The sequence below is a fragment of the Porticoccus sp. GXU_MW_L64 genome (assembly GCF_052983295.1).
In genome coordinates, this window is sequence record NZ_JBRKJK010000009.1 from 57,672 (window position 1) to 115,342 (window position 57,671).

Genomic DNA, 57,671 nt, shown 5'->3' on the forward strand with positions numbered 1-57,671 from the left:
GAAAATACTCTCCAGCGCATGGATTTTGGCTTTTAGCCTGTTGCTTTCCCCTGCTTTGCAGGCGAAAGAGGTCATTTACAAGTGGACCGACACTAATGGCGTGGTGCACTACTCGTCGCACCCTCCGGCGGGGCAAAAGGCGGAAAAGGTCAAAGTGGTTGGCCGCAAGGGAACCTCTGTGGATATATCCAAAAAGGCCGTCAATCAACCAGAGCCACAGCCAGAATCACAACAACAAGCCGTCGCACCCCCGGCAACGGTAGAAACACCCCCAAGCCGTAAAAACCCGGAACACTGCGAGCAGGCGAAAAAGAACCTGTGGAATCTGGAAAATTACCCGCGCCTGAGAATTGAAGACCCGGAAACCGGCGAGCGCCGCATGATGTCCGACGATGAACGCCAGCAGTATCTGGACGAAGCGAAGAAGCAAATTAGCGACTTCTGTGACGAATAAATGTATTACTGTCATCCTGAGCGCAGCGAAGGATCTCAATATTGCTGCTAGCACGAGGTCCTTCGCTGCGCTCAGGATGACTAAGTTCAGTTAATTTCTTTACAGCTGACTTTCCAGCTCCGGCAGGGCGGTAAACAAATCCGCCACCAGGCCGTAATCCGCCACCTGAAAGATCGGTGCTTCTTCGTCCTTGTTGATGGCGACAATCACTTTGCTGTCTTTCATCCCCGCCAGGTGCTGAATGGCACCGGAAATACCCACGGCGATATACAGCTCCGGTGCGACAATTTTGCCAGTCTGCCCCACCTGCATATCGTTGGGTACAAAGCCCGCATCCACAGCAGCGCGGGATGCACCTACCGCAGCGCCCAATTTGTCGGCAATGCGGTACAGCATGTCGAAGTTGTCGCCATTCTGCATGCCGCGACCACCGGAAACCACCACCTTGGCGGCGGTCAATTCCGGGCGGTCACTCTCCGCCACATCTTCGCGCACAAAGCTGGACAGACCGCTGTCGTGGCTGGCATCAACCGCTTCCACCGCTGCGCTGCCGCCGCTGGCATCCGCCGGGTCAAAAGCGGTGCCGCGTACCGTCAGCAGTTTTACCGCATCGCTGCTCTGCACCGTGGCGATAATATTGCCCGCGTAAATGGGGCGCTGGAAGGTATCCGCACTGTCTACGGCGCTGATGTCGGAAATGGCCTGCATATCCAACAGCGCGGCAGCGCGGGGCACCAGATTTTTACCGGTGGTGGTGGCCGCAGCCAACACATGACTGTAATCAGAGCCCTCCACCAGTTGCGCCACCAGTGGGGCTACATTTTCCGCCAGCTGGTGCTCGTAGGCGCTATTGTCTGCAACCCGCACCTTGGCCACAGAAGCCACCTGAGCGGCCTGCTGAGCCACAGCATCACAACTGCTGCCAGCCACCAGAATTTCAATATCACCACCAATGGCCTGAGCCGCTGCCACTGCATTCAGAGTGGCGGGGTTCAGTGTGTTGTTATCGTGCTCGGCAATTACAAGTATGCTCATGTTCAGATCACCTTCGCCTCGTTTTTCAGTTTATCCAACAGCTCTGCCACATCTGCCACCTTCACACCGGCCTCTCGCTGGGCGGGGGGCGCCACTTTCAGCAGCTTGGTGCGAGGCGTAACATCCACCCCCAGATCGTCCGGGCTGGTGGTATCCATGGGCTTGCTCTTGGCTTTCATAATATTGGGCAACGACGCATAACGGGGCTCGTTAAGGCGCAAATCGGTGGTCACAATGGCGGGCAGATCGAGCTTCAGGGTTTGCAAACCGCCGTCTACTTCCCGGGTCACCTCCACAGCGCCATCAGCTACCACCACTTCACTGGCAAAGGTGCCTTGCGGATAACCGCTGAGGGCCGCCAGCATCTGGCCGGTCTGGTTGTTGTCGCCGTCGATGGCCTGCTTGCCCATCAACACCATATCCGGCTGTTCTTTGTCGACAACCGCTTTCAGGCACTTGGCTACCGCCAGGGGCTCCAGTTCGGCGTCTGTTTGAATCAGAATACCGCGATCAGCTCCCAGAGCCAGAGAGGTGCGAATCTGCTCCTGAGATTGTTGCGGGCCAATGGAAACAGCAATAACTTCCGTGGCAATGCCCTTCTCTTTCAGGCGCACCGCTTCTTCCACCGCAATTTCACAAAATGGGTTAATGGCCATTTTTACATTGGCCAGATCCACCGCCGAACCATCAGGTTTGGCACGGGCCTTGACGTTGTAGTCAATCACGCGCTTTACCGCTACCAGAATTTTCATCGTTTTTCCTTACAAACAGAGGACATAAAACAGCGCAGAGACTATCACGGAGTTTTTCTCATCTCTACGCTGCTGGCTACTTTTTGCACAACATATTATGACTGCACGGCCACTAAAGTTATCCCTCGGTGAGACGATAAACAGTACATAAATCGTGTTTCGTTGACTGTTGCTCAAATTGCAGCCGTGACTGTGGTGGCTGTCAAACCGGTTTTGTTACCATCGCTCAACCGCTATACATCGGCTCTAACGAAGACCCTTGGGTTTCAGGGTTTTACTAAAAATAAGGAGAATTCTGTGGATCTGGCAACCCTGCTCGGACTTTTGGGCGCCACAGCAACCATTATCGCGGCAATGCTGGCCGGTGAAGACGCCGACATCATGGCCTTTGTGGATACCGCATCCATTCTGATTGTGGCGGTGGGCACCACCCTTGTGGTGCTGATGAAGTTCAATCTCAAGGAATACCTGATGGCCTTCAAAGTGGCCATGCGCGCCTTTATCTTCAAGCTGGAAAAACCGGAAGAACTGATCCCGCAAATTGTTGAGCTGGCAAAAATTGCCCGCAAAGAAGGCCTCATTGCCCTGGATGGCCAGGAGATCAGCAACAAGTTTCTCGACGACGGCATCAAAATGCTGGTGGATGGCCACGATGCCAACCTGGTAAGAACCGTGATGCTGAAAGAAATGCAGCAAACCATCGACCGTCACACCTGGGGCGCCAAAGTTTTTGTAGCCACCGCTGATGTGGCCCCGGCCATGGGCATGATCGGCACCCTGATCGGCCTGGTAAAAATGCTCGGCAACATGGACGACCCCAAAGCCATCGGCCCCGCCATGGCGGTGGCGCTGCTCACCACCCTCTACGGCGCCATGATCGCCAACATGTTTGCCAGCCCCATCGCCGACAAACTCACCCTGCGCAAAACCGAAGAAGGCCGGGTGATGGCCATGTGCATCGACGGAGTGATGGGCATTCAGGAAGGGCAGAATCCACGGGTGATTGAATCCACCCTGAAAGCCTACCTCGATCCCTCCAAGCGGGAAATCGAAGCCGAAGAAAGTGCGGCTTAGAGGCAGGCTCGCATGATCGAATTCGAACAGCAGGAAGAAGAAGCCCCCGCAGGCCTACCCGCCTGGCTAGCCACCTTTGCCGACTTGATGTCGCTGCTGATGTGCTTCTTTGTACTGCTGCTGTCCTTTTCTGAGCTGGACGTACAAAAGTACAAACAGGTGGCCGGCTCCATGAAAGACGCCTTTGGCGTACAGAACGAAGTCAACGTCAAAGACATCCCCAAAGGCACCAGCATTATCGCCCGTGAATTCAGCCCCGCCCGCCCGGACGACCCCACCGTGGAAAACGTGGTGCGACAAAAAACCGTGGATTCCAACCGCAACACCCTGGACACCCGCACCAAAGAACAGGGCGAAGCAGAAAAAGGCAAAGGCGAGGGTGAAATAGACAAAGGCGACAAAGGGGAAGGCCAGGGCGAAGGAGAAGGCGGCGACCAGCAGGCTCCAAAAGAAGAACTCAGCGAAGAAGAAAAGAAAATCGAAGACGCCCGCAAAGCCCTGATCGAACAACTGAAAAAATTGATTCAACAAACCGAAAACGATGCCAAACGCATTGCCAAAGCCCTGGATGAAGAAATCAAGGCGGGCAAAGTGGAAGTCAACAACGCCGGGCGCAACATCACCATTCGCATTTTGGAGCAGGGCTCCTTCCCCTCCGGTTCCGCCACCATCAACCCCGCCTTTGTGCCGGTACTGGACAAAATACGCTTCCTGCTGAAAGACGTGGGGGGCAAGATTGCCGTAGAGGGCCACACCGACAACATACCCATCGCCACCCGCCAGTTCCGCTCCAACTGGGATTTATCCACCGCGCGAGCACTGTCTGTGAATCACGAACTGCAGAAAAACCGCGTGGTGGACCACAAGCGCTTCCGGGTAACCGGCTACGGCGACACCAAACCCGTTGCCAAAAACGACAGTTCGAGCAATCGCGCCCAAAACCGCCGGGTGGAACTGATTATTCGTCAGGGGCTGGACAGCAATGTCAGCAAAGACCTGAAAACCCTGCAACAAGGCGCCAACAGCTTTATACAGAGCCTGCAGATAGACGACGGTATCAGCCAGGAAGACATTACTGCCCTGGAAGACCTGCTGTAAATCCACCCTACGGAAAAAATATACGAGATCACCGTGAGTAAAACCGAACGCCGCCGCTACTTTCGCATCAACGACACCATTGGCCTGAGCTACAGCCTGCTGGACGATGCCGCCAACAACACCGCCAGCGAAGCTCAGGACGTAGGCATTACCGCCGCTCATGTGCTGGCCAAGATAGATCGAGAGCTGAACGGCTTGATCAATGTGCTGTGGCGGGAAGACCCCACCACCGCCAAAGTGCTGGGGCTGCTCAACCAGAAAGTCGAAGTGCTTAGCGACGAAATCATTGACGACGAGCGGGAAGTGATCGAAACCCGGCAACGGGAAACCCAAGTCAACATCAGCGGCTGCGGCATCGCCTTCAATGGCGACGAACGCCTGTCGATGGGCCAGAAACTGCGACTCAATATCACCCTCAAACCCGCCAACACCCACCTGGTGATCAACGGCGAAGTGGTTGCCTGCGAAATCAACGCCGACAACCCGGAACACGCCTTCCACCTGCGCATCAACTTCACCGAAGAAGAAACCGCCGCCCAGGAAGCGCTGATTCAGCATATTGTGCAACGGCAGTTTGCCACCGCCGGGAAATAATAGCGTCATTGCGCTGCTCCCCGTCATTGCGAGCGGAGCGAAGCAATCTCCATCCAGCTACCATCACATTCACAAAGCCCTCTGCCACACCGGTCAAGATTGCCGCGGCCTTCGGCCTCGCAATGACCGAGATACCCCCGTCATTGCGAGGGAGCGCAGCGACCGCGGCAACCTCCATCCAGTTACCACCACATTCGCAGAACCAGAATGCAAAAACTCACAAATAACCATTCCAGTGTTCCAAAAACTACATAATCCCTTGCCTATTTGTTCCAAAACCAATAGTGTCAGCCCGTCCTATTACTGAACGACTCAAAACACAGAGAGGAAAAGGTATGTCTCGCAACCTGCTGACACTACTGGCCGGCCTGACCCTGGCCGTCACACTCACCGCCTGCTCCGGCGGTGACCAACAAACCGCCACCAAAGCGGCCTTCACCTACCCGGACAGCAAGCGGGACGAAACCGTTGTCGATGACTACCACGGCACCAAGGTAGCCGACCCCTACCGCTGGCTGGAAGACGACGTGCGCGACAACCCGCAAGTGGCCCAGTGGGTGAAAGAGCAGAATGCGGTTACCAACGACTACCTGCAATCCATGCCCGAGCGCAAACAGATTGAAAAGCGCATGACCCAACTGTGGGACTACGCCAAAGTGGGCATGCCCAGCAAAAAAGGCGAGCGCTACTTCCTGCGCATGAACTCCGGCCTGCAAAACCAGAGTCCGGTGTTTATGACCAAATCCCTGGACGCCGAGCCAACCATGGTCATGGACCCCAACACCTGGTCTGAAGACGGCACCGTGGCACTGGCAGAAGTTAACTACAGTCCCAGCGGCAAGTACATCGCCTACGGCATTCAAGAATCCGGCTCCGACTGGCGCACCGGCAAAATCCTTAACGTAGACAGCGGCGAAATTCTGGACGACGAAATTCTGGGCACCAAATACGGCTTTGGTGTTGACTGGCTGGAAGACGAATCCGGTTTCTACTACAGCCGCTTCCCCATCCCCGAAAGTGGAGCGGATTTCCAGAGCCTCAACCACTATCAGAAAGTCTACTTTCACAAACTGGGCACCCCGCAAAGCGAAGACAGCCTGATTCTTGAAAACAAAAATGAACCGGAATGGGGCTTCCGCACAACCCTTACCGACGACAACCGCTACCTGCTGATTTACACCCAGGTCGGTACCGACAGCCGCTTCCGCGTGCAGTACATCGACCGCTCACAGCCCGATGCCGAGCCGGTTACGCTGATTGATAATTTTGACAACTACTGGGGGCTGGTGCACTCGGCAGGCAGCAAACTGTACTTTGCCACCACCCACAACGCGCCCCTGCGCCGCGTGGTTGCCATCGACCTGCAAAATCCCGCCGAGAAAAACTGGGCGGAAGTGATTCCCGAGCAAAACCTGAACCTGAACGGCGTCAGTCTGGTGGGTGGCCAGTTTATCGCCCAATACCTGAAAGACGCCCTCACCGAAGTTCGCCTGTACGCCTTCGACGGCACCCCCAAAGGCAACATCGACATGCCCGGCGTTGGCTCCGCCAGCGGCTTTGGCGGCAAAGCCGACGACACCGAAACCTTCTACAGCTTCGCCAGCTACACCCGCCCGGGCACCATCTACCGCTACAACATAAAAACCGGCGAAAGCACCCTGTGGAAGCAACCCAAGCTGGCCTTCAACCCGGAAGACTTCGAATCCAAACAGGTGTTCTACCCCTCCAAAGACGGCACCCTGATCCCCATGATCATCAGCTACAAAAAAGGCGTGGAACTGGATGGCAGCAACCCGACACTGATCTACGGCTACGGCGGCTTTAACATCTCCCTGCGGCCGCGATTCAGCATCGCCAACCTCACCTGGATGGAAATGGGTGGCATCTACGCCGTGTGCAACCTGCGCGGCGGTGGCGAATACGGCAAAAAGTGGCACAAGGCCGGTATCAAAACCCACAAACAAAACGTATTTGACGACTTTCACGCCGGTGCCGAATACCTCATTGAGCAGGGCTACACCAAGCCGCAACACCTGGCCAGCTATGGCCGTTCCAACGGCGGCCTGCTGATTGGCGCCACCATCAACCAGCGCCCGGAGCTGTACGCCGCCGCCCTGCCCACCGTGGGCGTAATGGACATGCTGCGTTTTACCCAGTTCACCGCCGGTCGCTACTGGGTGGACGACTACGGCAATCCCGACAACCCGGAAGAATTCAAGGCACTGCACGCCTACTCCCCCTACCACAACACCGCCGACGTGAACTACCCGGCAGTGATGGTAAACACCGCCGACACCGACGACCGTGTAGTACCCGGCCACAGCTTCAAATACATCGCCGCCATGCAACACGCCTACAGTGGCGACAAGCCCATGCTGATTCGTATCGAAAGCAAAGCCGGTCACGGCTCCGGCAAACCCACCCACAAAATCATCGAAGAATACTCCGATATGTGGGCCTTTATCGCCCGGCACACCGGGCTGACACTGCCGGACAATTACGGGGAGTAAACTCCGTTACAATCCAGTCATTGCGAGACAAATCGGCAGGAAAGCCACTGGATTGCCGCGGCCTGCGACCTCGCAATGACACACACCGTCATTGCGAGGAGCGTAGCGACGCGGCAATCTCCACCCAGTTACCACCGTACTCACCAGCTCCTCTGCCACACTGGTCGAGATTGCCTCGGGCCTGCGGCCCTCGCAATGACATACTCCGCCCAAACACGCGCTACCCAAACCTTGAGATTTACCGACTTTCCACGCAAAATTGATTTTTTACACACCACGCCCAACGGACAACCCCATGGGAAATAACCCAAAATTCCGCACAAAAGCTCCGGCCAGCGCCATCGACGAAGACCTTTTGGCGTCTTATGCCAAAGAGTTTGGCCCGGTGCTGCTGCGCAACTTTATGCGCCGTGGGGCACAGCGCTCCACCGCAGAGGATCTATCCCAAAGCGTATTCGTGCGCCTTGCCCAAAGAGAGTCCGGAAACAGTATCGACAACCCCCGTGCCTACCTGATGCAAACCGCATCCAGCGTGTGGAACGACCACCTGGCCATGCGCTACCGCCGCAGCCACCAGGATCACGTTGAATACGAAGAAATCGCACATTCTCCTGAAACAGTTTCCTCCGAACGCGTCTTAGAAGGTAGGGAACTGCTCGAACGCATCATCGAGGTACTCAACGAGCTGCCGGAAAAAACACGGCAAATCTACGCACTGTGCCGGATTGAAGGGCTCAAACGGCGCGAAGTGGCAGAGCGGTTCAACATGAGCGCCAGCGGCGTAGACAAACATTTAATAATAGCGACGGCCCACATAGGTGCCGCACTTGGAAAACTGACATGAAAACGGAATTTGACAACAACGCTCTCCTCTCCCTGGACGAGCACGCCGCATACTGGCTGGTGAGGCTCAGCGCCTCCGACTGCAGCCCGGAAGATCGCTATGCCTTCGAAACCTGGAAGCGGGAAGACCCGGCCCACGAAGCGGCCTACCTGAAAATACAGCGGGGCAATGCCCTGGTGGACCACCACATCGCCCACCCCGCCCTGCGCAATATCGGCAAGCAGGCGCTGGAACAAACCAGGCCGTCATCAAAACGGCGCCAGTGGCTAATATCCTCCGCCATCGCCGCTACCGTGCTGCTTGCAGTCAGCGCCCTGCTGGTGATCAATCCGGCCAGCAACACAACCAATGAAGCGCCCACAGCCCGTGTCGCTGTTTACGAGACGGCCATCGGTGAACGCTCCACCATGACCCTCGCCGATGGCAGCGTCATTACCCTTAACACCAACACCCGCATTGAAGTGGATTACAGCGCCACCCAGCGCAACCTGACATTGCTGCGCGGCCAGGGCTACTTCGACGTCGCCAAAGACCCAACACGCCCCTTCGCAATACAGGCCGGCAACAAACGGGTAGTGGCCATTGGCACCGAGTTTGAAGTACACCTGGACCCCCACAACAACGTGGAAGTGACCCTGGTGGAAGGTGTGGTATCCGTGGACCAGATAGCGCCAGCGGAGTCACACAGCCAGAACCCACCGGCAGCCCCCTTCAGCCCTATAAAACTGGCCCCGGGGGAACGACTGATTGCCGCTGTGGATACCCCTATGCAAGTGGTACAAACAAACACCGCCGAAGCCACCAGCTGGCGCAGCGGGCGCTTGATTTTTCGCGGCGAGCCCATCGCCAACGCCATTGCCGAAATCAACCGCTACAGCACCCAACAGCTGAAACTCGCCGACGACAATCGCGTTCAGGCCATGACCGTCAGCGGCGTCTTCAACACCGGCCGGGCGTCATCCTTCGTCGACGCCCTTGAGCGCATGCACCCCCTGCAAGCCGTAGCAACCGGCGACAACGAACTGACGTTGGAGTGGGAATAACCCACGCCTTCGTCATTGTGCCCTCTCGTCATCGCGAGCGCAGCGCGGCGATCTCCTCCCGACAACCACCACACTCACCCTCCCTGCCACACCAACAAGATTGCCGCGGCCTGCGGCCTCGCAATGACAGGGGCATTTCCCGTCATCGCGAGCGCAGCGCGACGATCTCCTCCCGACAACCACCACACTCACCCACCCCTGCCACACCAACCAGATTGCCACGACCTGCGGCCTCGCAATGACAGGGGCATTTCCCGTCATCGCGAGCGAAGCGCGGCGATCTCCATCCGATAACCACCACACTCACCCCCTCCGCCACACCAACCAGATTGCCACGGCCTGTGGCCTCGCAATGACGGGCAAATGGCAAAAAGTAACCATCTCACCTATTTTTTTGACTTTTTACTGAAACATTTCCAACCAGTGCCGTCTTCAATGAGGCATACGTCAAAAACTGACGCAGTAAACCAGAACAAATACACTTAAGGCGGGAAGACATGACCAATCGTTCAAGAGGTTCATTCACATTCAAGCACCTGGCTCTGCCAGGCGCCATTGCAATTGCATTGGCAGCAACCAGTGGCTCGGCACTGGCGGAACACCACCAGCCCATCAACTTTGATATTGCCCCACAATCCCTGGGCAGCGCCCTGACGGAATTTGGCATTCAAAGCGGCAAAGAGGTGTACTTCGTAGAGGCAGACATCGCCAACAAAAGCACCAAAGGGCTCACCGGTTCCTACAAGCCCGAAGACGCCATCAAAATGATTCTGGAACAATCCGGCATCCGTTTTACCACCGACAGCAACGGCACCATTCTGGTGGGCAGCGAATACGCCCAACAGAGCGATGAATCCAATTCGGGAAGCGCCGCTCAACCCACTACCGAGGAAGCGGGCGACGACACCAATCTGGACGTGGACGAAGAAGTGGTTATCACCGGTTCCCGCATTGCCAAGTCCCCCAGCCAGGTAGCGGCCAATGTAGAAATTTTCTCCCAGGAAGACCTGCGCGCCACCGGCGCCACCACCCTGGAGCGGGCCCTGGCCCGGTTGCCGCAAAATATCGGCGGCGTTAACAACGAACTGGCGGCACTGGGCGGCTTTAACAGCGGCCTCAACATCTCCGGTGCCTCCAGCGTTAACCTGCGGGGCCTGGGTGACGATGCCACCCTGATTCTGGTAGACGGCCGTCGCATCGGTAACGCCGGTGTGTTTGGCGGCGTCAGCGATATTTCCACCATTCCTCTGGCCTCCATTGAGCGCATTGAGGTGCTGCTGGACGGCGCCTCCGCCATTTACGGCTCTGACGCGGTGGGTGGGGTGATTAATGTCATCACCAAAAAAGACTACCAGGGCATCGAAACCCATTACAGTTACGGCACCCCTGAAACCGGTGGCTATGAAGAGCATATCCTCAGCCTGAACGGGGGCTTTTCCTGGGAAACCGGTCGTTTACTGGCCAGCTTTGAACAGAGAAGCACCTCCAATCTGGATGCGGCGGAACGGGCCGGTTCCTTTCAATTTATTCTCCCCAGCAACCCCAGCCCCCTCCCCCAAATTACCTCTCCATCGTCCATCAATAATGGAGTTCTGTTTTTCCGCGTTGGAGACACCAACTTTGACTCCGTTGCAGATCTGGAAGCCGCCGGGTTTTCACTAGACACGCCGGGGCTTATCGCAGCTCAAACCCGCGGCTCCCTGGGTGGCAATGCCGTTGGCCTTCCGGCGGATTCCGATGGCTCCGGTGACCTGAGTCTCGCTGACTTTACCACTGCCGATCCAACTTTGGTGCCCACGTCTTTTGAAGGAACCAGCCTGGTTTCTGCGGAAAATCGCAGCACCATCGACCTGCGTTTGACCCAGGAATTGTCTTTCCTGGGGGACGATACCCAGTTCAGTGCCGATCTGTATTATTCCAACCGGGAGATCACCCCAGGGGCTGAAACCCAGGTTTTTAATATTGATGTTCCGGCAGATGCACCAGGAAACGGACTGGGGCGGCGGATTGGAGTATTTTTCACCTCACCCTTTTTGCCCCCCGAGCAATTTGAAAGCGACGAAGACACTTTTCGCGCCAATTTTGGTTTGAATGGTACTTTTGCCAACAACTGGCGCTGGAATATTGGAGCTGGCCGTAATAAGACAGACCTGAGATCGATATTCACCAACCAACCCTTGCCCCAATTTGCGAGAGATGAAGACTTCAATTTCATAAACCCGTTTCTGCCTCTATTTGAAGATGGTCTGAACCTTCTGACCGGTGATATAGCGGCCGCAAACCCCCAAGATCTGCTTTTGCGAACGCTACTGGGGCCTGAGTTTGTCACCTCCATCAACACCGAAGACAGGTTTGATATCAATGCCAGTGGCAGCCTGTTTAGCCTGCCCGGGGGTGATGTTCAGGTATCTGTTGGTGCCGACTGGCAAAAAACCAAGCTGTTTATTAATAGCGAACGGAACATTTCCGATAGGGGTGATAGCGGCTTCGAGGTAGGGGCATTCGCTCCCTTGGGAGCCTTGGATAATGTTGACCAGACAGAAATAAGCTCCGGGGTCTTTCTGGAACTGCTGGTACCGATTGTGGGTGCCGACAACAGCCTGCCCGGTATTGAGCAACTGGATATAACTGGCGCCGTACGGCACGACAACTACAATGGCACGCCTTTTTCCGCCACCACCGAATCCTTTGGGCTGATATGGAGCCCGGAATCCCAGTTCCGGGTACGGGCCAACTATTCCACCTCGTTTAAAGCCCCATTACTGCGGGACAGTATCCAGGCCCCTAATGTGCAATTTGATCTCTCCTTCTTCCCAGGCGGCGGTTTCTCGATACCGATAGTTGACGAGAATGGTCTGCGAACCGGCGATCAGACAGAAGCGCCTAATCTGCTTCTTGGAGTTATTAACGGTGGCAACCCCGATTTGCAGCCGGAAACCGCCGAGTCGTTTTCCGTTACTCTGGAATACAGCCCGGACTTTATTCCCGGCCTGACCCTGAGTGTTACCGAGCGCAAAACCGACAACGACAACCGCATTGATGCCACCGCACTATCAATATTTGGCCTGGAGTTTGAGCCAAGTTTTAACACCATACTCCCCCGCGAGCTTAGGCGCGACAGCATTCCCGCCATTCCCGGTACTGATTTTGACGGTTTAGACAATCCAGATGGCAACCTGATCCTTGATCGGCGCGCCATCAACCTTTCAGCCATCAACACCGCAGGTAGGGACTACAGCCTGGTTTACAATACGGACACCGATGTTGGTCAGTTTATTATCCGGGCCAATGTCTCCTATACCGGCAAACAAGAGGTGATAGTAACGGACGGATTCGCCCCGATCAATCTGGTGGGCACGGCTATTGATACTAACCGATCGTCCATACCCAGGTACGGTTATCGGGCCAATCTGGGGTGGTACAACAGGGGAGTTTCCATCAATCTGGATGCCGCTTCCTCCAGCACCACCCGGGAAGTAACCAACAATATTACTGGCTCCGGGTTAACCCAAACTCAGATTTTCGAACCCTCAACGGACATCAATCTGGTGCTTGGGTATAACACCGCCAATGGCGACCTATTTTCCGTACCCCAGTGGCTGGAAAACACCAGTATCACCCTGACTGTGGATAACCTGTTGGACGATTCATCGGAAAGAACGGTGCTTGTGGATGGCGAGCCGACAGGCGATGAACTGAACCAGCTGCAACCCGGCTTTACCACCGTCCGTGGCCGTATGTTCTTTGTGAATATTTCCAAGAGCTTTTAAACGGACTGACGGTTTTTTTAAGACCGTTAAACAATGGGGAACGCTCTATCAACCTGTGGTTGGTAGAGCGTTTTTTTTCCACGGCTGTTTGGGGGTAAACCACCCAGTCCGTCATTGTGCGAAGCGCGGCAATCTCCTGCAGTACGCAGCGCACTTCACGAGATTGCCGCGTCGCTGCGCTCCTCGCAATGACGGACTGGGCGTTTGCTCAAGCAACTGTTATTTATTCACTACTTCCCGATGGAGTCATCGTTATGTACAGATATATCAGGGCAGTTAAATTCCAGGCCATTCTTGCCCTGGCCGTTACTCTCGCCGCCTGCACAGCGGAGCAGCCGGACAATCGATTTACCATTACAGGCAGCGCAGAGGGCGTACCGAATCAGACGATTTTTTTGAAAACTCCCGCTGCCGATGGCGAGGAATCCAAAGTGGCCTATTCCGCGCAGATCGTCGATGGCCAGTTTGCATTCAGCGGCGAGCTGCTGCACCCGCCCGCCACCATGCTGCTGGATTTTGAAAACCCCTCTTACAGCTCTGGCACCGCGCTGATCGTCCACCACGGCGACTACGCCATCAGCCTGTCTGTGAGCGAACAACAGGTGGATGGCGCCGGCCTGCAGCTGGTGAACACCAGCAGCATCACCGGTTCTGCCATTTACGACCAATACGCCCAGTTGAGCGCCGATGTCCGCAAAAACGCCGGCCGGGATGTGAACAAACGCATCGCCTACCTGACAACCCTGGCCCGCGAAAACCCCAACGACACCCTGGCATTGCTGGCGGTGACCGAGTTGAGCTACATCCGGGACTATATGTCCGACAACACCCGGGAGTGGTACGGTTTATTCGACGGCATGAACGAGGGCCTGAAAGCCTCCCATATGGCCAGAACCCTGCGCGCCGGTGTTACCCGCCGCGCCGGGGCAATGGCCCGCAATGCCTCTGCACAACAAGCCGCCACCATGCCGGTTGCCGGTGAGCCTTTCAAAGACTTCACCCACAACGATGAAAACGGCAACCCGGTTACCGCCAGCGATTTATTGCAACCACAGCGCTATCTGTTGCTGGATTTTTGGGCCTCCTGGTGCCTGCCCTGCCGGGTGGACAACAACCCCAAACTGAAAATTCTGTACAACAAATACCACGATAAAGGGCTGGATGTGCTGGCGGTTTCTCTGGACGAAGACATGGAAGACTGGCTGGAAGCAGTAGAAGTGGATGGCATGCCGTGGATTAACGTCTCTGAAATCACCGACGCCGCAGGCGTGCCCAAGGCGTCCAAACTGTACGCGGTAACCAGTGTGCCCAGCAGTTTTCTGCTGGACGCAGAAGGCACTATTCTGGCGGTGAATCTGGAAGGGGATGATCTGGCGGAAAAAATCGCAGAATTGTTGGGTGACAGCGGTCATTGACCCTCTCGAACCACCCGACATCCATCGTCATTGCCCTCCCCCTCGTCATTGCGAGCGCAGCGAAGCAATCTCCTCCAGTATGGCAATCTCCTGGCCCTCTGCCACACTGACGAGATTGCCGCAGTCGCTTCGCTCCTTCGCAATGACGGACTATGCCACTGCAACAAATATCCATTATTTCTACACTCTGATGGATTATGATTGTCCCAGCCCCAACTGGAGACTTTGCAATGAACCTGCCGCCGGACGAACGCAACGACCAGTCCTATTACTACCCTTCTGAGCAACGCCGCAATCGCGGCACCCAGGCCATTATTCTGATCATCGCTATTGGCGTACTGGCGCTGGGCGGCTGGTGGGCAACCCGTACCCCGGAACAAACACCGCAACCGCTTGCCGAAGCCCCCGAGCCCGCTGCCGAAGCAGCAACGGAGATTGTTCCGCAACCCGTACCAAGCCCCGAACCAGAGCCAGAACCCGCGCCACAGCCGGTACCGGAAATCCCGGTCGCAGCAGAGCCAGAGCCGGTAAAATTGCCCAGCCTGGACAGCAGCGACAATTTCGTGCGCGAAGCACTGGCCCAGCTGGGCGATGGCGCCATCAACAATCAATGGCTGCAAACAGACAACCTGGTGCGCCGCGCCACCGCCATTACCGATGGCATCAGCCGTGGCCAGCTGTTGCAAAAGTTTCTCCCGGTCAGCGCCCCCGGCGGCAAATTTATCGCTGACAAACAGGGTCAGACCCTCACCCTTTCGCCACAGAACTACCGCCGTTACGACAGCCTGGTGAACCAACTGGTGGCGGTGGAACCGGAGCAAATGGCGCAAACCCTGACCCAATTACAACCATTGATGGAGCAGGCATTTGGTGAGCAGGGCTACCCGGACAGAACCTATAACGGCGCCCTGCTGGAAGCCATCGAACAACTGCTGGCCACGCCCTCTTTTGAACAGCCACCGGAACTGGTGCTGGAATCGGTGCATTACAGTTTTAAAGACAAAAACCTGGAAGCCCTGTCGCCGGTGCAAAAACAATTGATTCGCAGCGGCCCGGAAAATACCCGTAAATTGCAGGCGTATTTACAGCAGTTGAAGGATGAACTTCAAAAAAATTAGTGTCATTGCGAGGAGCCGCAGGCGACGCGGCAATCTCGAATGGCTTGGCAGTGACTTGATGGAGATTGCCACGGCCTTCGGCCTCGCAATGACGGTAGTGAGGGCGAGCTTCTCGCGATGAAGGAAATTTTATGCATTACCTCGCCATCAAACACGCCCACATCAGCTTCGCGATTATCAGCATTGTTTTTTTTCTGATGCGCGCTTTCTGGGCCTGGAAAAAACCGCTGTTACTGCAACAGCGCTGGGTAAAAATCACTCCCCATGTCAACGACACCCTGCTGCTGGCCTGCGCCATTTACCTGGCGGCTACCATTCAGCAATACCCCTTTGTGCACCACTGGCTAACCGCCAAGGTACTGGGTCTGCTGGCCTATATCGGCTTTGGTACCCTGGCCATCAAGCGCGGCAAGCCCTGGGCAGCCATCGCAGCGGCATTGTGTTTTACCTATATCTTTACGGTGGCCCGCAGCCACAACCCCTGGCCGTTTTAAGCCCGCTTAGTACCCCGCCGCCTGGCCATCTTTGCGGGATTCCGAAGCACCGAAATAAACGCCCTTCTCCCGGTCGTAACGAATCGCCTGGTAACCGCCGTAGCCACCGCGGTCGTATTTCACCTTGTGGCCTTTTTCCATCAGCTCGCGCACGGCCTGGTATGGCACCCCGGATTCCACCGCCAGTTCGCCGCCATCGGTCAGGTAAGCCCGTTTGCTGTCTGTGGGCCCGGTGGAGCCAAAGTGCTGCCAGCGCGCGGCATCGCCAGCTTCCTGCAGGTTCATGCCGAAGTCGATCATGTTCACCAACACCTGCACATGTCCCTGGGGTTGCATGCCGCCACCCATCAAGCCAAAGCTGATCAGCGGTTTTCCCGCTTTAGTGACAAACGCGGGAATAATGGTGTGAAACGGGCGCTTGCCCGGCTCATAGGCATTGGCGTGTTGTGGGTCCATGGAAAACAGCTGGCCGCGATCCTGAAAGCCAAACCCCAGGCCGGGCACCACCACACCGGAGCCCATACCCCGGTAATTGCTCTGAATCAGCGACACCATATTGCCCTCTGAGTCGGCGGTGGTGAGATAAATGGTATCCCCCTGGTGCAAAGCGGGATTGCCCGCATCCACCCGCTGAGCCGCCCGTTCGCCAATCAGTTGACGGCGCTCGGCAGCGTATTCTTTGGAGAGCAACCCCGCCAGTGGCAACTGATTAAACCCGCTGTCTGCGTAGAATTTGGCGCGGTCTTCAAACACCAGCTTTTTCGCTTCCACCATCAGGTGCAACAATTCCGGGCTGTTGTGGCCAAGGCTTTTGACATCGTAGCCTTCAAGAATATTGAGCATCTGCAACACCGCGATACCCTGGCCATTGGGGGGCAGCTCCCACACATCGTAGCCCCGATAATTCACGGAAACCGGCTCCACCCAATCGGAGCGATGCTGCTGCATATCCACCTTGCGCAGATAGCCGCCATTGTCGGCCATAAACTGGTGGATGCGGTCGGCGATCGCTCCCTGGTAAAACACATCCCGCCCCTGCTCTGCCAGCAGGCGGTAGGTATTGGCCAGATCCGGGTTTCGAAACAGCTCACCGGTTTCCGGTGCGCGACCATCAAGGGTAAACGTGCTCTGGAAAGCGCCCGGTTGATCCTTCAAACGCGGCACACTGAGTTGCCAGTAATGGGCGATTAATTCACTGACCGGGAAGCCCTGTTCCGCGTATTCAATGGCTGGCGACAAGATACTGGCCATGGGCAACTGGCCAAATTTGCCGTGCAGCTGAAACCAGCCATCCACGGCACCGGGAACCGAGATGGGCAACATGCCATAAGGGGGCAAGCTGTCGCGGCCCAGTTTGTTCAGTTCGGTTTTTAATTGCTGGTAACTCAAGCCCTGGGGAGAGCGACCACTGGCATTAAGGCCATAGAGCTTTTTGTCTTTGGCGGACCAGACAATGGCGTACAGGTCGCCGCCAATGCCGCAGCCGGTGGGCTCCATCAACCCCAGGGCTGCATTGGCAGCGATGGCGGCATCGATGGCGTTGCCACCCTGTTTGAGAATATCCAACCCCACCTGGGTCGCCAACGGCTGACTGGTGGCCACCATACCCTGACGGGCAATCACTTCAGAACGGGTGGTACCCGCCACCCCGGTTACTCTATCCGGCCCCGCCATCACAACACCTCCACAGATTGCCAGCCCACAGATTATTGCCAATCGTTTTCCCGATGCCAATGTCATAATCCACCCCTGTCTGTTTACCAGAAAGTACGATCAGCCCTTCGATTTTATTTTATCGACTCCATTGACGCAGGACTGAATACACTCCCGTCATTGCGAGGAGCGGAGCGACGCGGCAATCTCCTCACTCCTCTGCCACACCGGTCAAGATTGCCGCGGCCTGCGGCCTCGCAATGACGAATAAGGCAAAGGCTTCAAAATTTCCCGGACAGCTCAGCTTTAAAAAAGCGGCGGCAACGGCTGGCCATTGAGCGTGGCGGCGCCGTCTTTCATATCGAATTTTATCTGATAGCCAGTTTCGGTTTTTTGCATCATGGCCACCTGGGGGCCAAGCATGGCACCAAATTGCTGCATCAGGGCATCGCTGATTTCCAGATTCAGGTTGGCGGCCAGTTTTTGCAGCAGGGGTTGGGGGTTGAGCATAACGGTGGTAGTGTCCAGCCCTTCGGCATCCACAGCGATGCGCGCGTTGGCCGTCAGTGGCTCGCCGTTGAGTTTGAAGCTCAAATCCGGGATGGCAAACACCGGGGAATTTTCCAAAAACACGGGCATAACAGCGGTGCTGCCGCTTGCCAGTTGCAGTTGCATCAATTGCGGGTCGGCGGCATTGGCCATGGCATCTTTGTACAGCTGGCCGAATTGCTCGATGGCTTTCAGGCTGATTTTTTCAAAGGCCATATCCAGGTTGAAATCCTGCAATTGCACACCCTGTGCATTCAGGGTTTCCATGGCTACCGTCATGGTCATGCCCATGGAACCTTCCCCATCACTGTCCGCATTGGATACCAGCCTGGCGTTGCTGAACGATGCCATCGGTTCTCCATCGTCGCTGCTGCCCTGGTAAACTTTCATACCCGGTATCACAAATTCCTGGCTGCCCAGCTGCACCATCCAGTTGAGAATTTCCATATCGAAATTCATATGCATGGGTTCCAATACCACGGTAGAACCCTGGCCAGATATTTCCAGCTGGCCGATGGTGCCATTGCCGGTCATGGTATTGGCTTTCAAATCGAAGTCGCCGGTTATATTCATACCACCAAAAGCAATGCGTCCGTTGGCGTCACTGGCTTCAAAAGCCGGCACTTCTGATGTGTAGTGGCTGACACCCAGCAAATCGGTCACTTGATGGTAAGTCACCAGGGTATCCAGGCCGGCTTTTTCTCGAAACTCGCTGACGGCGGGCATATTGTCTTCGTTCAAAGTGCCTGTGGAAGACACCAGGCCAACACCTGTTTCGTCGCCCAGCAACAGCGGACCGTGGACGATGTTCATATCGAACAATAATGACAGGTCGCCGATACCACTGGTGCCGGGGGTACCCGCATACATCGTCTCGTCAATGCCAATGCGCAGCTGGGTAGTGGCGCTGAACCAGCCTTTGTCGTAATTCACCAACTCGGCGCTGTAGCCCGGTATGTCGTTGAGCTGCGCCACCTGTTGCTGCAAACCGTCTTTGGCGATGTTTGCGGTCAGTATGGGGCCGCCCAATACGGCAACCACAACCAGCAGCAAGACAATAACAAGCAGTTTTTTCATAATCCCTATTCCTTGATTAAAACGTTATTTTCCAGACAGCAATTCGATTTGATAACCATCCGGGTCTTCCACAAACGCCAGCACCGTAGTGCCGTGTTTCATCGGCCCCGCTTCCCGTACCACACGGCCACCCACGGCACGGATTTGTTCGCAGGCGGCGTACACATCGGGTACCGCAATGGCCAGGTGGCCGAAGCCGTTGCCCAGGTCGTAGCTGTCGGTATCCCAATTATGGGTCAGCTCCAGGGCGGTATTTTCCGACTCCGGGCCGTAGCCCAGAAACGCCAGGGTAAAACGACCCTCCGGGTAGTCTTTGCGGCGCAGCAAGGTCATGCCCAATACATCGGTGTAAAAGGCGATGGACTTTTCCAGGTCGCCAACCCGTAGCATGGTGTGAAGTAAACGCATGTTCCCCATAACCTATAAAAACGCGAAAGCCGGGCGAATGCCCGGCTCTGTCACTTTTATTACCAATTAACTGTCTACAAACACCGGCATGGCGCCCAGCTCCCAGAGGATGACTGTCGCCCCCAGAATAACCACCGCCAGCACCAGCACCATCATCATCACCGCGCTGGCAAACAGAAAGCCCCGCTCTTCCGGTACGTGTAACAACAGGGGAATGGCCACGTAAAGCTGATAGATCATGTAGCTACAGGCAGCGGTAGCGATAATGATATCGAGCCAGAAAATCGGATAGAAGCTAAATGCACCGGCAATAAACACCGGCGTCATGGCGTAGCCTACCAGTACGTAGTCTTTGATTTTGAAGGAATCACCCCGATAGGTACGGGACATCCAGTGGATGATATAACCCACACCCAACACCGAGCCCACAATCGCCGCATAGAACAGCACCGTCAGTGGCAGTGCGCTGGATTCGGTAATGCGGTACACCTTGTCGCCAATAATCGACCAACCCACCTGGGTGGTTCCATAGTAAAAACCCACTGCGGGAATCAGCGCCATGACAATAAAGTACGGCAGCTGGCGTTTCAGCGCCTCATCGGACAGGTGAGCAATTTTTTTCCACTCCTGGCGAGGGTTAAACAGCAGGCCCGGAATATGGTTGAACATAGGTCACTCCCAACAAACTCGATAGATTAGGATGGCTTTTCAGCACATCGCATTATGATAGTAGTTATTCGGTATTAAATCTCTAGCAAAGGAGAATAATAGCCCTACCTACAACGAGGTAATTATCCACCGGCAGTCAACATCAGCAGTTGACCAAAGTCAACTCGGGAATCACTTTCAGGCCTGAGGTTAACTTGGGCACTGGCGTTTTAACGGAGTGGTCGCACCTCTGACGCTATTCCCAAGGCAGGCAGTGCAAATCCCTTTCGCTGTGGTCCCCGGCCAGCACATGACCTGCGCCGGTCCAGAACACCCAAGCGGCGAATCCCAGCAACAGCAGCGCCATTACCGTGCGCAGGGCACGGTTTTGCAACAGGGCTCTGACCTGATCGGAGAATATGCCACCGGCCAGCATCGCCGGAATGGTCAACAACCCAAATATGGCCATGCCCAATGCCGACCCCGCCGGGTTGCCCGCCGTGGCTGCCAGGGCCAGGGCACTGTACACCAGGCCACAGGGCAACCAGCCCCACACCATGCCCAGCAGCAACGCCCGCCCCGATGTGCGCACCGGCATCAACTTGCGGCCCAACGGTTGCAACAAACGCCAAAAGCCCGAACCCAGCTTTTCCACGCGAATCAAACCGCGCCACCAGTCCGCCAGGTAAAACGCCATCATCACCAGCAACACCGCTGCCAGAGTGCGTAATATCACCATCAAATTGCCGTGCAACTGACCACTGAGCATACCCAGCAATCCCACAAGCCCACCGGCGATGCTGTAACTCACCATTCGGCCCAGGTTATAACTCAACAACACGGGCAACCTCTGGCCAAGAGAGGTGCGCTGCGGGTCCACCGCAAACCCCAGCGCCGCCGCAATACCGCCGCACATGCCCACACAGTGAGCGCCACTGGACACCCCCATCGCCACCAGGCCCGCCAAAACTGCTGTGTCAATCATTCAGGGCACCCTGGTTGCTGCGCGACCTTGCGATGACGTTTGGAGGGAGCCCGTCATTGCGAAGGAGCGAAGCGACTGCGGCAATCTCGAACAATCTGGCAAGGATGTCAGGAGATCGCCGCGCTTCGCTCGCGATGACGGAGCAGTTATTCGTCTTCATCGTCAAACAAAATCCGCTCTGCCTCGCCATCCAGGTCGTCGTACTGACCACTTTTGACCGCCCAGAAATAGACGCCGATGCCAATTAACAGTAGCAGGATGGAAATGGGAATTAATAAATACAGGCTGGCCATAGTTAGTTACCTCACCCGACTTGCCTGAGCAAGAGTGATTGCCTTTGCGTGACCGCTGCCAGCATGAATGCTGGCAACGAGCCTACATGGACGTATATACGGCGTGTCACGCAAAGGCAATCACTCTTGCGTCTTACGACTGGACAACCGCAGCGCATTCAACACCACCACCAATGAACTGGCGGACATACCGATGGCCGCCGCCCAGGGGGGCACCAAGCCCAATGCCGCCAATGGCAGCGCCAGCAGATTATACGCCAATGCCCAGCCCAGGTTTTGGCGGACCACCCGGTGAGTGAAACGGGCAAACGCCAGCGATTGCGGCAGCACGTTTATCTCACTGGACATCAAAATACTGTCCGCGTGAATGCGGGCAATATCCGCCGCATCCCCCATGGCCACGGATACATCCGCACCGCTCAGCACCGGCACATCATTGATGCCGTCACCCACCATCAACACCGGCTGCCGCTGGGCTTGCAACTGGCGCACATGGGCCAGTTTTTCTTCCGGGGAAATCCCCCCCTGCCAATGATCAATACCCAACTGAGACGCCAGCGCCGCCACCGCCACCGGGCGGTCGCCGCTGAGCAACTCCACCTGAACACCACTGGCCTGCAACTGGGCCACCGCACTCGCGGTATCCGGGCGCAATTGATCACGCAGCAGAATCCAGCCAAAAATTCTCGATTCACTGGCCAGCAACAGCCAGACTTCACCACCGGAGGGCGCCTCTGGCAATTCGTCGCTGCGCCCGAACAACTCGGTAATGTATTGCTCGCGGCCAATGGCGTAGCGCACGCCATCGACAATACCGCTGACCCCGGCACCGATGCGATTATCGATGGATGTGGCCAGCAAACCGCCACCGCAGTCATCAAAGGCACGGGCGATGGGATGGCGTGAGCCCGCCTCTAACGCGGCGGCAATAGCGAGTATTTTCTGCTCTGGTGCACCACTGCGGGACACCACTTTCACCACTTTCATTTCGCCGGTGGTGAGGGTGCCGGTTTTGTCGAACACCACTCGTTTGATTTTCAGCAACCCGTCCATCACATGACCCCGGCTCACCAGCAGGCCGCGCTGACGCAAACCCTGAGTAGCCACTGCCAGCGCCGTGGGAGTAGCCAGAGACAACGCACAGGGGCAGGTAACCACCAATACCGACAAGGTGATCCACAGGGCTTTTTCCGGAGCCTGCTGATACCAGTACCAGGCCACTGTTGCCGACACCAGCAACACAAAGCCGACAAAATAACCGGCCAGGCGATCCGCCAGCGCCAGCTGGCGGGGTTTTTCCAGTTGCGCGCGAGCCACCAATTGCAAAATCGCCGACAGGCGAGTGCGTTTGCCCACCGCCTGCACTTCGATCAGCAACGGGTTTTCGCTGTTCACGGTACCGGCACTCACGCTGTCGCCACGCCCCTTCTCTACCGGGCTCTGCTCGCCGGTGAGCACCGCTTCCACTACATTGCTGTGGCCATCCACCACCTGACCGTCGCAGGGGATGATGTCGCCGGGGGCCACTTTGACAAAGTCCTTGGGCTGCAAGGCTTTTACCGGCACCGACTGTTCACCGTCGCCATCCACCCGCCGGGCCACCGGCGGCAGCAACTGCCCCAGGCCCTCCATGCGCTGCTCGTTGCGGTGGCGCACCCGCATTTCCAGGTAGCGCCCCAGCAACAGGAAAAAGGTGAACATGGATACCGAGTCAAAATACACCTCGCCGGAACCACTGACTGTGGCCCAGACGCTGGCCAGGTAAGCGCCGCCAATGGCCACCGACACCGGCACATCCATCACCAAATGGAAGGCTTTTACACTGCGCCAGGCGGCCTGGAAAAATGGCGCCGCCGCAAACAGCACCACCGGCGTAGCCACCACCAGGCTGACCCAGCGCAGCAGTTGCTGCCATTGTTGTTCGATACCATCAAACGCGCCCGCGTACAGGGCAATGGCCAACATGCCCGCCTGCATCATGCCGATGCCCGCCACCCCAAGGCGTTGCAGGGCACGGCTGTTTTCCCGCTTGCGGCTGTCGCGTATTTCTTCGTCCCCTGCCGGGCGTGCCCGATAGCCAATTTCCAGCAATGCGCCGAGCAATCGACTGAGCGGCACTTGATTGTTGTCCCAGGACAACCAGCAGCGATGGGTGGTGACATTAACCCGCACTGCCGTGGTGCCCTGAATACGCTTCAAATGGTGTTCAATCAGCCAGGAACAGGCGGCACAGGTAATGCCTTCGACCAACAATTCCACCTGTAGCTGGCCATTGTCCAGGGTGTGGACAAACTCCTCCTGAACTTCCGCCAGATCGTAGGCGGCAAAGCGCTGCTCGTCGCTGTCTTCCGGGCGGGTTTGTTGCTGGGAGCGGTATTTGTAGAAATTGCTGAGACCACCATCGACAATGGCGGTGGCCACCGCCTGACAGCCGGGGCAGCACATGGGCTGCTCAATGCCTTCGATGGTCACCGGAAAATTCACATCTGGCGGCACATCCAGGCCGCAGTGGTAGCAGCTAGTGGTCACCATTCAAAGGTCACCGGGTTTCGGCGGCAAGTATGGTTCCCTGGCTGCGCTCAAAGTCGATCTCACCATTAAGACGCCAGGGCGCATCATCGCCAGCAGGCAGCAGGCGCAGCAGGTAACGGTGCTTCAAGCGTTGATCCAGCTCACCCCGGTAACTGCCCTGCCCCCGTTGTTCAAGCACAATATCCCGGTCGTTGTCCGCTTCCATGGGGTGCATCAGCTTCAGGCGCAGACTCTCTGGCTGAACCTCGCCAGACAGGGTGACGCTTACCAGGCCACCATCCAGGTTAAAACTCACTTCCGCCAGCATGTGCAGTTCGCTGGCGCGGGTATCCTGCTCCAGGCGCTGATTGATGGCCTTGCCGTCTTTGTAGTAGTTGTCCACCACCATGTCGTCGGCACTGTGCAGGGCCAGACGCACCGTAAGAATAGCGGCCACCACCACAATGGCGGGCAGGCCGATAATCAGCCAGGGCCAGAATTGTTGGTACCAGGGTTTGCTGTCGATGGTTTTTTGCATGATGTGTACTGTTTAGTAAGATTTACCGTCATTGCGAGGAGCGAAGCGACGCGGCAATCTCCATACATCACTGCCACACTGGAAAAGATCGCCGCGCTACGCTCGCGATGACAGGTGTATTCAGAAAAGCTACCGCGGCCCGAGAAAACGACTGTCCTGGGTATCTGTTATCTGGGGGTCGTCAATGGCTTCGATGGTAAACGCCACATCCGCGTTAGGCACTCGCAGGGCCAGCGGATCGAGGCGCAATTTTACCAGCGTGTGATGCACCTCGCCCTCTTTAACGGTAATTTCACGGTGGCCCTTGAAATCAAAGTCGTAGTCGCCGGTCACCACAATGCGGTAGGTGCGGTCCTGTGTGTCCATGTTGTTGATTTTCAGGGTGTAGGCGTTTTCCAGCTGGCCGTCATTGGTAAAGCGGAACATGGCATTGCGGTCGCGCTGCACGTTGATTTCCACCGGTATACGGGTGGCCATGGTGTACACAAAGGCAGTGGCCATGATCAAAACACCGGCAATATAGCCCAGCAGTTTGGGCCGCCAGATGCGTACTTTTTTCTCTTGCAGGGCGGTTTCCGTGGTAAAGCGGATCAGCCCGCGGGGATACTCCATCTTGTCCATGATTGCGTCGCAGGCATCCACGCAGTAACCGCAGTTGATGCACTCGTATTGCAGGCCATCGCGAATATCGATACCCACCGGGCACACCTGTACACAGAGGGTGCAGTCCACACAATCGCCAAGCCCTTCGGCTTTGTAGTCGGCGCCCTTTTTACGTGGCCCACGGCCTTCACCGCGCTTGCTGTCGTAGGACACCAACAGGGTGTTTTCGTCGTACATGGAGCTTTGAAAGCGGGAGTACGGGCACATGTATTTGCACACCTGCTCGCGCATAAAGCCGGCGTTTAGGTAGGTGGCACCGGCAAAAAACAGAGTCCAGAACACCGGTTGAAATTCGGAACTGAAGGTAAATAAATCAACAGTCAGTTCGCGAATGGGGTTGAAGTACCCCACAAAGGTCAGCCCGGTGGCAAACGCGATGGCAACCCAGATGGCCTGGGTACCGCCCTTGCGCAGCAGTTTGTCCATGTTCCAGGGGGCGCGATCCAGTTTGATGCGTTTCAGGCGGTCGCCCTGACAAAGATTTTCCGCCCACATAAACATCAGCGTCCACACGGTCTGCGGGCAGGTAAAGCCGCACCACACGCGCCCTACCGCCACGGTCACCGCAAACAGCGAAAAGGCGGCAATAATCAACAGCCAGGCCAGCAGCATAAAATCCTGCGGCCAGAACACCCAGTGAAACACGTAGAATTTGCGCTCGATCAGGTCGAACCAGACAATCTGGCGGCCGTCGAACTGTATCCAGGGCAACAGGAAATAAGCACCCAGCAGCGGCAGCCAACTCCAGCGTTGCAGGTTGGAAAAGAAGCCTTTTATCTTGCGGGTATAAACCTTTTCTGCACTCTGGTAGAGGTTGACAATTTTGACAACCTCTTCTTCCTGGCGCTGCTCTACATGAGTTGGCTTATGTGGCTCGGTCATTAGATATCCCTGACTGCAAAAGTGTCCTAAAGAGGACAAGGGGATTGCACTCTACAAAAAAACAGGCCACAGAAAAACCATCAATTATTTGAGGGTATTCTGTAGCCTGTAAGGGCGAAGCCCGTCTGTCAGCAGACGAAGTCTGCGCCCTGTCGACTATCTTCTAATCGTCCGCAGTCAGGCTGAATACATAGGCTGTCAGCAGGCGAATTTTTTCCGGGCGCAGCAGGTCTTGCTGGGCGGGCATAATACCCATACGGCCACTGCGCACAGAGTGGCGCACGCTCAACCGCAACGGGTAGCGGTGATCGCGGTACACCCAGATGTTGTCGGTCAGGTTGGGCGCACCCAGTGCCTGCATGCCTTTACCTTCCGGGCCGTGGCAAGTGGCGCAGGTGGCGTCGTATACCGCCTTGCCCGCCGCCGCCTGTTCAGCGTCGTGGTCTTCACCGCTGAGGCTGAGAACGTATTCAGACACGTTGACTACACCGTCTTCACCAATCACATCCCCCCAGGGAGGCATAGCGCCCTGGCGACCGTGGGCGATGGTGGCCTGAATGGTGTCGGGCTCGCCGCCAAACAGCCAGTCATTGTCCGCCAGGTTGGGGAAGCCGTGACTGCCGTTGGCATCGATGCCGTGGCAGATGGCGCAGTTGTCGGCAAACAGGCGCTGGCCCATTTTCAAGGCCACCGGATCGCGGATCAGATCGGTGATGGAGGTCTCCGCAAACTGGGCGTAGATGGGGCCGTATTTTTCTTCCGCCGCATCCATTTCACGCTGCCACTGGTTTTCCTGTGTCCAGGGTTTGCCGTCTTCGGAAAAGTACTTGGCCACCCCTTCAAAGTTGCCCATACCGGGAAACCAGATCAGATAGATCACACTGAAAATCACCGACAGCAGGAAGCTCCAGAACCACCAGGCCGGCAGCGGGTTGTCGTATTCCTCAATACCGTCGTAAACGTGGCCGGTGGTAGGGGCTTTACCCGAACGGGCCTGGTCGTCACTGAGTTCCACATTGCGGTTGGCCAGCAACAGCCAGGTACAACCGCCGAGAACGATAATGGTGATAACCGAAATCCAGATACTCCAGAAGGTGCTCATTGTTGGTCTTGCCTCTTCTTGTCGCCAGGTTGGTGGCTGCTCAGTTCGCCCTCTTCAAAGGGCAGTTGAGCGGCTTCCTCAAAATCTTGCTTTTTGTGTTTACTGAAGGCCCACCAGACAATGCCGCCGAAGGCGATCATTGCCAGAATGGTACCTATGCCTTGCAGGGTGCCTTGGTCCACGTAACTCTCCGCTTTAACGCTTCTGCTTGAGCAGGGTGCCAAGCTGTTGCAGGTAGGCAACCATGGCGTCGATTTCAGATTTGCCTTTTACCGCATCACCTGCACCGGCAATGTCTTCATCGGTATAGGGCACACCCACGGACCGCAGGGCTTCCATCTTCTTACCGGTGAGTTTGCCGTCCAGCACGTTATCGAACAGCCAGGGGAATTCCGGCATATTGGATTCCGGCACCACATCCCGGGGGTTGTACAGGTGGGCGCGATGCCACTCGTCACTGTAACGGCCACCCACTCGCGCCAGATCTGGCCCGGTGCGCTTGGAGCCCCACAGGAACGGGTGCTCGTACACGTGCTCACCGGCTACCGAGTAGTGACCGTAACGCTCGGTTTCGGCGCGGAACGGGCGAATCATCTGAGTGTGGCACACATGGCAACCCTCGCGGATGTAAATATCGCGCCCTTCCAGAGCCAGCGCCGGCAAGGGCTTGAGGCCTTCCACCGGCTGAGTGGTTTCATCGGCAAAGAACAGGGGCAGAATCTGCGCCAGGCCGCCAAAGCTCACCGCCACCAGAATCAGTACCACCATCAAGCCAATATTTTTTTCTACAATTTCGTGTTTCACCGTTCTTCCCCCTTAAACCGCTTGGCTCTGTGCAGGCACAACATCGCCTGAGGCCGCTTCGCCAGACTCCTTGTCGGAGACAGTGCGATACAGGTTGTAAACCATCAGCAACATACCCGCCAGGAACAACACACCACCCAGCAGACGCACCACATAACCGGGATAACTGGCCTCTACCGAGTCCACAAAGCGGTAAAGCAGGGTGCCGTCTTCGTTAAAGGCGCGCCACATCAGGCCTTGCATCAGACCGTTTACCCACATGGAGGCGATGTACAGCACGGTGCCAACAGTGGCCAGCCAGAAGTGGGCGTGAATCAGTTGCACGCTGAACATTTGCTTGCGATTGGAAAGCACCGGAATCAGGTGGTAAACCGCACCAATGGAGATCATCGCCACCCAACCCAGGGCGCCGGAGTGCACGTGGCCCACGGTCCAGTCGGTGTAGTGAGACATGGCGTTCACAGACTTGATGGCCATCATCGGGCCTTCAAAAGTGGACATGGCGTAGAACGACAGGGACACCACCAGGAAGCGCAGAGTGGGGTCGGTGCGCAGCTTGGTCCAGGCACCGGACAAGGTCATGATGCCGTTGATCATGCCGCCCCAGGACGGTGCCCACAGCACCAGAGACATCAGCATGCCCAGGGTTTGGGTCCAGTCCGGCAGTGCGGTGTAGTGCAGGTGGTGCGGGCCAGCCCATATATAAAGAGCAATCAGCGCCCAGAAGTGCACAATGGACAGGCGATAGGAGTACACCGGACGCTCTGCCTGCTTGGGTACAAAGTAGTACATCATGCCCAGGAAGCCAGCAGTGAGGAAAAAGCCCACCGCGTTGTGGCCGTACCACCATTGAATCATGGCGTCGATGGCACCGGCGTAGGCGGAGTAGGACTTCCACATGCTCACCGGCACTTCGGCACTGTTCACCACATGCAGCATGGCCACGGCGATAATAAAGCCGCCGTAGAACCAGTTGGCTACGTAGATATGCTTGATGGTGCGCTTCATGATGGTGCCGAAGAACACGTAGGCGTACACCAGCCAGACGATGGTGATGGCAATATCAATGGGCCATTCCAGCTCGGCGTATTCCTTGGCACTGGTAAAGCCCAGTGGCAAAGTGATGGCCGCTGCCAGAATAACCAGCTGCCAGCCCCAGAAAGTAAACCAGGCGGCGCCGTTGGAAATCAGGCGGGTGCGGCAAGTGCGCTGCACAACATGGTACGAAGTGGCAAACAGGGCACAGCCACCAAACGCAAAAATCACCGCATTGGTGTGCAGTGGGCGCAGGCGGCCAAAGTGGGTGTAAGGTTGCAGCAGGTTGTTGAGGTCTGGCCATACCAGTTGAGCCGCCAGCAGCACCCCTACCGCCATACCGACAACACCCCAAACCACCGTCATGATGGCGAAAGCCTTGACCACACCAGTGTAGTACTGGCCGCTGGCTTCGCTGTCCTGTACCGGCTGTTCACCGGCAGTCGCAACATTGCTCATCAGATTACCTATGGTTGTAATTACAATTTGAATTCAAAAATCAGGCTAGGGCCTGTTAACACTAATTGAGTCATCACTGCTGGGAGCCATTTTTTCGCCCAGCAAGGCAGAAGGAGTGCTGTGTAGTCATTCTACATGAGCGACTGATAACGCAGCTGGGCGGAAAAATGGCCCCAGCCCTTCGGGTTGCGGCTAAAAAAGCGCCACTCGGTGTTGCTCGTCGTTCATTTGGAATGACCAAACCGCTCTCCTCGCGCCTTGATTGGCGCTTTTTTAGTCACAACAGTGACGACTCAATTAGTGTTAGCAGGCCCTAGGACAACTGGCTGTTTGCACTTGCCTCTCAACCAGTGTAACTGCCCACAGCGGCGCAGCTATTATCACTTTGGGGGTATGGCACGGCGTTGACACACATCAAGTGCACACCTCACCGCTTTTGATTGCCCCCGAAATTATTTCTGTTTTGCCCCCCCCGATTGACGGGCGCGCTATTCTACCTCCACTGGGGGGAATTTCACAGTTCGGAGACAGTCACTATAAAAGCAGTCAGAAATTGATCGATGCCTATAACCTGGAGCCGTGAAGTTCAGCGTGGTGGCAACCCGGAACCCGGCTGGCTATATCCAGACACGCTGTACATACATCCCTGTAAGCTCGGGTGCGGCATCCCTGCCGCTTACGGTCTGGATATAGCCAGCCGGGTTCCGGATTTTCATATCAAGCACAGGCGTGTTAAACAAGAATCTTGCCCCCCCCACTTTCACGGGGTTGGGCGGTGTGGTTTCCAGGCCGTTGGTCGCAGGGATAGTGGCCAAAGAGCGCACAGGGAAGTGTTTACAGCGTGCCTGTAAACCACACCGTCCAATCCCGCCACCACGCACCCAAAAACGACAAACCTATAAAACCCCCCTGCTTTCCGGTAGCATTCGCCACCTGACATTACTGCCCCACTGGAAAGCCCACATGCAAACCCTGACCATCACCCGCCCCGACGATTGGCACCTGCACCTGCGCGATGGCGAGGCACTGACCACCACCGTGCCCGACGCCACCCGCTGTTTTAATCGGGGAATTGTGATGCCCAATCTGGTGCCACCGGTCACCAACCTGGAGCGAGCCGCCGCCTACCGCGACCGCATTCTGGCCCAGGTTCCCCAGGGCAGTGACTGGCAACCGCTGATGGTGCTGTACCTCACCGACAACACCAGCAAAGCAGATATTGAAGCCATCGCCGCCAGCGGTTTTGTGAAAGCGGTGAAGTACTACCCTGCCGGCGCCACCACCAATTCCGATTCCGGGGTCACCGATCTGAGCAAAACCCACGACGCCCTGGAAGCCATGGAAAAAGCCGGGATTCCGCTGCTGCTACACGGTGAAGTGACGGATTCGGATATCGACATTTTTGATCGCGAGGCGGTATTTATCGACCGTCATCTGGTTAGCCTGCGCCAGCGCTTTCCGGGGTTAAAGACGGTTCTGGAACACATCACCACCCGGCAAGGTGCCGAGTTTGTGGCCGAGGGCGACGACAATCTCGCCGCCACCATTACCCCGCAACACCTGCTGTACAACCGCAACCACATGCTGGTGGGGGGCATTCGCCCGCACTTGTACTGCCTGCCCATTCTCAAGCGGGACATTCACCAGCAGGCATTGATTGCCGCCGCCACCAGTGGCAGCAAGCGGTTTTTCCTGGGCACCGATTCAGCGCCGCACAGCAAAAACATCAAGGAAAACGCCTGTGGCTGCGCCGGTTGTTACAGCAACCACGCCGCCATTGAACTGTACGCCGAGGCCTTTGAACAGGCTGGCGCGCTGGACAAACTGGAAGGTTTTGCCAGCCACCACGGGGCGGACTTTTACGGCCTGCCCCGCAACCGGGAAACCATTACCCTGGTGCGCGAGCCCTGGCAAATACCGGACAGTGCCCCCCTGGGCAGCGACACACTGGTGCCCCTGGCCGCTGGTGAAACCTTGCAGTGGAAACTGCAACCGTGAGCGCAATAACCATGGGCAGGTTTTGATGGATCAGTACACCCCGTTGTCAGAGCGCTTTCGCGGCTTCCTTCCTGTGGTGATGGATTTGGAAACCGGCGGTTTCGACAAAGACCGCGACGCGTTACTGGAAATTGCCGCCGTTACCCTGGCTGTGGACGAAGACGGCTGGCTATTGCCGGACGAAACCCTGTGCTGCGCCATTGAACCCTTCGCCGGAGCCAATATCGAAGCCGCTGCCCTGGAAATCACCGGCATCGACCCCAACGACCCAGGCCGCAACGCTCTGGCGGAGTGCGAAGGCCTCAGCCAGATATTCCAGAAAGTCCGCAAAGCGGTGAAATCCCACAACTGCAAGCGGGCGGTTATGGTGGCCCACAACGCCCACTTTGACCTGGGCTTTGTCAATGCGGCGGTGGAGCGCTGCAACATCAAGCGCAACCCGTTTCACCCCTTTACCTGCTTTGATACCGCCACTCTGGGAGGCCTGGCCTACGGCCAAACCGTACTGGCCAAAGCCTGCGAAGCCGCCAACATCGACTTCAGCAGCCGCGAAGCACATTCGGCCGCCTACGATGCCGAGCGCACTGCCGAACTGTTCTGCGGCATCGTCAATCGCTGGCGGGAACTGGGCGGCTGGTTGATATAAGGCCTAATCCACAGGCTTTTCAGCCAAGCGATCTGCCTGCTCGAATAACGCATCCAACTGCTGCACTAACTGGCCTTCATCCACCGGGCGGGCGAATTGGGCTATGGGCGGTTCCAGGCCGCCCTGGTAGTCCGGTCTCATATTGAAGTAAGTAAAATCCAGGCTGCGCAGGCTGATCAGCAGAGGCACGGCAATAAACACAACCCCAATACCAAGGGCAGCGCTGTGGCGTTTCCAGCTTCTTAAATTGGTGGCCAGGCTGAGGCTGGCCCAACACACCAGCGACAACAGCACAAATTCCGACACATGGGAAACCACTGTGTACAAAAAATTGCTGCCTGCGTTAAAGCTCCATATGGTCGCCAGGCGCAGTGCCAACACAAGGGTGACGGAAAACAAGGCCCACAATCCAAGGTGTGTAAAGTAGCGCCCCGGGTTGTGGGTAATACGGCTGATCACCACCCAGATAATGGGTATCAGCGCCAGGGCCAGTAATTCTTCGACGCTTTTACTCAGCAGCGTCATGGGTTTTAGCGACTCATCGGCCTGTAACCATTGCTGCAAAACAACGGGAACCAGGGCCAACAGCATCAGTAGCGGCCACACAAAGGGCCGCCCCAACACGCTCACATATTTATCAAAACCAATATAGCGAACGGTTGGCGCAACCGGATGAGCCTCGCCATAAATATGTAAAAACACATTGCCCAGCTGCAACCGATCACCGGAATTAAGCTGATCGCCGGACAGTTTGCGCTTACCCGAGCGCAGCTGTACGCCGTTAACACTGCCCAGGTCGTTCACTTGCCAGCCCTGTTCCAGGGCCACCAGCTTGAGATGGTGGGGACATACATAGTGATCATCGACAACCACATCGTTGTCATAGGCACGACCAATGGATACGCAGGTACTGTCTACTCTGCGACGTTCTATCAGCTGGCCGTTACGACGTCTGATTTCAATGATTACCGCCATGCCGCCACCTCCACAAAACGCGCCATAAACTTCTGAACACTTTCCCGACTGACCCCCGTCAACGAAAAGTGGCGGATAAAGGCTTTGTGATTGTGGTGCAGGGAGCCACCCACAAAAAAGGCGTCGTAAAGGCCTTTGTAATCCCGGTAAGCTCGCACGCACAGCACGGCTTTTTCGGGTTTGTCGGATTGCTGTTTGGCAACAAACAGTTCTTCACAGGCATACTCACTGACATCGTCTTTGCCAGCCACATTATCGGAAACAAAATTGGCCAGCAGGTTTTCGTAGCGCCGGTAAAACTGCCACGGGTTCAGTTTATCCGCCTGCAGCCAGAAAAACTGATAATTGACTGTGCCCGTAGTAAAGCCGGGATTCAGGTAGATGTGCTCACTGCCCTGGCAGGTACTCATAACCCGCTGAAATTTTTTGTCTTTATCCGTGGAGTTGCCCCAGCACTTCACATAGGGGCGCATCTCCGCAAGCGCACTGGCTTCGCCAATGGTTTCGGTGGGCCAGTCTTTGGCCACTATGCCGTCAATCAAGTTTTTTTGATTGTCGTACAACTGTTGGCCGATATAGGCTTTGAAATCCGCAATCCGTTGGGCCCGTTCGCCATACCCCGTCAACAGCGACCGCAACACATCCACCGGCACCAAAAAGCTGATCTGATTGCCCCCGGTGGACACGTTAATGCCCACCACTTCCCCTGCCCCATTCAATACCGGGCCACCGCTCATGCCGGGATTGATGGAGCCGGTAAAATGGATGCGCCGATAGTAGCTGGCATCATTCACATTGTTGTAGGTGCCGGGCACCACAGTAAAGCCAATATCGTGGGGGTTGCCAATGGCGTAGATGGTCTCTCCCTGCTGCGGCTTTTGCTCAGCCAGGCCCAGTGGCGACATAACCAGTTGGTCACTTTTCAACAGGGCGAGATCGTTGATGACATTGATATCCAGCAGCTCCAGAGGCCCCACATTGCCCTCGGCGTCAAGATATTCGATGCGGTATTTATCCGGGTGGGAAATGGCAGATTCGATCACATGGTAGTTGGTGGCGATTACCCCCTGACCGGTCACCAGAAAACCACTGCCCAGTGAGGTTTTTTTATCCGCCGCCAGATCAATCAGGCGTATTTGATAAATATGGTGTTGGTGATCACTGAACAACTGTGCTGCGCTGCTTTCCACACTGTGGCTATACTGACCAAGCGATATCAGCAGCCCTATGGCCACCAATAACTTTGCTGCGATACTGCTCACGTACACTCCTTATAATTCAGACAGTTAGCGAGCAGCTGAGTGTAGCAGCTGGCGCATTTAAAATACCAGAGCAACCACCTACTGCGGCAAGGGCACCTCATATAATTCAGTACAACTTCGACTACTTTTGTAGGGCGGATTAGCTGCGCAGCAGCGTAATCCGCCAATGCAGGCAGCAGCAGAACCTGAATAAAAACGCCCGTTGATTGGTGGATTACGCCTTCGGCTAATCCACCCTACAAGGTTGGCGTATTAAAAACATCAGAACAGCCAACCATTGCATTACCGGGCTGGAAAGGTCATAACTGAAAGCTATCCTTTTAGTGGGATTCACAACGACTGCCACTAAACTACAATGCCATTTAGTGACACAATGTGCCGCCACAGCAAACAACACAAAATTCGGAAAGGCCATGCCAGATAACAAAGACTCTCTCAAAGACAGTGCCATGCACTACCACACCCACCCGGTAGCGGGAAAAATGGAAATTCAGCCCACCAAATCCCTGGCCAACAAACGGGATCTGTCGCTGGCCTACTCCCCCGGCGTAGCCTATGCCTGTGAAGCCATTGTCGAAGACCCCAACTACGCCGCCAAAGTCACCTCCCGGGGCAACCTGGTGGCGGTAGTCAGTAATGGCACGGCGGTACTGGGCCTGGGCAATATCGGCCCACTGGCCTCCAAGCCGGTGATGGAGGGCAAGGCGGTACTGTTCAAAAAATTCGCCAATATCGATGTGTTCGATATCGAAGTGGACGAAACCGATGTGGACAAACTGGTGGACACCATCGCCGCCCTGGAGCCCACGTTTGGCGGCATCAACCTGGAAGACATCAAAGCCCCGGAATGTTTTTTGATCGAGCGCCAACTGCGCGAACGCATGAATATTCCGGTGTTTCACGACGACCAACACGGCACCGCTATTGTCGCCGCCTCTGCTGTCTACAACGGCCTGCGCATCGTCGACAAGAAAATTGAAGACATCAAACTGGTGGTGTCCGGTTCCGGCGCCGCCAGTATCGCCTGTGTGGAATTGCTGATCAGCATGGGCCTGAGCCGGGACAACCTGTTGCTGGTAGACCGCGCTGGCGTGGTGTACGAAGGCCGCCAGGACAACATGAACCCATGGAAGCAAAAACTCGCCGCCACCACTGAGGCCCGCACCCTGGCAGACGCCATGGTGGACTGCGACGTCTTTATGGGGCTGTCCGGCCCCGGCGTACTGAAACAGGACATGGTAAAAACCATGGCCCGCGACCCGCTGATTCTGGCCATGGCCAACCCCAACCCGGAAATTCTGCCGGAAGACGCCAAAGCGGTGCGCCCGGACGCCATTCTCGCCACCGGCCGCTCCGACTACCCCAACCAGGTGAATAACGTTCTGTGCTTCCCGTTTATTTTCCGCGGCGCGCTGGACTGCGGCGCCAGCACCATTAACGAAGAAATGAAAATGGCCTGCGTACGCGCCATCGCAGACCTGGCCATGAAAGAGGCCACCGACGTAGTGGCGGAAGCCTACGCCGGGGAAGACCTCAAGTTTGGCCCCGACTACCTGATTCCCAAACCCTTCGACCCGCGCTTGGTGGAAGAACTGCCCGTGGCCGTGGTGCAAGCGGCCATGGACAGTGGCGTGGCCACCCGCCCCATCGAAGATCTGGACGCCTACAAGAAATCCCTGCACGAATTTGTCAACCGCGCCGGACTGTTTATGGAGCCGGTAATCCAGGCCGCCAAACGCGGCCCTAAACGCCGCCTGGTGTACGCCGAAGGGGAAAACGACGATGTACTGCTGGCAGTACAGGCGGTGGTGGACGAAGGCGTGGCCCGCCCCATTATTCTCGGCCGCCCGAACGTGATTGAGCAAAAAATTCAACGCCTCAGCCTGCGCCTGCAGCCGGGGGAAGACATCGACATTTTCAACCCCAAAGACGCCGACAAAGACGACCGCTACTGGCAGCACTACCACAAAGTCGCTGGCCGCAGCGGTGTGCCGGTGGAAGCGGCCCAATCCCTGATGACCACCAACAGCACCGCATTGGCGGCAGTCATGGTGTCGCTGGGGGAAGCCCACGGCATGATCTGCGGCAAAGTGGGCCGCTTCCTCAGTCACCTGCGCGACATCTATCAGGTACTGGGCACCAAAGAGCCGGGCCAGCATATATCGTCGGTACAGGCGCTGCTGTTGCCATCCGGCCCCATCTTTATGACCGACTCCTTCCTCACCGTAGACCCTACGGTGGATGAAATTGTCGCCAAAACCAAAGCGGGCATCGAATTCGTACAGCAGTTTGGCATCAAGCCCAAAGTGGCACTGCTGTCCCACTCCAACTTTGGCACCTCCAACGCCCCTTCCGCCAAGAAAATGCGCAAGGCGGCGGCCATATTGCGGGAACAGTATCCGGATATTGAACTGGACGGCGAAATGCACGCACTCAGTGCATTAAACGTCCACAATCGCGAGATTTCTTACTCCGAATCCAACCTTGGCGGCCAGGCCAACTTGCTGGTTATGCCCAGTTTAGATGCGGCCAATATCGCTCTGGGCCTGATACGCTCTTTCACCGATGCCCTGCTGATTGGCCCCTTCCTTACAGGCATCAAGAAGCCAGCGCATATCGTGATTCCTTCCGTTACTTCAAGAGGTATCTTTAACATGACTGCGCTGACGGCGGTGGATATAGAGCATTATTGCAAGGACAATGTTTGCGAGATTTGACGTTTGACGTGAATGAGTCGGCCGAAGGGCCGACTCATTCTTTTCCATGCCCGAGTAAACATCAGCATACTCGCCAGAATCACTCCGAAGTTTAACTTCACCGTCATTCCCGCGAAGGCGGGAATCCATCTAATTCGCTACATCTACACCCATGGATCCCCGCCTGCGCGGGGATGACGAACGTCTGATAACAACCAATGACGCTTTACTCTCTTTAACAGATTACGTTATCCGCCGCCTAAAGGCGGGAGGTTTACGGATCCCCTATCGGGGACTCTAAATCGCAGACATATCAGCCTCAATATTGTCACTTTTTGAAAAAATTAAATTTTGATTGCCCTGGTGTTGCAGGGAGGGGTGGCTGGATTGCATATTAAACTGGCCGAATACAACCTCTGCACAGTTTATTTTTTTTGTAATTCTTTACAGTCTCGTTAACTTCAGAAGAAACCTGACGCTGTCCGGTGCTGTACTATTAACCCGGCAATATAAAAGGTGTACGGCTCCCACCTACGGAGTTTGAAAGGTTACGCTGAAAACGGCTTTAACTCGCCCTGTCGCATTCTGCAAAACAAATCTCATGTTGAGCTTATGGCTACTGGTTTCCGATGTCGACCGGGCTGCGGGAATGTTTTTGAATCTCGACACAGATACTGCCACCAGGCAGAGTTTCTGGGAGAAAAGCGCCGACATATTAATCACTTGGGAAAAACCATAAAACGCACATTTTATAATTTCTATCCCGCCAAGACTTCCAGACTATGGTGGACCATAAAAGAGGAAAAACATGAACACATCACTGTTTGATTTAAGCGGAAAAGTCGCCCTGGTTACCGGCGCCAGCCGTGGTATTGGTGAAGCCATCGCCAGATTGCTGGGCGAATATGGCGCTCACGTTATTGTTTCCAGCCGCAAGCAGGCGGACTGCCAGCTGGTGGCCGACAGCATTGTGGAAGCGGGCGGCAGTGCCGAGGCTTTTGCCTGTCACGTCGGTGATCTTGATGCCATCCGTGCTGTCTATGCACATATCCGGGAAAAGCATGGTCGCCTGGATATTCTGGTCAACAACGCCGCCGCCAACCCCTACTATGGCCATATTCTGGATACCGATCTGGCCGCCTACGAGAAAACCGTGGACGTCAACTTGCGCGGCTACTTCTTTATGTCTGTCGAAGGTGGCAAGCTGATGCGCGACAACGGTGGCGGCAGCATTGTCAATACCGCCTCCGTCAACGCCCTGCAGCCGGGGATGATGCAAGGTATCTATTCCATCACCAAGGCGGCGGTGGTGAACATGACCAAAGCCTTTGCCAAGGAATGCGGCAGCCTGGGCATTCGCTGCAATGCCCTGCTGCCGGGCCTGACCAAAACCAAATTTGCCGGCGCTCTGTTCAGCAACGATAAGGTCTACAAACAGGCCGTCACCCAGATTCCCATGGGCCGCCATGCGGAACCTGAGGAAATGGCCGGCACCGTGTTGTATCTGGTTTCCGACGCCGGTAGCTACACCAACGGCGAGTGCATCGTGGTCGACGGGGGCTTAACCCTTTAACCTGAATCCGTGACTTCAGAGCGGCGCACAGCACAAGCTCTTGATTCCACAGCGGTTTGAAAAATACCCACTTAACCGATGGGTGAAGCTAAGATTTTTCAATTCCACTGTGAAACCAATATCTTGCACTCTACACTCACTCTGAAATCACGGATTCAGGTTTAAGAGACTGGGCGATTCCTTTTCTGGAAGAACGATATAAAACCACAAACAAACCTGATAGCAGGAGGAGACATGAGTATTTCATTTGCAGGCCAGGTGGCCATCGTCACCGGCGCCGGTGGTGGCCTTGGTCGTTGCCATGCTTTGGAACTCGCCAAGCGTGGTGCCAAAGTGGTGGTGAACGATCTCGGTGGTTCAATGGATGGCAGCGGTGGCTCTTCCGAAGCGGCTGAGGCGGTAGTGGCCGAAATTAGAGCCGCCGGTGGTGAGGCCTTAGCCAATGGTGGTTCGGTATCTGATCGTGCTGGTGCGCAAAGCCTGGTAGACGATGCCATGAACGCCTGGGGCCGAGTGGACGTACTCATCAACAACGCCGGTATTTTGCGCGACAAGTCATTCTCGAAAATGACCTTAGATGACTTTGATCTCGTGGTCGATGTGCATCTATCAGGGGCAGCGTATTGCACTCATGCAGTGTGGCCCATCATGCGAGAACAAAACTATGGTCGTATTTTGATGACCGCTTCACCGAGTGGTTTGTTCGGTAACTTTGGTCAAACCAACTATGGTGCGGCAAAGCTGGGGCAAGTGGGTTTCATGAATACGCTGAAAATTGAAGGCGCCAAGAACAATATTCACACCAACACCATTGCGCCCGTAGCAGCCACTCGCATGACGGAAAACCTCATTCCCCAGGACATGGTGGATAAGTTAGGGCCCGAACTGGTAACCCCAGCGGCCATTTTCTTAGTCAGCGAGGGTGCGCCCAACGGGGTGATTATGCAGGCGCAAGGTAGTCAATACTCCGTTGCCTGTATCGTTGAAAACGAAGGCGTAAATCTCGGTCTTGACGCTTCCTGTGATGATATTGCTGATCATTACGAAAAAATCTCGGATCTCACCGGTGCTAAACCACGCGCCATGCTTAGGGGGGGTTAACACCCCCTAGAGCGCCTCCCCCTCATCACTGCGCTTCCAACCCACTAACAGAACAATAGCCACAATGCCTATCAGCAGCCCCTGCCAGGGGGTAAACAGATTGAGACTGGTGGCGGTGAGTAACATAACGCCGTAGTCCACCTGTGTTTTGGCCTTGTTCAGCGCCACGTTTGCACAGGCAATGCCGGTAAGCAGTAATGTCATCAGCAGGGCGATACTCATCAGCGGCCTTAGCAGTGTGATCAGGGGCAAAAGGATAAACAGCAGTGGCACATTAAAAACGTAGTAGGACGATATGCCATCGAACAGGGAATCCATGGTCTGCCGACCTTGGCGCCAGCGCTCTACAACGATCACCTGAATGCCGGTCCAGAGTACGCCCTGTGAAGGGAAAAACGGTGCAACAATTGCCATTACTGCGTTGCGGATGCCGGTACTGATATGGGTGCGGGAGGTGTTCAGGCTGATTGTTTCGTCTTTGCGGTCGTCCTGAGCCTGTTTAATGATTGCGTTGCCGGTCACAATATCGCCAAACAGAATGACATAGGCGATCAGGGCAAGGGGCAAGCACTGTAAATACAGGCTGGCGCTTGGCCAGCCAATACTCAGCGGCGATACTTTTTCCCACAGGCTGGCGAATGGCGGGTTGAGTATGCCCCACTCGATATTAAAGGTAATTTCGCCGCTGACTGCGCCAATCAAACCGGCGAGAAAAAAGCCGGGCAGCAACCCCAGTGAGGCAATTTTGGCAATAAGCGGGTAGCGCTGTTGCAGGCGTTTCAGGGGCAGTGAAAATGTCAACACCATGGCCAGAACCAGTGCCGCGGTTGTGGCGTAGGGCTGGTTGAACAGGGCATTGGTACTGTCGCTGGAATCCAGCACACGCATAAAGGCGGCCATGGCCGCGCCCAGAATAATACCGCCTTTCAACACTTCCGGAATCCAGCTCATCAGTCGTGCGCCCAGGCCGGTGACACCCAATAGCAATAAAATCGCCGCGAAATCCAGCGACAGCGCCGTCATCGCCTGGAAGCGCTCACCGGGTGTACTGAAGTCGCCGGCAACAACAAAGGTGATCACAAAAGGAAGTGCTGGCGTTATCCAGCCCGGACAGTAGGGTTCACCAAAGAACATCCAGGCGCTGGAAAGCAGGATGGCGTGCAGCATGGCCATGGTGACAGCTTCTTCAAAGCTCAGGCCGAAGGCGCTGACCAGTAACGGCACCAGAGCCATCGCTGTGGCGGCGGCAATAAAGATACCCTGCAACAATTCAGACAGAGTGGCCCGGGTGTGTACAAAGGGAATGCGCAGGGTAAATGGGCCCCACTTTATGCCGGGGTGTTCTGCCCCCTCTTTCCGAAAACTGACCATAGCTAATATTCCAACGGTTTCAGGCACTGATTTTAAACAGGCTATCCTGCCGATGTTAATCGGCATTGTCTATTCCATCCCCAGGCTAAAACACTGTTTTGTCCGAAACTGATTCGTTGGTCGCCATGTTGAACCTTCTGCGGCCTTATAGGGCGCATAAAATATACGACTGTCGCTCTGACTGAACGGACGTATTGAGGATACTAAAAACACATATGAACTCAGCAACTGCGTTTCGGTTCACAAAACCCAGCGATGTTTGTGAGCTGGAAAAAACCCCCTTTGACGAGCGCGATCTCCCCCATTCCACCTACGAGCTGTTACGTGCAAGCGCCGAAGCATTTGCCGATAAAACGGCGTTAAGTTTTTTGCCGGAGGGCTCTGCACAGGAAAAGGCCGTCAGATATTCGTTTCGCGAGCTGTTTGCCCGCATTACTCAGGTGGCGAACGCCTTGAACCATCTGGGCGTAAAAAAAGACAACGCGGTGTCAATGCTGCTGCCCAATCTGCCGCAAACCCATTTTGCACTTTGGGGCGGCGAAGCTGCGGGCATTATTAACCCCATCAATCCGCTCCTGAATGCGGAATACATTGCTTCAATCATGGCCGAAACCAAGGCCAGTGTATTGATCACTTTAGCCCCCTTTCCCGGTTCAGATATCTGGGACAAGACCGTCCAGGTAGCAAACAAGGTACCCGGGCTGAAGACCATTCTGGCGGTGGATATAACACCCCTGCTATCCACAGAGGACGCACAGGTAGCGACGACCAACCACAGGGAACACCTCAACCCGCTTGGCAACTGTCAGGTGCTGGATTTTGACGATTTTGTGGCAGGCTTTAACGATCAGCAACTGGATAGCCAGCGCGTTATTTCACCGCAGGATATTGCTTCCTACTTTCACACCGGCGGTACAACGGGAGCACCGAAACTGGTGCCGCACACCCATCACAATGAAATTGCCATGGCCTGGCAGATAATCGTTGTCAACGATTTATCGTCGGACATGGTGGCCCTGTGCGGCCTGCCCATGTTTCATGTAAACGCCATATTTGTGACCGGCCTGGCCCCCTGGCTGGCAGGTGTTGAGGTGTTGCTGGCAGGGGTCAATGGCTATCGGAGTCAGGCGCTGATCAGGGATTTCTGGGCCCTGGTAGATAAATACCAGGTCAGTTACTTCAGTGCGGTTCCCACCATATTGAGTGCTTTGCTGGAAACAGACAGCAAGCCATTTAATCTCGACTCCTTGCTGTTTTGTGTCTGTGGTGCGGCGCCGCTTTCGGTAGAACTGGCATCCAGTTTCGAGGCACGTACAGGCCTGGTTTTGATAGAAGGCTACGGTCAGACAGAGGGCTGCTGTGCCAGTACCGTCAACCCGCGTTACGGTGAACGCCGCACAGGTTCCGTGGGCGGGCGCTTGCCTTATATGCAGCTACGCACGGTGATACTGGACAATGCCGGCAACTTCCTGAGAGATTGCGACACTGATGAAACCGGCTGTATTTGCATCAAAGGCCCCACGGTCTTCAGTGGCTACACGCAACCAGAGCATAATCAAGGCTTGTGGCTGGAAGACGGCTGGTTTCTCAGCGGGGATATGGGGCGCCTGGATGAAGATGGCTACCTGTGGCTGACCGGGCGCAGCAAAGACCTGATCATTCGCGGCGGTCACAATATCGACCCGCAAATCATTGAAGAGGCACTCCACAAACACCCTGGAGTGACCGCAGTGGCCGCTGTTGGCAAGCCCGATGTGCGCGTTGGTGAAGTTCCGGTAGCCTATGTTCAGCTCGCCAGCAGTGCGCAAGCGTGCGAGCAGGAGCTGCTGGAATTCGCAGCCCAGCACATTCACGAACGCGCCGCCGTTCCCAAGGAAGTGTTCATCCTCGATGCGTTGCCGGTCACAGCGGTGGGTAAAATATTCAAACCCGACCTGCGTATGGATGCGATCGAGCGAGTGATACGAGCCGAATTATCTGACCAGGAGGGTTTTTCTGACGATTGCTTTACGCTGAGCGTGGCAACTTCCAAAACCCATGGTCAGGTGGTTGTTATCGAGCTCGATGATTCTTTACGGCCTGCAGCTCACGAGTGCCTGAGTCCATACGCCTTTCAGTACAAATTTTACCCAGCCTAATTGCGATAGAAACTGGGCGGATTTCCGGTCCACTTCTTGAATGCGCGCCGAAAATTGGTGGCCTCGGTGTAGCCGACAAGCTCTGAAATTCGCTCGATGCTCAAGCTGGATTCCTGCAAATATTCTGTGGCGATGCGCGCCCTCACCTGGTCCACGATCTCCTGGTAGCTGGTACCTTCCTCCATCAGTTTGCGGCGCAGGGTTCGCTCACTGATATCCAGATGATTCGCCAGTACCGTCATATTGGGGAAACGGCCATGATTTTTCATCAAAATATTGGAAACTTTGCTGCTCAGAGTATCGCCAAGAAAGTGCTTTGCCAGAAAATTTTTGCACAATTCCTCACCCATTTTTGCGTATATGGGGTTCGCCGTGTTGAGCGGTAATGACATGGCCTTGCGATCATAAATCATCTGATTTTTCGGCTGGTCAAACAACAGAGGCACTCCGAAAGCCGCCTCGTATTTGTCCACATAGCTGGGGGCTGGATAAGCGAATTCCAGTCTTTTCGGGTAGGCCGTCTGACCAAGCAAGGCCTCGGAAACAGCAATACAGCCGGCATAGAGTTTTTCCACCAAAAAAGGCAGCAAATTACCCACAGGGTAAGGGGGGTAAGTGACCAGAGTCATTTCATCGTTGGAGGGATTGTTCACCAAATTCATAAACAGGAGGCTACTGGAGCACTTGTGATACTTGATGCCGGTTTCTATGGCTTGCGACCAGGTGGAGCAGCTCATCATGGCATAACCCAGGTTGCCGTACGCAGCGATCAGATATTTTTGACCGATGTACAGCCCAATATCTGGCCTGGGTGAAAGCTTTACCAGATTACTTACCAGTCGAAACGCCTGCCGAAAGGTAACAAACAACAGCTTGGTGTTGACTTCTTCGCTGTTGATTCCGGTGCCTTCCAGCGCCTGCTCAGCGGTAATTCCCAGCTCCCTGGCGCAAGCCAGAATCAATGGGAAAGAATAGGTTGGAACGCGCCCGTCTTCAGGTTTTAGAGTCACAGTTGGTTTTGTCAATGTAGTGTTGTAAGGTGGCCGAAATTGATTCGATGTGTGCAGAATAACCTTTCTTGATTACCTGACACAAGGTATGAGCTGCAAAAACGACGAAGGTTCACCTATGCAAAGACAGGTAGACCGGATTGCATATTAAATTGGCCGAATGCAACCTCTGCACAGGATTGGTTTTTTTGTACTTTTTGTATTGTGTAGTATGTGTCACAGAGCTGGAAATAGCTCTAGGGCGCTTCTAAAAATAGCGATATTTCCGTGAGAGCAAGGCGGCGGCGCACGCAGACCCGCAGTGTATATGGGATACATGAGGACTCGAGTACGACGCCAACGCCGCTATCGCGGAAATAGTGCATTTTTAGAAGTGCCCTCTAATCAAACTCATATTTGGAGAGGATAATGTTGACCAATTCTAAAAGAAACAGATTTTTTTTGGCGTTATTGGCTGCGCAAGCTACATTTTCGTCTGCGCAAACTGCGTCGGCGAGCGAGGAGGAAGGCAAATCCAGTGCGGTTCGTGCCTTGACTCTCGAGGAGGTGGTTGTCACCGCGACAAAGAAGGCTAATGGTGAAAATATCCAGGATGCAAAGCTTTCTGTGGTCGCTTTTGGGGAGCAGCAACTGGATGCGCTAAATATCCAGGATATCTCAAGTTTGAGTTTCAAAATTCCCAACGTCGCGCTGGATGATATTGGTACCGTAAAAGGCGTGGCTAATTTCTCCATACGTGGATTGGGAACGAATTCCTCGATTCCCTCCATTGATCCAACTGTAGGGACCTTCGTTGATGGTGTTTTTCTGGGCGTTAATTTTGGTGTTATTTTCGACACCTTTGATTTGGCCTCAGTTGAAACGTTACGTGGTCCGCAGGGCGTTTTGTTTGGAAGGAATGTTACTGGCGGGGCGGTCGTATTGAATACGACTGATCCGACTGATGAATTCACTGCTAAAGTAAAAGTCGGGCTCGAGTCGGGACTGCGGGGGACGGGTGCTAATTATACCACACAAGGTATTGTCTCTGGGCCTATTGCCGAAGGTCTGCTAACCGGAAAACTTTCTGTCTATTACAATAATGATGATGGCTGGTTTGAGAATATCGTTCCCGGTGCAACTCCGGGCGATTCGACAAGAGAGGATTTTGGTGAATCCGAAACAACCGTTGTTAGAGGTGCTTTAAAGTATACGCCGTCTGATAACGTAAGCTTGTTAGTTAAGTACGAACACGGTGACCAGGATGGTCAAGGGCCGGCAGGTCAATCGCATACCAACGGTTCAGGTGTCGACGGCCAAATTGTTAACTTTAGCCGTAATAGCTTCGATTTTTCTATCGATGAGCGTGGGTTTAACAGGGCGGAATGGGACTTTGTGTCCGCCAAGCTGGATATTGATGTTGCGTTTGGCGACGGAACCATTACCAATATCTTTGGCTATCGTGAGTTTTCCCAGTTCGCGCGAACTGATATTGATTCGACACCGGCGTTTCTTTTTCACGGGGATTTAAATACCACTCAAGACCAGATTTCTAACGAGCTGCGCTACAACGGTCGATTCCTGGACGAGAAATTCGAGTTAACCGCAGGATTATTCTACTTCGAGCAAGACCTCCTTTACGGCGAGGCGCGAGACCTGTTGGGCGGCGCGTTAACCCAGGACGGTGGCGGTGTGCTGGATCAGAGCACCTTTGGTGTGTTTGTCAGTGGCGAATATCAACTGACGGACGCCTGGTCGATAAATGCGGGTTTGCGTTGGAGTGATGAGCAAAAAGACGTGGAGATTTCGTCTCTTGCGCTAAATGTTAATGCGCCCTGCTTTGTTGTTCCGGGTGATCCGCGGTCTACGACAGCCTGTGTGCCAGATTTTATTGATAGCTTTAATACTTCTAACCTGTCTCCAAAAGTTGGGTTGGGATACGAATTCAGCGACAGTCTTCGTTTTTATGGGCATTGGGCCAGATCCTTCCGTGCTGGCGGCTTTAACTTCCGCAATACGATTACTGCTGTACCCCCGGGCCCTTTTGATGACGAGCGCATAGATTCTTTTGAGATCGGCTTTAAATCTGAACCGGTCGCTGGTGCGCGCTTGAATGCGGCGGTGTTTTTTAACTTCCTCGATGACCTGCAAAGGGAAACCAACGTGCCCGACGGAGGAGCCGGTGTGGTACAGGTTATTAGCAATACTGCAGATGCCGAAATTTTTGGTATTGAAGTAGATGCCACGATACCGGTCTCTGAGAACCTGGTGCTAACGGGCGGTTTTGGTTATCTGGATGGCGACTACACAGAAATTTTTTCTGACATCAGTGGGGACGGCCTGATTGACGGGACTGATCTAGGCCTTGAGATTCCAAGGCTGGCCCCGTTCACCGCTAATTTTGGGTTGATTTATTCATGGCAAATGCTTGGTGGTGATGCGATTTTTAATGCCAGCTATGCCTATCGTGATCGATCGTTCTTTACGGATAACAACAACGGTGTCCTGAATAGCGCTGACCGTGTGGATACTGATCTTACGCTGGAACTCAATGAGGGCAGATTAGCGATCAGTCTTTATGGCAAGAACCTGACCGATGATGTCCAGTTTGGTGGCGATACCCAGCTACCCTCGTTGTTGGGTCCAGTGCCTTTGGGTGGGACTTTCTCTCCGCTGTCAGTCGGAAGACAGTTTGGCGTTGAAGTACAACACAACTTTTAGGTCGCCAGATAGGTAAGAAGAAAGCGGCATGAACGGCTTAATGATGGAAGATCATCTGACCATTACGGCCATCATGCGGTTTGCGGACAGGGTGGTCTACGGAGACAGCGAAATTGTCTCTGTAGCCACCAACTCGGTGCATCAGGGCAATCGCGTTTAATTTTTTCAACAGAAAGCCAACATCTTTCCACGGTTTTGAAAAATTATTTACTGACAATAACGTCAAAAGAAGCGTCATCCCTCAAACACCACCGATAGCTGGAGAAACACTTATCAACAGTGAGGTAATTGGTGGTGATGATAAAGTTCGCACCGCTGAAAAAAGCCTGACCGCGGTGCTGGTTGTCGTTGTTGCGGCAGGGTCGGTGTTGGCATTTGCACGGGTGCAACCTTATCTTCTACTGGCCAAAAACACCTGATAAGCCGGGTTATCACTCTCGTCGGTGTAGATATAACCCAACCGATCCAGGTGTTCTATAAATTCGCCTTTTTCTGCATCCGGCACTTCAATTCCCGCCAGGGCCTGTCCTACAGATGCGCCGTGGTTGCGGAAGTGGAACAGGGAGATGTTCCATTTATCCCCTAACACCTCCAGAAAGCGCATCAGCGAGCCGGGGGTTTCCGGCACTTCAAAATTGAACAGACGTTCATTTTCAAGCCCTTTGGGGGAGCCACCCATCATGTAGCGCACATGGAGCTTGGCCAGTTCGTTGTCGGAGTAATCGTCTACCCAGTAATCCTGGGATTCCAGCTCCTGTTTAAGTGCAGGTAATTCACGATCGGCGTCTTGCAGTTGCACACCGACAAAGATATGGGCCTCGGTGTCGGGCACATAACGGTAGTTAAATTCGGTAATGGCGCGGCCACCCATGGCACCGCAAAACTCGCGAAAGCTGCCTTTGCGCTCGGGGATTTTTACCGCCAGTAACGCCTCGCGGCGTTCGCCCAGCTCGCAGCGTTCGGAAATATAACGCAGGGTGTGAAAATTCAGGTTGGAACCACTGAGAATAGCCGCCAGGTTGCGCCCCGTATAACCGTGTATCTGCTGGTGTTTTTTCAGCCCCGCCAGGGCCACGGCTCCAGCGGGTTCGGCGATGGCGCGGGTATCCTCAAAAATATCCTTGATAGCGGCACACAGCTGATCCACATCTACCTGAATGACTTCATCGGTGTACTCCTTTGCCAGCCGATAGGTTTCTTCCCCCATGCGCTTAACGGCCACTCCATCGGCGAACACACCTACGTGTTCCAGATCCACCAACTTGCCCGCTTCCAGCGCCGCCGCAAAGCAAGCGGAGCCATCGGACTCCACACCAACGATTTTGATATCCGGGCGCATCTGCTTCAGGTACACCGCCACACCCGCCAGCAAACCACCGCCGCCCACCGGCACAAACACCGTATCCAGTTCCGGGTTTTGTTGCAGCAGTTCTTTTGCCAGCGTGCCCTGCCCGGCGATCACGTCGGGGTCGTCAAAAGGTGGGATCAAGGTCCAGCCTTTTTCTTCCGACAAACGCCGGGCCTCGGCGCCGGCGTCATCGAAAGCGGCGCCATGCAATACCACATTGCCCCCCAGTGCACGCACCGCTTCCACTTTGATCTCGGGAGTGGTTTCCGGCATCACAATGGTGGCGTCAATCCCCAGGCGCGTGGCGGAATACACCACCCCCTGAGCGTGGTTGCCCGCCGAAGCCGCCACCACGCCAGCGGCTTTTTGCTGTGCAGACAGATTCACCAACTTGTTATAGGCACCGCGCAACTTGTAGGAATGCACCGGCTGACGGTCTTCGCGCTTTATGGAAACGGTGTTTTGCAAACGCTGGGACAGGCGTGGCATATCGGACAATGGCGTAACCACCGCCACCTCCCCCACCGGGGCCAGCAGAATCTGGCGCAAATACTCGCTGGCAGACTGATATTCGCCATCACTGCTCAAGGATGTGCTGGCCTGGCTAGCTTGTTCACTCATGCAGAAATTCCTGTTTTGTTGCACGCAGAGTTCTATACGCGAAAAAAAACCCCGCTAGATCATAGCGGGGTTTTACTGTTCGTCGGCAGGTGAGCCTTATCCGAACCGTAAACCATCCCGCCGAGACTGCGTAATGATCTCAGCGGCGATAATGATGTTGAGTGCTGCGTTGTTGTGTTGCATGGCTTTGCTTCAACTCAATTTGGAATACATAATATTGACATTTTTACCCAAAGTAAATGATATTTTTTGCCAAATTAAAGAATAATTGTATCGTGGGGGCACTGGGCCGGCACCACTAAACTTGCGGGATTCTTCGCTGCGCTCAGAATGACAAGTATTGTGCAAACACCTGTTACCTGTAGCCCAAAAGCGGGTCGCGCCCGCGCCCTGTGAGCGCGAAGCGCGTCCTGTGTTTTAATCCTCAAACATGCTCAAATCACGCACCGCACCCTTATCCGCACTGGTGGCGTGCATGGCATAGCTTTTCAGCGCAACTGACACAGAGCGTTCGCGGCTGACTGGCTTCCAGGCTTTTTTGCCTTTGGCGTCCATACCCGAACGGCGCTGTGCCAGTTCATCGTCGGATACCATCAGTTCAATGCGGCGGGCGGGAATATCAATTTCGATACTGTCGCCTTCTTCAATCAAACCGATGGCACCACCGGAAGCGGCTTCCGGGGAGGCGTGGCCGATGGATAAACCGGAGGTACCACCGGAGAAGCGGCCATCGGTAATCAGTGCGCACTTGGTGCCCAGGCCCTTGGATTTCAGGTAGGTGGTGGGGTACAGCATTTCCTGCATGCCGGGGCCACCTTTGGGGCCTTCGTAGCGGATAACCACCACATCGCCCGCCACAACTTCGTCACCCAAAATGGCGTCCACCGCCGCATCCTGGCTTTCAAAGATGCGTGCGCGGCCAGTAAATTGGTAACACTCTCTCTCCACCCCGGCGGTTTTTACGATGCAACCATCTTCGGCGATGTTGCCGAACAATACCGCCAGCCCCCCTTCCGGGCTGTAGGCGTTGTCGATGGAACGGATGCAGCCGTTTTCGCGGTCGTCGTCCAGGGTTTCCCAGCGGGTGTCCTGGCTGAAGGCTTTGGTGGTGCGAATACCGGCGGGGCCGGCGCGGAAAAATTCTTTGGTTTCATCAGAACAATTGGCGCTTTTAATATCGAAGCGGTCGATCACGTCTGCCAGGTTTTCACCGGATACATGACCCACGCTGGTGTCGATCAAGCCAGCGCGATCCAGTTCGCCCATCAGCGCCATAATGCCGCCGGCGCGGTGTACATCTTCCATGTGATACAGCGGCGTGGCGGGGGAGACTTTACTGAGGTGGGGGACTTTGCGAGACAGGCGGTCGATGTCGGCCATGGTGAAGTCCACTTCCGCTTCCTGGGCCGCTGCCAACAGGTGCAGAACCGTATTGGAGGAGCCACCCATGGCAATATCCAGCACCATGGCGTTGTTAAATGCCGTTTTGGTGGCGATGCTGCGCGGCAATACTGAATCGTCGTTGTCGCGGTAGTAGCGTTTGCACAGCTCGACAATGCGGCGGCCTGCGCTGCGGAACAGTTGCTCACGGTCGGCGTGGGTGGCCAGCATGGAGCCGTTACCCGGCTGAGACAGGCCCAGAGCTTCGGTGAGGCAGTTCATGGAGTTGGCGGTAAACATGCCGGAACAGGAACCACAGGTTGGGCAGGCGCTGCGCTCGATGGCTTCACTTTCTTCGTCGCTCACATCGTCGTGCGCGCCAGCGACCATGGCGTCCACCAGGTCGATTTTTTGCGGTGCCAGTTTGGTTTTACCGGCCTCCATGGGGCCACCGGAGACAAAAATCACCGGCACGTTCAGGCGCATGGCGGCCATCAACATTCCCGGGGTGATTTTGTCGCAGTTGGAAATACACACAATGGCATCGGCGCAGTGGGCGTTGACCATGTATTCGGCGGAATCCGCAATCAGGTCGCGGGACGGCAGGCTATACAGCATGCCGCCGTGACCCATGGCAATGCCATCATCCACGGCAATGGTGTTGAATTCTTTGGCGACACCCCCTGCAGCTTCAATTTCTCTGGCCACCAATTGGCCCATGTCTTTCAAATGCACATGGCCCGGTACAAATTGGGTGAATGAGTTACACACAGCGATAATGGGCTTACCGAAATCATCTTCACCCATGCCTGTGGCACGCCATAAGGCGCGAGCGCCTGCCATTTGGCGGCCTTCGGTGGTGGTGGCGGATCGTAATTTGGGCATTGTTTTTACTCCGGTTCTGGCTCGGTAATACTCTGGAATATCTGGCTTCGATTATAGCCTGTTTGATCGCACGTCTGACGTCGCATGTCGCACGCTTTAATGTCACCTGAATCCGTGACTCCAGAGCGGCGCATAACGCAAGCTCTTGATTCCACAGCGGTTTGAAAAATACCCACTTAACCGATGGGTGAAGCTAAGATTTTTCAATTCCGCTGTGAAACCAATATCTTACGCTCTGCATCCACTCTGAAATCACGGATTCAGGTGTCATTCTGAGCGCAGCGAAGAATCTCCTGGTTTCGGGCGCAAGGAGATCCTTCGCTGCGCTCAGGATGACAGGAACAAAAAACAGGCTTGGCACATCGCACCAAGCCTGTTTTTAGCATGCGACGTCAGACGTGCGACGTGCGACCGTGGATCAATTCTTTTCCTGATCCACAATCTTGTTTTCAGTAATCCAGGGCATCATGGCACGCAGTTTTTCACCCACCTGCTCAATTTCGTGAGCTGCGTTGTTGCGGCGCCATGCGGTCATTTCCGGGTAGTTGGTCTGACCTTCCAGGATGAACTTCTTGGCGTATTCACCGTTTTGAATATTCTTCAGTGCTTCGCGCATGGCCCAGCGGGATTCTTCGTTAATCACCTGCGGGCCAGTCACGTATTCACCGTATTCGGCGTTGTTGGAGATTGAGTAGTTCATGTTGGCGATACCGCCTTCGAACATCAGGTCGACAATCAGCTTGAGTTCGTGCAGGCACTCGAAGTAGGCCATTTCCGGGGCGTAGCCCGCTTCGGTGAGGGTTTCGAAGCCCATTTTCACCAGCTCTACAGCACCGCCGCACAGAACCGCTTGCTCGCCGAACAGGTCGGTTTCGGTTTCATCTTTAAAGGTGGTTTCGATAATACCGGTACGGCCGCCGCCCACACCCATGGCGTAAGACAGGGCAACATTTTTGGCGTTGCCGGAGGCGTCCTGGTAAATGGCGATCAGATCAGGGATACCGCCGCCACGAACAAATTCAGAGCGTACCGTGTGACCCGGTGCTTTGGGGGCCACCATAATTACGTCCAGGTCTTTGCGGGGCTCTACCTGGTTGTAGTGAATGGAAAATCCGTGAGCAAACGCCAAAGTAGCGCCCTGCTTCAGGTTGGGCTCAACTTCGTTTTTGTACAGCTGGCCCTGGAATTCATCGGGAGTCAGGATCATCACCAGGTCGGCAGAGGCAACCGCATCCGCTACATCGGCCACTTGCAGGCCGTGGGCTTCGGCTTTGGCGCGGGAAGAAGAACCGGCGCGCAGACCAACAGTCACGTCGACACCGGAATCTTTCAGGTTACAGGCGTGGGCGTGTCCCTGGGAACCGTAGCCAATAATGGAAACCTTTTTACCCTGAATGATGGAGAGGTCACAGTCTTTGTCGTAATAGAGTTGCATAGCGAATACCGTTTTGGTTGGTGTTTGAGATTGGCGCACACAATAGCGCAAGCGGATGATTGCGTAAAATGATATATTTGCAATCTTGTGTGCTATTTTTTGCAACACTGATTATAGTGCTTCTATTCCATTAATCGTCATTCTGAGCGTAGCGAAGAATCTCGAACTATCAATACGCATGAGATCCTTCACTGCGTTCAGGATGACAATACCGAGGGCACCTTGGACACACGCTCGCTAAAACATTTTCTCGCCCTGGCAGAGTGCCTGCACTTTGGCCGCGCCAGTGAAAACTGCTACATAAGCCCCTCGGCGCTGTCGCGCAGCATCAAGCAGCTGGAGGACGACCTGGGGGTTCTTCTGTTTACCCGCGACAACCGCACGGTTGAACTCACCGCCGAAGGAGAAAAGTTTCTCAACTACGCCCGGGAAACCCTGTCTCACTGGGAGCTGATTCGCAACGATCTGATGGAGGGTAACGACACCCTCAGCGGCGAAATCAGCATGTACTGCTCGGTCACCGCCAGTTACAGCATTCTCTACAACCTGCTGACGCCATTCCGCCAGCAGTACCCGCTGATTGACTTCAAACTGCACACCGGCGACCCGGACAAAGCCATCAAGCGCATCACCGATGGCGAGGAAGACATCACCATCGCCGCGCGCCCGGATCGGTTACAGCGCGGCCTGGTCTTTAAAACCATCACCACCACCCCACTGCGCTTTATCGCACCGAATACAGGTGGCTTCGATATTGCAAACTTGAATGGAAAAAACCGTGCGGAAAACTGGCAAGACCTGCCAGTGATTCTGGCGGAAAGCGGTGTGGCAAGAAAACGCATCGATCGCTGGTTTCACCAACTGGGAGTTAAGCCCAAAATCTACGCCCAGGTCACCGGCAACGAAGCCATTGTCAGTATGGTCGGCCTGGGGCTGGGCATCGGCATCGTGCCGCAGATTGTGCTGGACCACAGCCCCATCGCCGAGGGGGTGCAAGTGCTGGATATTCAACCGGAGCTGGAGCCCTACGACGTGGGACTGTGCGTGCTGGAGAAGAAGCTGAAAAACCCGCTGGTGGCAGCGTTTTGGGAGTGCGTGGGGTGATAATCAATTGTCATCCTGAACGCAGTGAAGGATCTCAGATTTATCAGAGATTCTTCGCTGCGCTCAGAATGACGGAGAGGACGCCAGAGTGACGGAGAGGACGTCAGAACGACAGAAAGGACAAAACCAAAGTCGTCACTCCCGCTGCAACCCCACCACCCCGGAACGGGTAATATCCACCACACCAATGTCTTTCATGGCAGCGATAAAGGCTTCAATTTTACCGGTCTCGCCTGCCACCTGTACGGTGTAGGTATTGGCGGTAACGCTGACTATATGGCCGCGAAAAATATCGGCGCAGCGCTTCACTTCTTCCCGCTTGCTGCCGGTGGCGTTGACTTTAATCAGCATCAGTTCGCGCTCGATGTGTTCCCGCTCGGTCAAATCCACAACCTTGTACACATCCACCAGCTTGTTGAGCTGTTTGGTGATTTGTTCAATCACCTTGTTATCCCCGTGGGTGGTGATAATCAGTTTGGACATGGCCGGGTTGTCGGTGGCGGCCACGGTCATGCTGTCGATGTTGTACCAGCGCTGGGAGAACAGCCCCACAATGCGGGACAGGGCGCCGGGCTCGTTTTCCATGGTCAGTGAAAGAATACGGCGCATCAGATGGTCTCCGTTTTGCTGATTAACATATCGCACATGGCCAGCCCCTGAATCTGCATGGGGTACACGTGTTCGCTTTGGTCCACCAGTACGTCTACAAAAACCGTGCGGTCTTTCATGGCAAAGGCTTTTTCCAGAGCCGGTTGCAAATCTTCCAGGCGAGTCACTTTAATTCCCACATGGCCGTAGGCCTCTGCCAGTTTGCAAAAATCCGGAAGTGATTCACCGTAAGTGCTGGATGAGTGGCGGCCAGCGTATTGCATGTCCTGCCACTGACGCACCATGCCCAGAGCGCGGTTGTTGAGGTTGATGATTTTTACCGGCAAATGGTACTGGGTGCAGGTGGCCAGCTCCTGAATACACATCTGGATACTGCCTTCGCCGGTAACCACGGCCACATCCGCATCCGCGTCCGCCATTTTCGCGCCCATGGCGGAAGGCAGGCCAAAGCCCATGGTGCCGAGACCGCCGGAGTTGATCCAGCGGCGCGGGTGGTTGAACTGATAATACTGAGCGGCAAACATCTGGTGCTGGCCAACATCGGAACACACGTAGGCGTCACCGTTGGTGACCGCACACAGAGTTTTGATCACATCCTGGGGTTTGATGTTTTCCGACGTGCTGGCGGCATAACGCTGCTGGCGGTATATGCCGTATTGCTCGCGCCACTGTTCAATCTGCGCCCACCACGCAGCAATGGCTTCGTCGTCCAGGGTGCGCTTGCGCTCGTCGGTGTTGTTTTCATCCAGGTCGATTTTTACCCGGCGCACAATTTCCGTCAGCACCAGCTTGCAGTCGCCCACAATGGGCACGTCGGCGTTGATGGTTTTGGAAATGGACGTTGGGTCCACATCGATGTGAATAATGCGCGCATTGGGGCAGAACTTGTCGCAGGCGTTGGTTACCCGGTCGTCAAAGCGCGCGCCCACTGCCAGAATCAAATCCGCTTCGTGCATGGCCAGATTAGCTTCTACGGTGCCGTGCATGCCCAACATACCAAGGAATTGCGGGTCATTGCCGGGGAAGGCTCCCAATCCCATCAGAGTCAGGGTTACCGGGCACTGCACCAGGTGGGCAAGTTCGGTCAGCTCTTTGTGAGCCTCGCCAAGAATCACACCGCCACCGGCGTAGATAATGGGCTTTTTGGCCGAGGCAATCAGCGCCATGGCTTTTTGAATCTGGCGTGGGTGGCCCTTGCTGCGAGGCTGGTAAGAGCGAATATCCACCTGTTCCGGGTAACTGTAAGAAATTTTGTAACCGGGGTGAGTCACGTCTTTGGGAATGTCCACCACCACCGGACCGGGGCGACCGGTTTTGGCAATGTGGTAGGCCTTGGCGATGGTGGCCGTCAGGTCTTCGGGCCTTTTCACCAGAAAGCTGTGCTTCACCACCGGGCGGGAAACGCCGATCATATCGGTTTCCTGAAAGGCGTCTTCGCCGATTTTTTCCTGCACCACCTGGGCGGAAATCACCACCAGGGGAATGGAGTCCATATAGGCGGTGGCAATACCGGTAATGGTATTGGTGGCGCCGGGCCCGGAGGTTACCAGTACCGTACCCACCTCGCCGGTGGCGCGGGCATAACCATCGGCGGCGTGCACCGCCGCCTGTTCATGGCGTACCAGAATGTGTTCAACCTGCTCCTGCTGGAACATGGCATCGTAGATGTGAAGGGCGGCACCACCGGGGTACCCCCACACCTGTTTTACGCCGCTGTCGCGCAGCGCCCTGATAACTATTTCACCACCGGACAATCGATCCACTGTGTTCACCCTTAAGTTGGGCGCCTGTCGAACTGCACGGTTTGCAGCAGACGCCTCATTGATAAAACTGCCAAAAAAAAGCCCCGCATGGTGTTTGCGGGGCTTCGGATTCTGTTTACCTGATTGTTGCTTTAGATAAACGACCTTCCCCGCAGTTGCCCAATAAGCACCACGCTGAGAAGAACGATTAGCAAACCTGCAGGTTTTACGGTCATTTCAAATTCCAATCTTTGCCACCGTTTGCCCGGTGGCCATTCAACAAGAGCTGACAATGTACGTACATCCATAACGCGCTGTCAACCCTGAGTTGCAATAGTGCCTTGGAAGTAAAGCCGATTAAAATTCCCCGATTCGTACAGAGCAACGCCCTTCATCAATGGCAGAGAATAATAAGTACATTGACAATAAAAGTAACGTTATTTTTGGACAAATCTCGGGGCATACTGGCCACCAACGAGCAACAGATTTTAGCCCGTATTTCTCACAGAGATTTGGGAATTGCGGCGAGAGATTGTGCTTTGTGCTGTATTTTCCGACTAAACCCATAGCCGTAGCTATGGGTGCAGGAGAAAAATGCAGCACAGAGTGCAAGATCCGCTGCAAAACCAAATAGGCAAAATACACTGCTCTGTCAGTCTTTAGCGAATTCTCTCCCGCCGTCTTGTGAGAAATGCGGGTTAACCGATCCAGACGTGCGACCCATCCTCCACATCAGGTAGAATAGTCGCTTTTGCCCATCATCAGGATTGCAGTACATGAGCCACCACCCCAAGTGCGACCCCGCTTTTGAATTCCTGCGCAGCGAAGCGGTTGAATCCCTCAACCTCACTATCGAGGAATACCGCCACACAGCCACCGGCGCCCAGCATATTCACCTCAATAGCGACAACACCGAAAATGTCTTTCTGGTGGCCCTGCGCACGGTACCTGAAGATTCCACCGGGGTGGCTCATATTCTGGAACACACCGCCCTCTGTGGCAGTGAAAAATACCCGGTGCGGGACCCGTTTTTTATGATGATTCGGCGCTCGCTCAACACCTTTATGAACGCTTTTACCAGTTCCGACTGGACCGCCTACCCGTTCGCCAGCCAGAACCGCAAAGACTTTAACAACCTGCTGGATGTGTATCTGGACGCAGTGTTCTTCTCTCGCCTGGACGAGCTGGACTTCGCCCAGGAAGGTCACCGGGTGGAGTTTGCCGAGCCAGACAACCCGGATTCCCCCCTGGTGTACAAAGGCGTGGTGT

General features: G+C 55.2%; 45 protein-coding genes (2 of these 45 cut by a window edge). 21 read left to right on the forward strand and 24 right to left on the reverse strand.

The window, feature by feature from the left end:
• Nucleotides 1–454 carry the 3' portion of a DUF4124 domain-containing protein gene (locus ACVBEJ_RS08905; protein ID WP_447129277.1) on the forward strand. It extends 2 nt beyond the left edge of the window, so 454 of the gene's 456 nt are visible here — the last part of the coding sequence; the start codon is cut by the window's left edge — 1 of its three bases falls inside, at nucleotide 1; it ends in the stop codon at nucleotides 452–454.
• A 99-nt stretch (nucleotides 455–553) separates the two neighbouring features.
• Here the strand turns inward: ACVBEJ_RS08905 and ACVBEJ_RS08910 are convergent, their stop codons facing one another.
• Nucleotides 554–1,489, reverse strand: a complete 936-nt coding sequence (locus ACVBEJ_RS08910; RefSeq protein ID WP_447129278.1) for an electron transfer flavoprotein subunit alpha/FixB family protein — start codon at nucleotides 1,487–1,489, stop codon at nucleotides 554–556.
• Nucleotides 1,490–1,491: 2 nt separating this feature from the next.
• Nucleotides 1,492–2,241: an electron transfer flavoprotein subunit beta/FixA family protein gene (locus ACVBEJ_RS08915; protein ID WP_447129279.1), complete on the reverse strand. Its 750-nt coding sequence runs from the start codon at nucleotides 2,239–2,241 to the stop codon at nucleotides 1,492–1,494.
• A 297-nt stretch (nucleotides 2,242–2,538) separates the two neighbouring features.
• Between ACVBEJ_RS08915 and pomA the strand changes: the two genes are divergently transcribed.
• From pomA to ACVBEJ_RS08965, 10 genes are all read left to right on the forward strand, one after another.
• The gene (gene pomA, locus ACVBEJ_RS08920) at nucleotides 2,539–3,315 is read left to right on the forward strand and encodes a flagellar motor protein PomA (protein ID WP_447129280.1); all 777 of its coding nucleotides are present in this window, start codon (nucleotides 2,539–2,541) and stop codon (nucleotides 3,313–3,315) included.
• A 12-nt stretch (nucleotides 3,316–3,327) separates the two neighbouring features.
• Nucleotides 3,328–4,413, forward strand: coding sequence for a flagellar motor protein MotB (locus ACVBEJ_RS08925; RefSeq protein ID WP_447129281.1), 1,086 nt, complete (start codon nucleotides 3,328–3,330; stop codon nucleotides 4,411–4,413).
• Between the two features lie 33 nt (nucleotides 4,414–4,446).
• Nucleotides 4,447–5,007 carry a PilZ domain-containing protein gene (locus ACVBEJ_RS08930; protein ID WP_447129282.1) on the forward strand — a complete coding sequence of 187 codons (561 nt, stop codon included), beginning with the start codon at nucleotides 4,447–4,449 and terminating at the stop codon, nucleotides 5,005–5,007.
• Between the two features lie 335 nt (nucleotides 5,008–5,342).
• Nucleotides 5,343–7,517 (forward strand): prolyl oligopeptidase family serine peptidase, encoded by a 2,175-nt coding sequence (locus ACVBEJ_RS08935; RefSeq protein ID WP_447129283.1) that lies wholly within the window; start codon nucleotides 5,343–5,345, stop codon nucleotides 7,515–7,517.
• A gap of 295 nt (nucleotides 7,518–7,812) precedes the next feature.
• Nucleotides 7,813–8,361, forward strand: a complete 549-nt coding sequence (locus ACVBEJ_RS08940; protein WP_447129284.1) for an RNA polymerase sigma factor — start codon at nucleotides 7,813–7,815, stop codon at nucleotides 8,359–8,361.
• Nucleotides 8,358–9,404, forward strand: a complete 1,047-nt coding sequence (locus ACVBEJ_RS08945) for a FecR family protein (protein ID WP_447129285.1) — start codon at nucleotides 8,358–8,360, stop codon at nucleotides 9,402–9,404. The genes ACVBEJ_RS08940 and ACVBEJ_RS08945 overlap by 4 nt, the downstream gene beginning before the upstream one ends.
• Before the next feature lie 497 nt (nucleotides 9,405–9,901).
• Nucleotides 9,902–13,174 carry a TonB-dependent receptor plug domain-containing protein gene (locus ACVBEJ_RS08950; RefSeq protein ID WP_447129286.1) on the forward strand — a complete coding sequence of 1,091 codons (3,273 nt, stop codon included), beginning with the start codon at nucleotides 9,902–9,904 and terminating at the stop codon, nucleotides 13,172–13,174.
• Between the two features lie 254 nt (nucleotides 13,175–13,428).
• Nucleotides 13,429–14,589: a redoxin family protein gene (locus tag ACVBEJ_RS08955; RefSeq protein ID WP_447129287.1), complete on the forward strand. Its 1,161-nt coding sequence runs from the start codon at nucleotides 13,429–13,431 to the stop codon at nucleotides 14,587–14,589.
• 230 nt (nucleotides 14,590–14,819) lie between these two features.
• The gene (locus ACVBEJ_RS08960) at nucleotides 14,820–15,707 is read left to right on the forward strand and encodes a DUF3014 domain-containing protein (protein WP_447129288.1); all 888 of its coding nucleotides are present in this window, start codon (nucleotides 14,820–14,822) and stop codon (nucleotides 15,705–15,707) included.
• Between the two features lie 131 nt (nucleotides 15,708–15,838).
• Entirely contained in the window at nucleotides 15,839–16,201 is a 363-nt protein-coding gene (locus ACVBEJ_RS08965; RefSeq protein WP_447129289.1) for a SirB2 family protein, read from the forward strand.
• A 6-nt stretch (nucleotides 16,202–16,207) separates the two neighbouring features.
• Here ACVBEJ_RS08965 and ggt read toward each other — a convergent pair whose 3' ends face one another.
• From ggt to ccoN, 13 genes are all read right to left on the reverse strand, one after another.
• Nucleotides 16,208–17,917: a gamma-glutamyltransferase gene (ggt, locus tag ACVBEJ_RS08970; RefSeq protein WP_447129290.1), complete on the reverse strand. Its 1,710-nt coding sequence runs from the start codon at nucleotides 17,915–17,917 to the stop codon at nucleotides 16,208–16,210.
• A 243-nt stretch (nucleotides 17,918–18,160) separates the two neighbouring features.
• Nucleotides 18,161–19,480 carry a DUF945 family protein gene (locus tag ACVBEJ_RS08975; RefSeq protein ID WP_447129291.1) on the reverse strand — a complete coding sequence of 440 codons (1,320 nt, stop codon included), beginning with the start codon at nucleotides 19,478–19,480 and terminating at the stop codon, nucleotides 18,161–18,163.
• A gap of 24 nt (nucleotides 19,481–19,504) precedes the next feature.
• Nucleotides 19,505–19,888: a lactoylglutathione lyase gene (gloA, locus tag ACVBEJ_RS08980; RefSeq protein WP_447129292.1), complete on the reverse strand. Its 384-nt coding sequence runs from the start codon at nucleotides 19,886–19,888 to the stop codon at nucleotides 19,505–19,507.
• Nucleotides 19,889–19,954: 66 nt separating this feature from the next.
• Nucleotides 19,955–20,557, reverse strand: coding sequence for a Yip1 family protein (locus ACVBEJ_RS08985; RefSeq protein ID WP_447129293.1), 603 nt, complete (start codon nucleotides 20,555–20,557; stop codon nucleotides 19,955–19,957).
• Between the two features lie 235 nt (nucleotides 20,558–20,792).
• Nucleotides 20,793–21,521: a sulfite exporter TauE/SafE family protein gene (locus ACVBEJ_RS08990; RefSeq protein ID WP_447129294.1), complete on the reverse strand. Its 729-nt coding sequence runs from the start codon at nucleotides 21,519–21,521 to the stop codon at nucleotides 20,793–20,795.
• Between the two features lie 146 nt (nucleotides 21,522–21,667).
• Nucleotides 21,668–21,814 carry a cbb3-type cytochrome oxidase assembly protein CcoS gene (ccoS, locus tag ACVBEJ_RS08995; protein ID WP_447129295.1) on the reverse strand — a complete coding sequence of 49 codons (147 nt, stop codon included), beginning with the start codon at nucleotides 21,812–21,814 and terminating at the stop codon, nucleotides 21,668–21,670.
• Nucleotides 21,815–21,934: 120 nt separating this feature from the next.
• The gene (locus tag ACVBEJ_RS09000) at nucleotides 21,935–24,346 is read right to left on the reverse strand and encodes a heavy metal translocating P-type ATPase (RefSeq protein ID WP_447129296.1); all 2,412 of its coding nucleotides are present in this window, start codon (nucleotides 24,344–24,346) and stop codon (nucleotides 21,935–21,937) included.
• Nucleotides 24,347–24,353: 7 nt separating this feature from the next.
• Complete coding sequence (locus ACVBEJ_RS09005) at nucleotides 24,354–24,863, reverse strand: FixH family protein (protein WP_447129297.1); 510 nt, start codon at nucleotides 24,861–24,863, stop codon at nucleotides 24,354–24,356.
• A gap of 129 nt (nucleotides 24,864–24,992) precedes the next feature.
• Nucleotides 24,993–26,408, reverse strand: a complete 1,416-nt coding sequence (gene ccoG / locus ACVBEJ_RS09010) for a cytochrome c oxidase accessory protein CcoG (protein ID WP_447129298.1) — start codon at nucleotides 26,406–26,408, stop codon at nucleotides 24,993–24,995.
• Nucleotides 26,409–26,571: 163 nt separating this feature from the next.
• Nucleotides 26,572–27,510 (reverse strand): cytochrome-c oxidase, cbb3-type subunit III, encoded by a 939-nt coding sequence (gene ccoP, locus ACVBEJ_RS09015; RefSeq protein WP_447129299.1) that lies wholly within the window; start codon nucleotides 27,508–27,510, stop codon nucleotides 26,572–26,574.
• A complete protein-coding gene (locus ACVBEJ_RS09020) occupies nucleotides 27,507–27,692 on the reverse strand; it encodes a cbb3-type cytochrome oxidase subunit 3 (RefSeq protein WP_447129300.1) in 186 nt (61 codons plus the stop codon). The genes ccoP and ACVBEJ_RS09020 overlap by 4 nt, the downstream gene beginning before the upstream one ends.
• A 13-nt stretch (nucleotides 27,693–27,705) precedes the next feature.
• Nucleotides 27,706–28,314, reverse strand: a complete 609-nt coding sequence (gene ccoO, locus ACVBEJ_RS09025) for a cytochrome-c oxidase, cbb3-type subunit II (RefSeq protein ID WP_447129301.1) — start codon at nucleotides 28,312–28,314, stop codon at nucleotides 27,706–27,708.
• A 12-nt stretch (nucleotides 28,315–28,326) separates the two neighbouring features.
• The gene (gene ccoN, locus ACVBEJ_RS09030) at nucleotides 28,327–29,808 is read right to left on the reverse strand and encodes a cytochrome-c oxidase, cbb3-type subunit I (protein ID WP_447129302.1); all 1,482 of its coding nucleotides are present in this window, start codon (nucleotides 29,806–29,808) and stop codon (nucleotides 28,327–28,329) included.
• 963 nt (nucleotides 29,809–30,771) lie between these two features.
• Between ccoN and pyrC the strand changes: the two genes are divergently transcribed.
• Together pyrC and rnt are read left to right on the forward strand one after the other, a co-directional pair.
• Nucleotides 30,772–31,806, forward strand: a complete 1,035-nt coding sequence (gene pyrC, locus ACVBEJ_RS09035) for a dihydroorotase (protein ID WP_447129303.1) — start codon at nucleotides 30,772–30,774, stop codon at nucleotides 31,804–31,806.
• A 25-nt stretch (nucleotides 31,807–31,831) separates the two neighbouring features.
• Nucleotides 31,832–32,452: a ribonuclease T gene (rnt, locus tag ACVBEJ_RS09040; protein WP_447129304.1), complete on the forward strand. Its 621-nt coding sequence runs from the start codon at nucleotides 31,832–31,834 to the stop codon at nucleotides 32,450–32,452.
• Nucleotides 32,453–32,455: 3 nt separating this feature from the next.
• Here rnt and ACVBEJ_RS09045 read toward each other — a convergent pair whose 3' ends face one another.
• The gene (locus tag ACVBEJ_RS09045) at nucleotides 32,456–33,427 is read right to left on the reverse strand and encodes an FHA domain-containing protein (protein WP_447129305.1); all 972 of its coding nucleotides are present in this window, start codon (nucleotides 33,425–33,427) and stop codon (nucleotides 32,456–32,458) included.
• Entirely contained in the window at nucleotides 33,418–34,689 is a 1,272-nt protein-coding gene (locus ACVBEJ_RS09050; protein WP_447129306.1) for a S1C family serine protease, read from the reverse strand. The genes ACVBEJ_RS09045 and ACVBEJ_RS09050 overlap by 10 nt, the downstream gene beginning before the upstream one ends.
• Before the next feature lie 413 nt (nucleotides 34,690–35,102).
• On the opposite strand from ACVBEJ_RS09050, the gene ACVBEJ_RS09055 reads away from it, so the two are divergent.
• From ACVBEJ_RS09055 to ACVBEJ_RS09065, 3 genes are all read left to right on the forward strand, one after another.
• On the forward strand, nucleotides 35,103–37,406 hold the full coding sequence (locus ACVBEJ_RS09055; protein ID WP_447129307.1) for an NADP-dependent malic enzyme: 2,304 nt from the start codon (nucleotides 35,103–35,105) through the stop codon (nucleotides 37,404–37,406).
• A 787-nt stretch (nucleotides 37,407–38,193) separates the two neighbouring features.
• Entirely contained in the window at nucleotides 38,194–38,958 is a 765-nt protein-coding gene (locus tag ACVBEJ_RS09060) for an SDR family oxidoreductase (RefSeq protein WP_447129308.1), read from the forward strand.
• A 234-nt stretch (nucleotides 38,959–39,192) separates the two neighbouring features.
• Nucleotides 39,193–40,059 carry an SDR family NAD(P)-dependent oxidoreductase gene (locus tag ACVBEJ_RS09065; RefSeq protein ID WP_447129309.1) on the forward strand — a complete coding sequence of 289 codons (867 nt, stop codon included), beginning with the start codon at nucleotides 39,193–39,195 and terminating at the stop codon, nucleotides 40,057–40,059.
• A gap of 6 nt (nucleotides 40,060–40,065) precedes the next feature.
• On the opposite strand, the gene ACVBEJ_RS09070 is transcribed toward ACVBEJ_RS09065, so the two are convergent.
• Entirely contained in the window at nucleotides 40,066–41,430 is a 1,365-nt protein-coding gene (locus ACVBEJ_RS09070) for a hypothetical protein (protein ID WP_447129310.1), read from the reverse strand.
• A gap of 215 nt (nucleotides 41,431–41,645) precedes the next feature.
• Between ACVBEJ_RS09070 and ACVBEJ_RS09075 the strand changes: the two genes are divergently transcribed.
• Nucleotides 41,646–43,568, forward strand: a complete 1,923-nt coding sequence (locus ACVBEJ_RS09075) for an acyl-CoA synthetase (RefSeq protein ID WP_447129311.1) — start codon at nucleotides 41,646–41,648, stop codon at nucleotides 43,566–43,568.
• On the opposite strand, the gene ACVBEJ_RS09080 is transcribed toward ACVBEJ_RS09075, so the two are convergent.
• On the reverse strand, nucleotides 43,565–44,578 hold the full coding sequence (locus ACVBEJ_RS09080; RefSeq protein ID WP_447129312.1) for an AraC family transcriptional regulator: 1,014 nt from the start codon (nucleotides 44,576–44,578) through the stop codon (nucleotides 43,565–43,567). The two genes, ACVBEJ_RS09075 and ACVBEJ_RS09080, sit on opposite strands and share 4 nt — an antisense overlap.
• 408 nt (nucleotides 44,579–44,986) lie before the next feature.
• Between ACVBEJ_RS09080 and ACVBEJ_RS09085 the strand changes: the two genes are divergently transcribed.
• Together ACVBEJ_RS09085 and ACVBEJ_RS09090 are read left to right on the forward strand one after the other, a co-directional pair.
• The gene (locus tag ACVBEJ_RS09085; RefSeq protein ID WP_447129313.1) at nucleotides 44,987–47,278 is read left to right on the forward strand and encodes a TonB-dependent receptor; all 2,292 of its coding nucleotides are present in this window, start codon (nucleotides 44,987–44,989) and stop codon (nucleotides 47,276–47,278) included.
• Nucleotides 47,279–47,306: 28 nt separating this feature from the next.
• The gene (locus ACVBEJ_RS09090; protein ID WP_447129314.1) at nucleotides 47,307–47,438 is read left to right on the forward strand and encodes a hypothetical protein; all 132 of its coding nucleotides are present in this window, start codon (nucleotides 47,307–47,309) and stop codon (nucleotides 47,436–47,438) included.
• 231 nt (nucleotides 47,439–47,669) lie between these two features.
• On the opposite strand, the gene ilvA is transcribed toward ACVBEJ_RS09090, so the two are convergent.
• The 3 genes from ilvA to ilvC all read right to left on the reverse strand — a co-directional run bounded on the left by ilvA (nucleotide 47,670) and on the right by ilvC (nucleotide 52,947).
• The gene (gene ilvA / locus ACVBEJ_RS09095) at nucleotides 47,670–49,247 is read right to left on the reverse strand and encodes a threonine ammonia-lyase, biosynthetic (RefSeq protein WP_447129315.1); all 1,578 of its coding nucleotides are present in this window, start codon (nucleotides 49,245–49,247) and stop codon (nucleotides 47,670–47,672) included.
• A 417-nt stretch (nucleotides 49,248–49,664) separates the two neighbouring features.
• Nucleotides 49,665–51,512 (reverse strand): dihydroxy-acid dehydratase, encoded by a 1,848-nt coding sequence (gene ilvD, locus ACVBEJ_RS09100; protein ID WP_447129316.1) that lies wholly within the window; start codon nucleotides 51,510–51,512, stop codon nucleotides 49,665–49,667.
• A 418-nt stretch (nucleotides 51,513–51,930) separates the two neighbouring features.
• Nucleotides 51,931–52,947: a ketol-acid reductoisomerase gene (gene ilvC, locus ACVBEJ_RS09105; protein WP_447129317.1), complete on the reverse strand. Its 1,017-nt coding sequence runs from the start codon at nucleotides 52,945–52,947 to the stop codon at nucleotides 51,931–51,933.
• Nucleotides 52,948–53,169: 222 nt separating this feature from the next.
• Between ilvC and ilvY the strand changes: the two genes are divergently transcribed.
• Complete coding sequence (gene ilvY / locus ACVBEJ_RS09110) at nucleotides 53,170–54,051, forward strand: HTH-type transcriptional activator IlvY (protein WP_447129318.1); 882 nt, start codon at nucleotides 53,170–53,172, stop codon at nucleotides 54,049–54,051.
• Nucleotides 54,052–54,186: 135 nt separating this feature from the next.
• On the opposite strand, the gene ilvN is transcribed toward ilvY, so the two are convergent.
• A complete protein-coding gene (gene ilvN, locus ACVBEJ_RS09115; protein WP_447129319.1) occupies nucleotides 54,187–54,660 on the reverse strand; it encodes an acetolactate synthase small subunit in 474 nt (157 codons plus the stop codon).
• Nucleotides 54,660–56,423 carry an acetolactate synthase 3 large subunit gene (locus ACVBEJ_RS09120; protein WP_447129320.1) on the reverse strand — a complete coding sequence of 588 codons (1,764 nt, stop codon included), beginning with the start codon at nucleotides 56,421–56,423 and terminating at the stop codon, nucleotides 54,660–54,662. The genes ilvN and ACVBEJ_RS09120 overlap by 1 nt, the downstream gene beginning before the upstream one ends.
• A 755-nt stretch (nucleotides 56,424–57,178) precedes the next feature.
• Here ACVBEJ_RS09120 and ACVBEJ_RS09125 point away from each other — a divergent pair.
• On the forward strand, nucleotides 57,179–57,671 hold the 5' portion of the coding sequence (locus ACVBEJ_RS09125) for an insulinase family protein (protein ID WP_447129321.1). The gene runs 2,423 nt beyond the window's last position; 493 of the gene's 2,916 nt are visible here — the first part of the coding sequence; its start codon is at nucleotides 57,179–57,181; the stop codon falls past the right edge of the window.

Coding starts and splice junctions, on each gene's coding strand:
- ACVBEJ_RS08965 (WP_447129289.1), top strand. CDS start 15,839: ATGCATTACCTCGCCATCAAACACGCCCACATCAGCTTCGCGATTATC.
- ACVBEJ_RS09005 (WP_447129297.1), bottom strand. CDS start 24,863: ATGCAAAAAACCATCGACAGCAAACCCTGGTACCAACAATTCTGGCCC.
- ilvC (WP_447129317.1), bottom strand. CDS start 52,947: ATGCAACTCTATTACGACAAAGACTGTGACCTCTCCATCATTCAGGGT.
- ccoS (WP_447129295.1), bottom strand. CDS start 21,814: ATGGCCAGCCTGTATTTATTAATTCCCATTTCCATCCTGCTACTGTTA.
- pyrC (WP_447129303.1), top strand. CDS start 30,772: ATGCAAACCCTGACCATCACCCGCCCCGACGATTGGCACCTGCACCTG.
- ACVBEJ_RS08975 (WP_447129291.1), bottom strand. CDS start 19,480: ATGAAAAAACTGCTTGTTATTGTCTTGCTGCTGGTTGTGGTTGCCGTA.
- ccoG (WP_447129298.1), bottom strand. CDS start 26,408: ATGACCGAGCCACATAAGCCAACTCATGTAGAGCAGCGCCAGGAAGAA.
- ACVBEJ_RS09065 (WP_447129309.1), top strand. CDS start 39,193: ATGAGTATTTCATTTGCAGGCCAGGTGGCCATCGTCACCGGCGCCGGT.
- ACVBEJ_RS08915 (WP_447129279.1), bottom strand. CDS start 2,241: ATGAAAATTCTGGTAGCGGTAAAGCGCGTGATTGACTACAACGTCAAG.
- ACVBEJ_RS08990 (WP_447129294.1), bottom strand. CDS start 21,521: ATGATTGACACAGCAGTTTTGGCGGGCCTGGTGGCGATGGGGGTGTCC.
- ACVBEJ_RS08945 (WP_447129285.1), top strand. CDS start 8,358: ATGAAAACGGAATTTGACAACAACGCTCTCCTCTCCCTGGACGAGCAC.
- ccoN (WP_447129302.1), bottom strand. CDS start 29,808: ATGAGCAATGTTGCGACTGCCGGTGAACAGCCGGTACAGGACAGCGAA.
- ACVBEJ_RS09045 (WP_447129305.1), bottom strand. CDS start 33,427: ATGGCGGTAATCATTGAAATCAGACGTCGTAACGGCCAGCTGATAGAA.
- ACVBEJ_RS09000 (WP_447129296.1), bottom strand. CDS start 24,346: ATGGTGACCACTAGCTGCTACCACTGCGGCCTGGATGTGCCGCCAGAT.
- ilvA (WP_447129315.1), bottom strand. CDS start 49,247: ATGAGTGAACAAGCTAGCCAGGCCAGCACATCCTTGAGCAGTGATGGC.
- ACVBEJ_RS08950 (WP_447129286.1), top strand. CDS start 9,902: ATGACCAATCGTTCAAGAGGTTCATTCACATTCAAGCACCTGGCTCTG.
- ACVBEJ_RS09055 (WP_447129307.1), top strand. CDS start 35,103: ATGCCAGATAACAAAGACTCTCTCAAAGACAGTGCCATGCACTACCAC.
- ACVBEJ_RS08955 (WP_447129287.1), top strand. CDS start 13,429: ATGTACAGATATATCAGGGCAGTTAAATTCCAGGCCATTCTTGCCCTG.
- ACVBEJ_RS09090 (WP_447129314.1), top strand. CDS start 47,307: ATGAACGGCTTAATGATGGAAGATCATCTGACCATTACGGCCATCATG.
- ccoP (WP_447129299.1), bottom strand. CDS start 27,510: ATGAGCACCTTCTGGAGTATCTGGATTTCGGTTATCACCATTATCGTT.
- gloA (WP_447129292.1), bottom strand. CDS start 19,888: ATGCGTTTACTTCACACCATGCTACGGGTTGGCGACCTGGAAAAGTCC.
- ACVBEJ_RS08935 (WP_447129283.1), top strand. CDS start 5,343: ATGTCTCGCAACCTGCTGACACTACTGGCCGGCCTGACCCTGGCCGTC.
- ACVBEJ_RS09075 (WP_447129311.1), top strand. CDS start 41,646: ATGAACTCAGCAACTGCGTTTCGGTTCACAAAACCCAGCGATGTTTGT.
- rnt (WP_447129304.1), top strand. CDS start 31,832: ATGGATCAGTACACCCCGTTGTCAGAGCGCTTTCGCGGCTTCCTTCCT.
- ACVBEJ_RS08960 (WP_447129288.1), top strand. CDS start 14,820: ATGAACCTGCCGCCGGACGAACGCAACGACCAGTCCTATTACTACCCT.
- ACVBEJ_RS08985 (WP_447129293.1), bottom strand. CDS start 20,557: ATGTTCAACCATATTCCGGGCCTGCTGTTTAACCCTCGCCAGGAGTGG.
- ACVBEJ_RS08910 (WP_447129278.1), bottom strand. CDS start 1,489: ATGAGCATACTTGTAATTGCCGAGCACGATAACAACACACTGAACCCC.
- ilvN (WP_447129319.1), bottom strand. CDS start 54,660: ATGCGCCGTATTCTTTCACTGACCATGGAAAACGAGCCCGGCGCCCTG.
- ACVBEJ_RS08940 (WP_447129284.1), top strand. CDS start 7,813: ATGGGAAATAACCCAAAATTCCGCACAAAAGCTCCGGCCAGCGCCATC.
- ACVBEJ_RS09060 (WP_447129308.1), top strand. CDS start 38,194: ATGAACACATCACTGTTTGATTTAAGCGGAAAAGTCGCCCTGGTTACC.
- ACVBEJ_RS08925 (WP_447129281.1), top strand. CDS start 3,328: ATGATCGAATTCGAACAGCAGGAAGAAGAAGCCCCCGCAGGCCTACCC.
- ACVBEJ_RS09085 (WP_447129313.1), top strand. CDS start 44,987: ATGTTGACCAATTCTAAAAGAAACAGATTTTTTTTGGCGTTATTGGCT.
- ACVBEJ_RS09070 (WP_447129310.1), bottom strand. CDS start 41,430: ATGGTCAGTTTTCGGAAAGAGGGGGCAGAACACCCCGGCATAAAGTGG.
- ilvD (WP_447129316.1), bottom strand. CDS start 51,512: ATGCCCAAATTACGATCCGCCACCACCACCGAAGGCCGCCAAATGGCA.